Source organism: Sphaerochaeta sp. PS (assembly GCF_032144095.1).
Lineage (GTDB): Bacteria > Spirochaetota > Spirochaetia > Sphaerochaetales > Sphaerochaetaceae > Sphaerochaeta.
Map to the genome: position 1 here is coordinate 1 of NZ_JAVSNJ010000010.1, position 57,671 is coordinate 57,671.

Here is a 57,671-nt window from a genome sequence, read left to right on the forward strand (position 1 = left end):
GAACCGAACACATATGCTTGCATCTCTTGTTCTGACATGGTATCTCCAAAGATATATATAGGTAACCTGTTGCCTATAATAGGTAATAGGGTACCTATTGTCAATCCTTATTGGCCCTCTCTCCTACAACCCTTGCAATCTACCTGGAAAAAAGTTTAGGTACCCGTTACCAGCGGATACCTGAACCATGATGATCAGAGTTACTTTCTACCCTGCATAGGAATCGGTATGCACCCCTGCAACGGCCCTTCCACTAGGCTCGTTCATCGCCTTGAAGGCACTATCCCACTCGAGGGCAATTGCCGTGGAACAGGCAACGGAATCCTCACGGGGAACACACCTTGCAGCGCTTTCACTAGGAAAATGACCGGCAAAGAGGGAGCGGTAGTAGTACTCTTCCTTGTTCGCCGGGGTGTTGATGGCAAACCGCTTGCTAGCGGCGGCAAACTGCTCGTCACTAACCTGTTCTGCTGTCATTTTCTTGAGGGAATCGATCCAGGCGTAGCCCACCCCGTCACTGAACTGCTCCTTCTGCCTCCAGAGGATCTCCGGTGGAAGATACTCCTTGAAGGCCTCGCGCAATATCCATTTCTCGATACGGCTCTTTCCCTCGACCACCGGAGACATCTTCAGTTCAGGCTTGATTTGCATCGCCACATCGATGAAGGCCTTGTCAAGAAAGGGAACGCGCCCTTCCACGCCCCATGCGGCGAGGGACTTGTTCGCCCTCAGGCAGTCATAGAGGTGCAGCTTGCTCAGCTTACGGACAGTCTCCTCATGGAACTGCCGCTCATCGGGGGCCTTATGGAAGTACAGGTACCCACCAAAGAGCTCGTCGCTGCCCTCTCCCGAAAGCACCATCTTGATGCCCATCGACCGTATTACCCTTGCAAGGAGAAACATGGGGGTGGCTGCCCGGATGGTCGTGATGTCGGAGGTCTCCAGGTGGTAGACAACATCGCTGAGTACATCCATGGCCTCCTGGATGGTGAAATGGACCTCATGGTGGACGGTGTGGAGGTACTCTGCAGCGATCCTGGCCGCCTTCAGGTCGGGAGAGCCTTCCAACCCGATGGCAAAGGAGTGCAACCGAGGCCACCATGCTACCTCCTGGTCCCCGCTCTCGATCCTTTTTCCTGCATACTTTGCAGTGATGGCTGCGATGATCGAGCTATCAAGGCCACCGGAGAGCAGGACCCCATAGGGGACATCGCTCATCAGCTGCCGCTTTACCGCTGCCTCCAGGGCTTCACGGATCTCTTCGGCAGTTCCCCCGTTATCCTTGACCGCATCGAAGCTGGTCCAGGACCTTGTGTACCAGAGCTTGCAAGCCTTGTCAGGGCTGTAGTAGTAGTGCCCGGGGAGGAAGAGCTCGACAGAAGCACAAAAGCCCTCCAGGGCCTTGAGCTCGCTGGCAACATAGTAGCGCCCCTCGTTGTCCCACCCCTGGTAGAGGGGAACCACCCCAATGTGGTCACGTGCGATGAGGTAGACATCCTTGACAGAGTCATAGAGGGCGAAGGCGAAGATGCCGTTGAGCTCTTCCAGAAAATCGGGGCCCTTATCCTCGTAGAGGGCGAGGATGACCTCGCAGTCGCTCAAGGTCTGGAACTCATAGGTATCCTTGTACCGATTGCGGATCTCCTGATGATTGTAGATCTCCCCATTGACGGCAAGGACCACACTCTTGTCCTTGTTGTAGAGGGGTTGCCCCCCCGAAAGAGGATCGACAATGGCCAACCTCTCATGGCTTAGGATTGCCTTCGGCCCACAGTGGATGCCAGACCAGTCTGGACCCCTGTGACGGATCTTTCTCGACATGGCCAGAACCTGAGAGCGCATGGGAAAACAATCACCCCTACTGTCAAACATACCAACGAATCCACACATCAATGTACCTCCAAACGTAAAAAGAACAAAGGCGTTCCAAATCCTAGGGATCGGAACGCCTTTGTTCTTACAGGGATGGTAGACTCATCACAAAAGAGATGCAAGGGCCTCATCAACAATATCTATGGCTTTTTCAATCTCATCGACACGTATTACCAGGGGTGGGACAAAGCGCAGTACATCGTAGCCAGCACTCAGGACAAGCAAGCCTCTCTCAAAACATGCATCCACCAGGGCTCTTGGGGGGATGGAAAGCACCACCCCGTCCATCAGGCCCAACCCCCTGACTGCTGTGCACTGGGTGGGGTACTTCTTAATCAGAGCCTCAAGCCTTGATCGGAGGAACACCCCCTTCTCTTCTACCTCCTTGCACAGGTCGGTCGAAGAGAGGCGGTGTGCCATCTCCACCACCCCTGCCATGGCAAGGGCGTTGCCCCCAAAGGTTGAGGCATGGTCGCCAGGGGAGAAGACATCCTTTGCACGCTCTGAGACAAGCATGGCCCCACAGGGGACACCGCCGGCCAACGCCTTTGCAAGGGTCAGGACATCGGGCTTCACCTGATAGAGCTGCCAGGCAAAGCTTCTGCCGCTTCGGCCCATCCCACACTGCACCTCGTCGTAGATGAGCAAGAGGTCGTGCTCTTCGCACAACTGCTTCACTCCCTGCAAAAATTCCTTCGTGGCGGGCACGATGCCGCCCTCACCCTGGATAGGCTCGACCATGATGGCACAGGTCTCTCCTGTTATGAGGGCCTTCACACTCTCCAGGTCATTGAAACGGGCGTAGCGAAACCCCTGGGGGAGCGGGTCGAAGTTCTGGTGGTACTTGTCCTGCCCTGTAGCTGTCACCGCCCCATAGGTCCTTCCATGGAAGGAGTGGGCCATGGTTATGATCTCAGTCCTGATGGGAGTGCTCTTGTGCCCGAATTTTCGGGCAAGCTTCAAGGCAGCCTCATTGGCCTCCGCCCCACTATTGCAGAAGAAGACCTTCTCCATCTCTGCCAGTGAGCAGATCGCCTCTGCCGCCTTGATGGCCGTCTCATTGTAATAGAGGTTGGAACAGTGGAGCAATCCGCTCTGTAGGACAGCAGAAAGGGCCTTTGTCAGCCCCCTATCCCCATAGCCCAGGGCATTGACTGCAATGCCCCCCACGAAATCGAGGTAGTGCCTTCCCTCAACATCGGTGAGGGTACACCCCTCACCATGGGAGAAAACCACCGGAACCTGGCTATAGGTGTTGACCAGAAACTGCTTTCCCTTTTCTATCTGTTGGTGCATATCCATCTAGGCTTCCTCCTTGGTCACCATGGTACCGATACCCTTGGTGGTGAAAATCTCCAGCAAGATGGCATGGGGAACCCTGCCATCGAGTACGTGCACACTCTTCACGCCCTTCTGGAGTGCATCAAGGCAACACTGGACCTTGGGGATCATCCCACCGGCAATGGTGCCATCCTCGATATAGGAGAGGGCCTGACCCTCGGTAAGGGAGCTGAAGATCGAGGAAGGGTCGTTCTTGTCCTTCAGGATCCCTTCGACATCGGTAAGGAATATCAGCTTCTGTGCCCCCAAAGCCCCTGCGACTGCACTGGCGGCATAGTCGGCATTGACGTTGTAGGTCTGGCTCAGCGAGTCCACCCCTACCGGGGAGAGGACCGGGACAAAGCCGTTGTCTATGAGGGTGGTGAGCAAGGTGGAGTCGACTGAGTCGATCTTCCCCACATACCCCAGGTCCCGCCCCTTGGCATCGGTCTTTTTCGAGCAGAGCAGCGTCCGTCCATCCTTTCCGCTGATGCCAACGGAAGGGATGCCTACGCTTTGGAGGCTCTCCACCAGATTCTTGCCTATGGAGCCGGACAGCACCATCTCGGCGATCTTTGCCGTCTCCTTGTCGGTGACCCGCAGGCCATCGAGGAATTCGGTCTTCTTGCCAAGACGCTCGAGCATCGCCGTGATCTCATTGCCACCGCCATGCACCACAACCGGCTTGAGCCCGATGTACTTGAGCATGGCGATATCCTGGATCACCAGCGAGCAGAGGGCATCATCGACCATGGCGGAACCGCCATACTTGACCACCACCACGCTCGAGGCAAACTTCCTGATAAAGGGAATGGCCTCCACCAGCACCTCAGCCTTGAGGATCTCATTGTGCATATCGTGTATCATCAGCTTCTGTAGTCTCCATTGATCCGTACATACTCATAGGAGAGGTCACAGCCCCAGGCTGTCCCCTCACCACTGCCTTCACAAAGCTCGGCGAGGACCTCGACCTCCCGTTCCAACAGGATGGTCTTCGCCATCTTCTCATCGAAGGGGATCGGCTGGCCATCGGAGAGGACAACGATGCTGCCCTTGCCCGACCTGAAGGATAGCTTCACACCCTTGGGGTCAAACTGTGCACCGCTGTACCCCATGGCACAGAGGATACGGCCCCAGTTTGCATCACTGCCGAAGAAGGCTGCCTTCACCAGATTGCTCGATACCACCGAGCGGGCAAGAGCTTGCGCGCTCGCCTTGTCCAGAGCGCCTTTGACCGTCACTTCAATGAACTTGCCAGCTCCCTCCCCATCACGGACTATTGCCTTGGCAAGGGCGGTATGGACAAAGAGGAACGCCTCCTTGAAACTCTCCCAATAGGGGCTTGTCTCATCGACAGAAGGGGCATTGCTCATCCCATTTGCAAGGACGAGGACCGTGTCGTTGGTGGAGGTATCCCCATCGACACTGATCATGTTGTAGGAGTCGATGACACTCTCGCCAAGGAGGCCCTGCAGGCTCTTCTTGCTGATGGCTGCATCGGTGGTGATGAAGCTGAGCATGGTGGCCATATTGGGATGTATCATCCCAGAGCCCTTGGCCATGCCACCAATGCGTACGGTCTTCTCTCCAAGAGCCACCTCTACGGCAACCTCCTTGGTGAAGGTGTCGGTGGTGCAGATGGCCTGGGCGGCATCAAGGCCTGCCTGTCGGCTTGCTTGCAAGTCCTTGGCACAGAGGGTGATGCCCTCCTTGACCGTCTCCATCGGAAGCGGGACCCCGATGACACCGGTCGAGCAGACAAGGACCTCTTCGGCCTTGGCAGAGAACCCTTTGCGGGAGAGGGTCTCGGCTACCAAGGTTGCCATCTGGCGGGTATCAAGCATGCCTTGCACCCCGGTGCAGGCGTTGGCATTGCCGCTGTTGACAACAAGGGCCCTGACACTGTCCTGCTCTTTGACCACCGCCATGTCCCAATCGACCGGGGCAGCCTTGACCAGGTTGGTGGTAAAGGAACCAGCAAAGGAACACGGCTGTTCACTGACCACCAGGGCGAGGTCTTTCTTCCGTTTCTTGATGCCGCAGGCGATGCCGTTGGCCAAAAATCCCGTTGGGGCGGTTATGCCGCCTTCCAGTAGTTTCATAAGGTTCTCCTAGAGAGGATTGACGACACTCGAGGCGAGGCCTGCGGTTTCGGCAAAAGCACATCTGATGTTCATGTTCTGAACTGCCTGGCCGGCAGCTCCCTTCACAAGATTGTCTATCGCACCGATGGCGATCACTCGCCGGGTCCTCTGGTCAACCTTCCATCCAATGGCACAGACATTGGTATTCTTTACAAATCGTGTCTCCGGCAAGGAGGATCCCATCAGGCGGACAAAGGGTTCGTCTGCATACCATTTGCGGTATGCCTGCCCTATCTCTGGCTCACCTATCCCGCTGGCGAGACTTGCATAGCAGGTGGAGAGGATACCCCGGTTCATCGGTACCAGGTGGGGGGTAAACTGCACCATGAGGGGCCTGCCTGCCAGGAGGGAGAGCTCCTGCTCTATCTCAGGGGTATGGCGGTGGTTGGCAACCCCATACGCCTTGAAGGACTCGTTGCACTCGCAGAAGAGCGAATCGGTCTTCTCGACCCGCCCAGCCCCAGTCACCCCGCTTGCGCTATCGATTATCAGCGTCGAGGTATCGACCAGACCCTCTGCAACCAAGGGGGCAAGGGTGAGGATCGAGCAGGTGGTATAGCAGCCGGGGTTCGCGATGAGGTTTGCCGAGACAATTGCATTTCGATGCAGTTCAGGCAAGCCATAGACAGCCTGGGCGATCAGGGAGGGGCTGGCATGCTCGCACCCATACCAATGGTTGTATGAGGCGACATCACTGAGGCGGTAGTCAGCACCCAGGTCGATGACGATACATCTTTTGAGAAGCTCTGCGTTGACCTTCTTGCTTGCCAAGGCGTGGGGAAGGGCAAGGAAGAGGACATCACAGCGCTTGCTTGCCTCTTCAAGGTCTTCCTCTTCCATGACCAGGTCACAGCTTCCCAACATTGATGGGTAGACAGAGGAGAAACTCCTGCCCACATAGGAGTGGGATGCAAGGTAAGTAAGAGAGACATGCGGATGATGGGAAAGTAAGGCAACCAGCTGGGCTCCCGCATAGCCGGTAGAGCCAATGACACCAACGTTGACCATAGCTTCCTCCTAGGGTAAATTTGGTATAATTATACAGAGATAGCGAAATATTACTAGATTAGATGCATAAATTTTCATTAAAATTGTATAATTATCAATCTTTTCTGGTATGTTCCGTGAGGGAACTCCTGTTTTCTTGCAATTTACCAAGAGAATTCTGCACGGGTGTAGTCACTTCTCATTCCTATGCAGCAGTGCGATCCCACAACAGAGGGCCACAAGCTGGGAGGCGAAGAAGAGCATTTGGGCGATCTGGAAAAAGAGATCTCTTGTACCATTTAGGAGAGGGGCGACCAGAGACCCCACCAGGCTGAGGGCAGAGAAGAAAAACGAGAAGCCAAGCAGAAGGGTAACGCTTGAGGTGAGAAGAGAGCCGACAAACACCAGAGCGACACCCGCAGAAGAAAGCAGGGCGTACTGCATGCCCAAGAGGAGGCTTGCATCGGAGGCTTTGCCCAGTAGGAGGGCGATGAGGAAAAACAACAGGGGTGTAAGGAGTGCAAAGCCTATCAGCAGCACCCCTAGGGAGATGAGGATGGTCCCGATGTTCCTCATAGGGTTCCCAGCATCTTCTCCACATGCTTGAGCAACAGGGGGTCTACTTCGAGGGAACCGGCACTTCGGGAAATACCGTACCGCTTGTTTTGCATCAAGGCCGTATAGGCGGCCTTGATGGAGGAGACTGCCTCATCGAAGGAGAGTACATCGGTGTTGATGACCAGGTCGTACAGGCTCGCATCATTGCCATCAAAGCCCAAGTCGGAGTGGATGAACGATCTCCTGATCTGGTCAAACTTTTCCAGGAGGGGATCGGCTACATCCTTCTTCATGCCACGCTCAACCATCTTCCTCTGTACCCGTAGGTCAAAGGGGGCCTGGATGCGGACATTGAGCACATCTGCAAAATTCTGGAAAAGGCCAAAGCCACCTCGGCCAAGCATCACCACATCTCCAGCCTTGGCAACGGCCCTCATCGCCTGGATGAGGAAATCAATGGTAGAGGCCCGCTCCAGGTCGAACCGCTCCCAGAAGTTGGGTTTGGTGTTGTAGACCTCATCAAAGGAGCTGAAACCATACTCTCTCATGATTGTTCCCAAACACTGTTTGTCCACATAGCGAAGGCCTAGGCCCTCTGCCAACTTCTTTCCTATGTAGCTTCCCCCACTACCCATCTGACGTGAAATGGTAATGACTCCCATATGCACCCCCTTGGTTGCGTGTGAACACATGCATTGGATAAAAGAAATATTTTTCCTCTATCTGTACGGTATACAGTGAGATATCAGCTGTCAAGGAAGGAGGGATGGCAAAAGGCCAAGTTTATTTCAGGCCAGGGAATCCCAGTCGAGGTTAAGGACCTTCTCGACAAAGATCCTTGCAAGAGCAGGATCGAACTGGGTGCCTGCACAGCGCTTGATCTCTGTAGCGGCCTCAAGTGGCAGGACGCCATTACGGTAGGTGCGCTGCCCTGTCATGGCATCGAAGGAGTCAGCGATGGCGATGATCTTCGCCTGCAGGGGGATTTCATCGCCCATGAGACCCTTGGGATACCCCTTGCCGTCGAGCCGCTCATGGTGGGCAAGCACGTAGACGGCCAAGGATGTCATGTCCTCTACCGAGGAGAGGATCCTGTACCCGATCTCAGAGTGGCGCTTCATCTCCTTCCACTCTTCGTTGGTGAGCTTTCCATCCTTGTTGAGGATGGCTTCACTGATGGCTATCTTGCCGATGTCGTGCATCAGGCCAAGCAGTTTCATCTCCGAGATTTGCCAGTCGCTCATTCCCGACGCCTTGGCCAGGGCTTCACAGAAGGTACTTACCCTTCGCGAATGTAGCTCCTCACGCTTGTTCTTCTCATGCAGCGTGTTGATGATGGCATATACGGCACGGCCGCGCATGTGGGGCGACTCGACGAGCTTGCGCGTCCCGACATCCTTCTCAGCCAGCTTGATGACCTCATTGATGTCATCACTAGCCGAGGTCATCTCACACAAGCCAAAACTGATGGAGGTCCTGACCGAATTCATGACCATCATCTCTGAGACCTTGCTGCGGATATCCTGTATGATGAGTTCAGCCTCGCTAAGCGGCGTACTGAAGAAGATCAGGGCGATCTCGTCCCCTCCTACCCGGGAAGCATAGGTGTTTTCCCCTAGCCTCTCCTTGATGATGGAGGTAATCTCCTGCAGCAGAAGGTTCCCCTGCTCACGGCCGAAGGCCTCATTGATGATCCTCAGGCCGTTGACATCGCCAAAGGCTACGGTCAGGGGGAGCCTATCCTCACTCTTGAAATTCCTGAGGCGCTCTTCGAAATGGGTTCGGTTATAGAGGCCGGTAAGCTGGTCGTGGTTGCTGGCATAGAGGACTTTATTCTCCTCGTTCTTCCTCTCGGATATATCGAGGGTCATGCAGAGCGATTCAAGGGTATCCTCGTCGTTGGGGTCGAAGACACATAGGGAGAGGTTGGACCAGACAACCGTTCCGTCACTCTTGATGAACCGTTTGTCGAAGTTGAAGGGTCCTGTTTCTCCAAGGCGCATCTTTTCGGTAATCGTTGCTGAAAGGGCCATGTCATCTGGATGGGTGAACTCTTTCCAGTTTCGACCCACCACCTCCTCACTCGTCAAGCCCAAAAGGTCCAGATAACTTTGGTTGATGTTGGTTATCTTGCCGGTGGTGAGGTCGGTGAGGGACATGCCGATGGGAGCCTGTTCAAAGATAGTCTTGAACTGTCGTTCGCTTCTTCTGAGGTCATTGATGATGGCTAGCCTATGGGTCTGGCTGAACAGCAGCAGGCAGAGCAAGTAGGAACCGATGGGGTAGTAGACGAGGATGGGCAGAGCCATGGCTCCAAACACCATACCCTGCATCTCGTTGGGAATAAGGAGAAGGCAGAGCAGCATCCCTATGTGGGTAACCAGCCCGACCACATAGTACTCAAAGCCCAAATGATGTTGCTTGCCAGCCATCTTCTTGTATCGGAACCTATGCCAGAGGCTTCCGACGGAAAGCGCCAGGACAATGGTGGAAACACCGGTAAGGGTACCGCTACCGCCAATGACAATCCTGTAGATAGCCATGATGCAGGAGCCAATGAGGGCCGGGAAAAATCCAAACACCATTGCAGAGACACTTATGAGGATGGTACGGGAGTCAAAGAAAATCCCATCCTGGATTACCAAAGGGTTCAGCATGACGAAGATGCCAATGAACCCTACAACCGTTCCTACGAGTATGACATGGGAAAAAAGCTTCTTATAGGTCTTGAAGGGGAAGGTTGCGTACACCACACTGAGGGTGAGCAAAAGCATGATGTTCACTAAGATGTCGAAGCCCACGTAGCTACCCCCTTACCTACAAGATTACAACCCGGTTACGCCCCTGTTTCTTTGCCTCATAGAGTGCCTTGTCAGCACATCCAACCAATGCGGTGATATCGTTAACTTCACTGGAGGCTGTCGCCACACCAATGCTTATGCACACAGGAAGCTGTTTGTCTTCATAGGAGAAAGGATAGTCCTGGATAGCCAGACGCAACTCGTTACTTTTTTCCAACACCTGTTCGTTCGTCATGTTGACCAGCGAGATGATGAACTCATCACCCCCAAAGCGGGCTATGGTGTGGGTTTGCTTCAGGACCTTCCGTACGATTGTTGCAAATCCCTTGAGGATTGCATCCCCTGCGAGGTGTCCATAGAGGTCGTTTATCGACTTGAAGTGGTCGATGTCGCAAAGCAGGACATGGACGCTTGTGCCTTTTGCGTAGTGTTCCTCAAGCTCCTCAGAGATGCGTTCCATGAAGTACCGCCTGTTGGCCAGGGAGGTGAGAGGATCGAGGTAGGAGAGCTCACTGAGCCGCTGGTGCAGCAACTTGCGCTCGGTTATGTTGATGATCATGACCGTCACCGCCCGATGGCCCAGATAGAGGTTCTCCATCGGGAACATCCGAGCCTCAAACCACTGCTGCCCTCCAGGTCCGTTGAGTTCAGGGAGGACCACACGCTCGGTCTGCAGCTGGTATTCGAAACAGTTGAGGGTCTTCCCCCCAAGGGTCTTGTGCAATTGGTCCATGAAGTAGTCGGCAAACGCCTTCTCCATGAACTCATAGATGTTTTTCCCCTTCAGGGGAGTGCCGTCGTCGTAGAGCGATCGCTCGGTCCCACCAAGAACCTCAAGGTAGACACCATCCTCACTGATGACCAAAAAAGGATCGGGTATGGTGTTGAACAGTGAAACTGACAGATCAGACAAAAACGTATGTTCCATGCATCCTCCCCTTTTGTATAACAATACCAAGCCTATACAAATAATGCTAGAACCATACCATACCACTTGTTAGTATTTCAAATCAAAAGGGCTCTCCCTTTCGAGGAGAGCCCTGAAAGGGATATACCCCTTACCTATACAGAAAGCAACAACTCCTCATAGGTCGGTATCGGCCAGTAGGTTGCACCAACCTGCAGTTCCGACTCGTCACAAAGGGAGCGGACAGAAACCATTGCAGGAAGGATACTGTCGGCATAGAACCTTCCGCAGGCAGTCCCATCGGGGAGCATCTCGGCCTGCACAACCAAGCCTTCCAGACCTTGGATCTGGGTGAAAATGGAGTCACCCAGGGTACTGAGTGTCTCTAGAACTCCCTTCTCATAGAGCAGGGGAAGCGAAGGTAACAAGGCTTGCTTGCCAGTAGCGGCAAGGGCAAGGGAACTGGAGAAGCTACTGATGGCAGGAAGGATCTGCCTGCGCACCATGTCGATCAATGTCAAAGCCTCGATGTGGACGGTCTTGCAATAGTTCTCCATCATGATGCCGAACCGACTGGTCATCTCAGAGGTGGAAAAGACACCGAACCTGCTAAAGAGAGCAAGGTTTTTTTCTGCAACAAACAAAGGTAGGCAATCGACGGTGGAGGTCAGGTTGAGCAGCCCCCTCCTGGCAGCCTCATCGACCCAGACCTGGCTGTAGTTGTTGCCATTGAACACGATTCTCCGGTGCTTCTGGTAGCTCTCCTTGAGCAAGCAGAGGAGGGCTGAGGTAAAGTCAGTAGCTCTTTCCAGCTGGTCTGCAAAGCCGCACAGCTTGTCGGCAACGATGGTATTGAGCACGATGTTGGGTCCTGAGACGCTGAAGGAGGACCCCAACATCCTGAACTCAAACTTGTTTCCCGTGAAGGCAAAGGGACTGGTCCTGTTGCGGTCAGTGCTGTCCTTGGGGAAACGGGGGATGCCAGGAACCCCAAGAAGCATCGATTCCCTGGTCTTGTTGACCGAAAGTGTCCCATTGGCGATGGATTCGAGGATTGAGGTCAGCTCGTCCCCCAGGAAGATGGAGACGATGGCAGGAGGCGCCTCATTCGCACCAAGGCGATGGTCGTTGCCGGCACTTGCAACAGAGATGCGCAGCAGGTCCTGGTAGTCGTCCACCGCGGCAATGATGGCTACCAGGAACAGCAGGAACTGCTCGTTGTCCTTCGGGCTATCCCCCGGCTCAAGCAGGTTCAGCCCCGTATCGGTGGAGAGGGACCAGTTGTTGTGCTTTCCCGAACCGTTCACTCCGGCAAAGGGCTTTTCATGCAACAGGCATACCAGGTTGTGCTTGTCGGCGACCTTCTTCATCATCTCCATGGTAAGCTGGTTCTGGTCGGTGGCAACATTGCTGCTGGTATAGATGACGGCAAGCTCATGTTGGGCAGGGGCGACCTCGTTATGCTCAGTCTTGGCAAGGATACCCAGTTTCCAGAGCTCCCGGTCGAGTTCCTGCATGAAGAGCGAGACACGGCTCTTGAGGTTGCCGAAGTAGTGGTCCTCCAGCTCCTGGCCCTTGGGAGGCCTGGCACCCAGGAGGGTTCGCCCTGTGTTGATGAGGTCCCTCCTCTTGAGGTAGACGCTCTTGTCCAGCAGGAAGTACTCCTGTTCGGGGCCGACGGTGGTGATGACCCGCCCTACCTCACCCTTCCCAAAAAGATGGAGGATCCTGACCGCCTGTTCGCTGATGGCCTCCATTGACCTAAGCAGAGGGGTCTTCTTGTCAAGGACCTCTCCACTATAGGAGCAGAAGGCGGTCGGGATGCAGAGGGTGTTCTCCTTGATGAAGGCAAAGCTGCTGGGGTCCCAGGCCGTATAGCCCCTTGCCTCGAAGGTTGCACGTAACCCACCAGAGGGAAAGGAGGAGGCATCGGGTTCCCCCTTGATGAGCTCCTTGCCGGAGAACTCCATCAATGCAAGGCCATCGGAGGTGGGGGCAATGAAGCTTTCATGCTTTTCGGCAGTGATGCCAGTCATCGGCTGGAACCAGTGGGTAAAGTGTGTGACACCCTTGGAGAGAGCCCACTCCTTCATGCCATGGGCAACAGTGTTTGCGATGGCGGGATTGAGGGCCTTCCCTTCCTTGATGGTCATCTTGAGTTCCTGGTAGACATCCCCTGGCAGATAGGTACGCATCATCTTTGTGTTGAACACCAGTGAACCGAAATACTCCGCTACTGTTTCCATCTCTCTCTCCTCATTTGTGGTGGTGTCGGGTGAAAAAAGGAAAGGCGCCGTAGATCCTCGGGGGACCTACAGCGCCTTTGCTGATGGCACGTTTTACACCAAAGATACAACCAATGTCAATGAATCTGCCACAAAAGTGTTGCACCGAAGAGAAAAAAAGCTTCTTCACTGATGACAGCCTCCCCCTTTTTCTGTATGCTGGGCGAAAGTAACTGGACAAAGGCGTCCACCTAAGAGAGCTTGCTCATGCAAGTTTCCTTCGGTGGACGCCTTTTTTGTTCCTAGGAGTACCAACGATGCAAAGTGGCCAACAACGAATGCCCCTGGAGGGAGAAGAACGGTTTTCCAGTGGTTGTGCGATAAGCGGCATCATCGACAGGAGTGGGCAACGATTTTCCGCAAGGAGTGCCATCACCTCCATCAGCGTGATGCATGACCGCTCAAACGGTCTGGGAGGAGGTTTTGCCGGTTACGGGATCTATCCCGAATACAAGGACCACTATGCCTTCCATCTCTTCTACTATAGCAAGGAAGCCAAAGTGGGGTGCGAACTCTTCCTTGAGGAGCATTTCGACCTCATCAACCTCTCCAAGATCCCTACGGAAAAAAACCCGAACATCACTGACGAGCCCCTGATCTGGCGCTACTTCGTAACCCCTCTCCCGACCAAGTTGGCAAGCAGCCAGCTCGAAGAGGACGAGTATACCGCCCGGTGTGTCATCACCATCAACTCAACCATCAAGGGGGCGTATGTATTCTCGTCGGGCAAGAACATGGGGGTGTTCAAGGCAGTCGGGTATCCGGAGGATGTAGGCCAGTTCTATCGCCTGGACGACTACAAGGGGTATTGTTGGACCGTCCACGGGCGCTACCCCACAAACACCCCTGGCTGGTGGGGAGGCTCCCATCCCTTCGCGCTGCTGGACTACTCGGTAGTGCACAACGGGGAGATATCCTCCTACGATGCAAACCGCCGCTTCATCGAGATGTTCGGCTACAACTGTACCCTCCAGACCGATACCGAGGTCATCACCTACATGATCGACTACCTCCACCGTCGCCAGGGGCTGACCCTCGAGGAGGTCTGCCACGTCATCGCAGCCCCATTCTGGTCGACCATCAGCAGGAAGAGCGAAGAGGAGATCGCACAGTACACCTACCTGAGGAACACCTTTGCAAGCATGCTGATCACCGGCCCATTTTCCATCATCCTTGGCTTCACCGGTGGGTTGATGGCACTCAATGACCGCCTGAAGCTCCGCTCCCTGGTCGCCGCAGAAAAGGGGGACATGGTCTACCTGGCAAGCGAAGAGGCGGCCATCAGGATCATTGAGCCAAACCCGGACAGGGTCTGGCATCCAAGCGGCGGAAAGCCGGTAATCGTCACATTGAACACGTAAGAGGAAAAACAGATGGGAATCAATTACCTTTATCCGGACTATGAAGTCCACCGCGACAGGGAGAAGTGTATCAGTTGCAGGGTGTGTGAACGCCAATGTGCCAATGAGGTACACAGCTATGACAAGGAAACAAACAGGATGGTCGCCGACGACAGTGCCTGTGTAAACTGCCACCGCTGTGTCACCCTCTGCCCTACCCACGCCCTGAAGATTGTGAAGACCGATCACCTGTTCAAGGAGAATGCAAACTGGAAGGGGGAGGTAATCCAGGACATCTACCGCCAGGCAGCTACCGGTGGGGTCCTGCTTGCCTCTATGGGAAACCCCAAGGAGTATCCCGTATATTGGGACAAGGTACTCATCAATGCCTCACAGGTGACCAACCCTTCCATCGACCCCCTACGGGAACCGATGGAGACCAGGACATTTCTCGGACAGAAGGAGGCGAAGATCAGGCGCGATGAAAACGGCAGGATCATCACTAAAACCTCCCCGCAGCTCTCCCTGACCATCCCCATCATGTTCAGTGCGATGTCCTACGGCTCGATCAGCTACAATGCCCACAAGAGCCTTGCCCTTGCGGCACAGCAGCTGGGGACCTTCTACAACACCGGCGAAGGGGGCCTGCACGAGGACTTCTACCAGTATGGGAAAAACACCATTGTACAGGTAGCCTCAGGTCGCTTTGGCGTACACCCCGGCTACCTCAATGCAGGCGCTGCAATAGAGATCAAGATGGGCCAGGGGGCAAAGCCCGGCATTGGAGGCCACCTCCCAGGTTCGAAAATTGGCCAGGACATCTCCAAGACCCGCATGATACCCGAACATGCCGATGCCATCAGCCCAGCCCCACACCACGACATCTACTCCATCGAGGACCTCAGGCAGTTGGTCTACGCCCTCAAGGAGGCTACAGCCTACACCAAGCCGATCATCGTCAAGGTTGCGGCGGTGCACAACATCTCGGCCATTGCCTCGGGCATCGCACGAAGCGGGGCGGACATCATTGCCATCGACGGGTTCCGTGGAGGCACAGGGGCTGCCCCTGCCAGGACGCGGGACAATGTAGGCATTCCCATCGAACTGGCCTTGGCCAGCGTCGACACCCGCCTGAGGCAGGAGGGAATCCGCAACAACGTCAGCCTGGTCGTAGGCGGCTCGATACGCAGCAGTGCGGATGTCATCAAGGCCATCGCCCTTGGTGCCGATGCCATCTATGTGGCAACAGGTGCCCTGCTTGCATTGGGCTGCCACCTGTGCAGGACCTGCCAGAGCGGAAAGTGCAACTGGGGTATCGCCACCCAGAAGCCGGAGTTGGTCAAGCGGCTCAACCCCGAGGTGGGGAGCCAACGCCTGGTCAACCTCATAACAGCCTGGGACCATGAGATCAAGGAGATGATGGGAGGCATGGGCATCAACTCCATAGAGGCGTTGAAGGGTAACCGGCTGATGCTCAGGGGCATCGGGCTCAATGAGACGGAATTGCAGATTCTCGGCATCTCGCATGCCGGTAACTAGGAGAACCAAATGAAACGGGTCTACGTCAATGAACAGTGGTGTCTCGGCTGCTTTTCCTGCATCATGGTCTGCCCCTATGGTGCACTCATGCCCAATGCATATATGCAGGGGGAGGTTGCCGGAAACAACATGGCCGGCGGCGAGGCTACATTCGACAAGGCCATTGCCATGAATTCCATCGGCTTCTTTGGCCTCCATCTCATGACGGCAGGGATCTATGAGGGAGAGGAAACTCTCTTTTCCTCCGAGACAGGCTACAAGCGCCTCTTCGTGCAGAAGGGCAACCTTGTGGGGTACATCCTCATAGGGGATACCATACACAGGGCAGGGATCTACACCTCCCTGATCCGCAACAAGACCGACCTTTCTACCCTGGACTTCCGCCTTATCAGCGAAGAGCCCCTTTTGATGGCATTTGCCAAGAACGAGCGGGCTTGCAAACTAGGAGATGTGCAATGACAACCATTGACGTAGGGCTGAAGGCCTTTGATGAACTGAACAGGGAGATCCGCTCTTGCACCGATCCCGAGCTGGTCCTTACCAATGTGCATGGGCAACGCTATATCGGCTGTGCCCTGACAGAACGGGCGATCACCATCAACGGGACGGCGGGAAATGCCTTGGGGTCCTATCTGGATGGGTGTGCCATTACGGTAAACGGCAACGCCCAGGATGCAATCGGGGATACCATGAACGACGGAAGGATCATCATCCACGGCTGCTGTGGCGATGCAGCGGGGTACTCGATGCGGGGTGGGAAGATCTTCATCCGCGACAGTGCGGGCTACCGCTCGGGCATCCATATGAAGGCCTATCAGGAAAAGCAGCCGGTAATCATCATTGGGGAGAGGGCCGGCAGCTTCCTGGGAGAGTACCTGGCAGGGGGTACCATCATTGTGCTGGGGCTTCACCAAGAGGGCAAGGCTCCTGTAGGATATTTCTGTGGTACGGGAATGCATGGTGGCAAGATATATCTTCGTTGTGATACACTTCCCTCAGATCTTCCGCAACAGGTTTCCGCTTCCGATGCGACCGAGGCGGATCTGGCCGAGATTTCCGGGTCCCTTGCAGACTACTGCGCTGTATTCGCCTTGGACATGGAAGCCGTTCTTGCCAACCATTTCTTCGTGTTGAGACCGAACTCGAGCACTCCGTACAAAATGTTGTACACAAATGTTTAATTTAGGGAGGATTGTCATGACCAATACCCAGAAGGAAGTGTTGCAATTCATCAAGGAACAGGATGTACGGTTTGTCCGCCTGGTCTTCTGTGATATTTTCGGACATATAAAGAACCTCTCGATCTCCGAGGATGAGTTGGACCGGGCCTTTGCCACCGGAATCTCCTTCGATGCCTCTGCGGTAAAGGGTTTCCTGCAGGTCGATGAGAGCGACCTCCTGCTTTTCCCCGACCCTTCAACCCTGGCGATTCTCCCCTGGAGACCTGCCCAAGGACGGGTTGTCAGGTTCTTCTGCTCGATCAGGCGCCCTGACGGCACCCCCTTTGAGGGTGATGGAAGGTCATTGCTTGAGGCCAAGGTACGGGAAGCCGAGCTTTCACTCTTCAAGTTCGGTGTCGGCCCGGAGTGTGAGTTCTACCTCTTCAAGATGGGGGACGACGGGCTTCCCACCTACAGGCCCCTCGACAATGGGACCTACCTCGACGTAGCTCCCCTGGACAAGGGGGAGAATGTGCGAAGGGAGATCTGCCTGACGCTGCAGCAGATGGGCTTCCATACCGAACGGTCCCACCATGAGTCTGGGCCAGGACAGAATGAGATCGACTTCAAGTACAGCCCGGCCCTGGAGGCTGCTGACAACTTCATCACCTTCAAGTCGGTCGTGAAGACCATTGCAGACCGTAGCGGGCTGTTTGCCTCCTTCTTGCCCAAACCACTTGCCCATGAGAGCGGCAGTGGCCTGCACATCAACCTCTCCCTCTCCTGTGATGGCGAGCAGCAGACCCAGCGCCTCGAGGAGGCGATGACCGAGGGCATCCTCAGAAGGATCAAGGAGATCACCCTCTTTCTCAACCCGTTGGCAAACTCCTACGAGCGGCTTGGCGCCTGTGAGGCCCCACGACATGTGGGTTGGGGTCGGGCAAACCGATCGCTTCTCATCCGCATTCCCCAGACCAGCGGGGAGTATCGCCGTATCGAGGTACGTTCTCCCGACCCGGCCTGCAATCCCTACCTCGCCATAACGCTCCTGATAAGTGCGGCCCTGGAAGGGGTGAAGGACAACCTGAAGGCAAGTGAGGAGTATCTTGGCGATGCCTACCAGAAGCTGAGTGGGGAGATGCTTCCCTCTTCTTTGGGTGAAGCAATCGACTTGGCCCAAAAGAGTGAGTTTGTTCGTTCGGTCATCCCCGAGCGCCTGCTCACCTTCTTTTTGGAAGCAAAGATGGCAGATTGGAAACGGTACGAGTCCAGCATCGACAAGATGCAGGAAAGTCGCGCACCATTTTTCCTTACGACCTAAGAGGAAGAGCCCAGATGCCACACGTCGTTGTTGTTTCGTCGAATGAGAAAGGTCTAGCAACCATCCCCTCGCTCCTTTGGGAGTATGAGCTCTCCTTCGACATCAGCAAGTGCAAGAGCGGCAGTGAAGCCAGACGCTTCATACTCGACAACGAACTGGACCTGGTAATCATCAATGCCCCCCTTTCTGATGAATCGGGAGAGGAACTGGCTGTCATGGTAACCGAGCAGAGCATGGCAGGCTCGATCCTGTTGGTGAAGGGAGAGTACTTCGATACTACCCAGCAGCTCTTTGGCGAACAGGGGGTCCTGATCGTCTCAAAGCCGATCATCAAGCAGGTGCTCTTCCAGGCCATAGCCCTTGCCCGTTCGATGCATCGGCGTCTCAGTGCCATGCAAAACGAGAATACCAGCCTGCAGAAGAAGATCGACGAGATAAAGCTCATCGACAGGGCCAAGCTGCTGCTCATGCAAACCCTGGGGATGAACGAACAGCAGGCCCATCGTCACATTGAACAGGAAGCGATGAATCTCAGAAAAAGCCGACATGATGTGGCTTGCTCAATCATACATACCTACGGATAGGAGAACCGAAACATGGCAAAGCATATATTTGTAACTGGCGGCGTTGTCTCAGGCTTGGGAAAAGGGATTACCGCAGCGTCCTTGGGCAGGCTGCTCAAGGCAAGGGGCCTCAAGGTCGCGGCCCAGAAGCTTGACCCCTACATGAATGTCGATCCCGGAACCATGAGCCCATACCAGCACGGGGAGGTCTTCGTAACTGAAGATGGGTCAGAGACCGACCTGGACCTTGGACACTATGAACGTTTCATCGACGAGAACCTCAACAAGTTTTCCAACCTCACCAGTGGGCGGGTCTACTGGAACGTGCTTACCAAGGAGAGACGGGGTGAGTTCCTGGGTTCAACGGTGCAGATCATCCCCCATGTCACCAACGAGATCCGCGCCTCCATCTACGCCTTGGCAGAGAAGACCCAGGCTGATGTGGTCATCACGGAGATCGGGGGCACCACAGGCGACATCGAAAGCCAACCCTTCCTTGAGGCCATCAGGCAGATAGGCCACCAGCTGGGCCATGAGAACTGTCTCTTCATCCATGTTACCCTGGTGCCCTATCTCAAGAGCAGCGGGGAGCACAAAAGCAAGCCCACCCAACACTCGGTCAAGGAACTGATGGCCTCGGGCATCTTCCCCGATATCATCGTCACCCGCTCCGACGAGCCTATCGAGCAGGAGATCAAGGACAAGATAGCCCTGTTCTGCAACGTGAAGAAGGATTGCGTCATCGAGAACAAGACCCTTGAGGTGCTCTATGAGGCCCCGATGATGCTCAAGGCCGAACACCTTGATGAAATCGTCTGCAGGGAGCTGCATCTGACAAGCAAGGAAGCGGACATGGGTGAGTGGGAGAGGATGCTCGCTACCATCAAGCAGGCAAAAACCCCAGTAAGGATAGCCCTGGTGGGCAAGTACATCCAGCTGCATGATGCATACCTCTCGGTCATGGAGGCGCTCAAGCATGCAAGCTGGGCCCTGGGGGCCAAGGTTTCCATCATCTGGATCGATTCGGAGAAGGTCACCAAGGAGAGCGTTGCCCTCCTGTTGGGCTCGGTGGATGGAATCCTCATTCCCGGAGGCTTTGGGGACAGGGGTATCGAGGGCAAGATCTTGGCCGCCTCCTATGCAAGGACGCACAGGATCCCCTACCTGGGCATCTGTCTTGGCATGCAGATAGCCGTCATCGAGTATGCCAGGAGTGTACTGGGTTACACCGATGCCCACTCCAGCGAGTTTGCGAAGCAGACAACCCACCCCGTCATTGACCTGATGGTCGACCAGAAGGGAAACATCCCCAAAGGAGGCACGATGCGGTTGGGAAGCTACCCCTGCAGGATCACCGAAGGCACCCATATGGAACGTGCATACAAAGGGGAGCTGACCATTGAGGAGAGGCACCGACACCGCTATGAGTTCAACAACCAGTTCAGGCCAGCTCTTGAAGAGGCAGGTCTGGTAGTTGCAGGGACCAGCCCTGACGGAACCTTGGTGGAAGCCATCGAGATAGAGGACCACCCGTTCTTTTTGGGTGTGCAGTACCATCCGGAATTCAAGAGCAGGCCCAACCGTCCCCATCCTGTCTTTAGTGGTTTCATAGCTGCAAGCCTTGGCCTGAATAGTTGACAGTTTCAGGACTCTAGAGTAGCTTGTTACAAGGCTTTTGGGGCCATAGCTCATCTGGTAGAGCGACTGGTTCGCAATCAGTAGGTGGAGGGTTCGAGTCCCTTTGGCTCCAAAAATACAGGCGAGGAGGTTGTCACTGACAGCCTCCTTTTTCTTGGTCCAATTCCAAACACAGCTTGCCCCTTGCCCAAAGTCGAAGGGCAAAATAAAACCCTCCGCTACGGAGGGCTTCTTGGTTACTCAGGGTGCTTCTTCGGTTATTCCCCTTCTTCACCACCACAACCAAATGATACCACCGATGAAGACATCCGTCAAATTTTCTTTTTTGGTGGGTTATCGACGCGCAAGGGGGAAAGCAGTACAACTACGTGGGGAGAACCCTATATGAAAAAAGACATTCTTGAAGGCCCGAAGCACCTTGCCCAGGGAAAAGTCATTAGCAAGAAAGAGAGTATCCTTGAGATAGTGAGCTCAGCCCTGTTTTCCTTGCTGCTTGTCGTGTTCTGCCTGAAACCAGGACTCCTTGCAATCTATCAGAAGGGTGTTGCACCGATTCCCATGCTCTCTGATCCGGCAACGAAGCTCATGCTGATCCTGCTTGTACTAGCCCTAGCAGGTTTGGCAGTAAGCCTGGCTAAGCTGCTCAAGAAGCGATGGACGCTGCCTCTTCTCTGGACCAGTTGCATCATTGACCTTGCAGGGGCCCTCTATTTCTTCTACTTCATAACACGGTGGAACGCATTGAACCCTTCTTTCATACGCTTCTTCAGAAACGACCTTGCTACCTGGAAGACCATCGCAAAGGCAGCGGGAACCTGCTACCTACTGCTGACCATCATCAGCGTAGCCGATGACCTCTATAGGGTATACAGACAGAGGGAGAAGTAGAGGCAGAAAAAAAGAAAGTATGCTTGAAGGCGAAAGCCTGGATGCATGCTTCTTTTTTTTCTTGTGGAGTGCCTTTTCCGGTCTTCCTTTCTTTGCCTAGAAGGCCACCGAGCGAACTTCGGCGATGATGCGTTCACTGGTAAGCTTGGACTCCTGGATAAACGGGTTGTCGTCAAGACAGCCCAACACCGCATCGCGTTCCTCCAGATTACGGTAGGTGCTTCCCCTGAACCTGTTGCTGAAGTCCTTCTCCTTGGTCTTGAAGACCTGGTCCTCTATGTAGAGGCGGATGCGTACAACCGCTTCCACCAAGGTCGACCAGTGCTTCGCCTCTAGTGCCTCCACCCCCAGAATACTCTTCAGGACAGCAAGGCCATGGTCTGCCCTATCCTTTGGATAGTCGACAAACCACTGTTCATACCGTTGGTGCACTGCATCCCACTGCAGCAACACATCCTCACGGATATCGTCTTTGAGCTGTTCAACCTTACTTCTGGGAACCAGCTGGCCACCGACATTCTCCCAAGGCTGCAAAGAGGAAAGGCTCTCCTCCTGGAAAAGGGAAACAGTACATCTCTTTTGGCTACACCAGGCGGCAACCGATTTGGTGCCATAGTAGAGAAGCATCTCAGTATAGGAGTGGTAGGCATCCACAGGCTTGAGAATCTCGACAGGCTCGGTGCTATTTTCCAGGTCACTTGCAGTTACAATAAGGCTAGAGAGGTCATCCCCCTGGGTTTCCAGAAGGGCCTTACCCTGGATGACAAGCTCATCCCTGGTGAAGGTGCGCCTGTCACCACTGCGCCTGTTCCAGCTTTCAGCGGTCCATAGGCAGAGCAACGAACGGGCGTGGAGCATCTCATTTGCCGTATCAGGGGCAAGGTAGTCGGTCTCGATATGCTGACGGATCACCTTGCGCTTGTCCCGGGTACGATACTTGTAGCTATTGCGCTCCAGGGCATAGAGGTTGTACATCCACCAATAGGCAGGCAGCACCACCCGCCTACACTCCTTGCTGTCGGCACTCAACAGGCTGAAAGGAAGAGGGATATCAAGCTCATAGGGGTAGTTTCCCTTGGTGATGAGCAGATAACTTGCAAACTTGCAGTCATACTTGAGGGTACTGGAAAGCGCAGGCCAGAAGCCTCGGCCTGCGACCATCTCCCCATCGTTGCCACGGCTGTTGTGGTTGGATCCTATATTGGCACCTGCGGCCATGTTCGACTGGCCCATAACCAGGCTGGCTATGAGGAATGAGTTGTTGTGGTGCTGTTCATGGCCTCCATAGATGAGGTTGTTGAGGATCTCACAGCAGCTGACAGTCGAGTTGTCGCCAAGGATCGAGTGGATGAGACGGGCACCGTACTTGAGGGCGCAGTTGTCCCCCATGATGAATCGAATTCCCTTGCTTCCGTAGAAGACTCGGCTACCGGAGCCGATGATGCCATTGACCAGCTCGACCCCCTCCCCGATCTGGATAGGAGAGGCGAGGGTCGAACGCAGGGTGAGGTTCTTCAGCTTGTTCGCTCCCTTGATATAGGAACCCGGGCCAACCCATACATCCTTGATGGTGTCGCACGACTTGATGACCGAGTGCTCCCCAACAAACCCATACCACCCCCGCCGCAGGTCACACTCACGGTCGGTCATCGCCTCGAACTTCTGCATAAGGCGAAGATCATCGCGGTAGATACCCCATAGGAAAGCATCGGAGCAGAGCATTCCGCTGAATGGACGGACGCTGCGTCCTCCAGCCTCATTCATGATGCCGATGGTAACCAGCACCTCAGGGTCCTCGCCCTCCTTGACAATACCGTTGCCGAACTTGGCGTGGTTTGTTGCCTGCATCTCCCCAAGGCGGTAGAGAATGACATGGTCGGCTATGATGTAGTGACTGAGGTAGGCACAGTCGAGGACTGCACAGAAGTCGCCAATGTCGCAGGAGACCAGGCGGCTGTTGGAAATCCCTACGGGGACGCAGAAGTCATGGAAACATACCACCTGCTTGGTCATCTTTCCCAGGCGAACCAACCCATAGAACTCGGAGTTCTTGACCAGGGAGGGTTCGAAAGGATCGCTGACAAGCACATGCTCCCAAGCAGTGGAGAAGTTCAGGTTCTCCTTCAGCGTCTCGATTTCACTGCTGGTCAGGTTACGGTAGGAATTCTCCCTACCCAGGACTTCATTGCGCAGGTAGTATTCATCCTTGCCCTCAGGAATGTAGGCTCCCTCTATGAAGTCATATCCAAATCGCTTGGTATCAAACATGGTTACTTTGTCACTCATGGCAAAAGTATAGCAAGAGAGGCAAGAGTGTTCAATTAAGCCATACTATATTCAGGAAATACACCAAACTGCAACACTCATATATATACAGAGTATTTGCATATCCTTTCATTTGTCATGATAAAACTGCGTGATAGATCACCAAGGCCCTTGCGCGCTGAACAGGGATACATTACCATAAGCCCACTATGGCTGACTATGATTTGTCTCCAAAAATGAAACGCTTGGTTGCCCTTATCGGCAGGCTTTCCGTAGCCAACCCAGAAGGACTTACCCCCAAACGCATTGAAGAGATCAACGATATTTCCATTCCCAACAATATCATAATCCGTAAACTCTTGGGCAAGAGTGCAAAAAACATCGACACCAAGACCTTCATCATTCCTGTCACCGACGGGATGGTAACCGGTTATTTCTTTGAGAAACAAGGTTCCCGGGACATCTCGGACCTCACTCCCCTCATCGTGTTCTACCACGGTGGAGGATGGGTCTGGGGGAATATGGATTTGTATAATTTCTTCTGTGCACACCTGGCCGATATCACCGGAGCCTCAGTGCTCTCGGTCGACTATCGCCTCGCTCCGAAGTACAAGTTCCCCACAGCAGTGGAGGATTGTTACGATACCCTGCTCTGGGCAGCTGCAGGATGCAGGTACTGGAAAACCGACCCCGACAGGATCTATCTGGTCGGAGACAGTGCAGGAGGCAACCTTGCCGCCGTTGTCAGCCGCCTTGCCCGTGACCGCAAAGGCCCAGCCATTGCAGGTCAGGTCCTCCTCTACCCGGTAACCGATGGAAGGATGCGGACTGCAAGCTATGAGAAGTACAAGGACTCGCCGACCCTCTCCGACAAGCACATGACCTTCTTCATCAACAGCTACCAACGGGAGCCCAAGGACATCCTCAACCCAAGCTTCTCACCCCTGTTGGGCAAGGACCACTCACGCCTGCCCCAGACCCTGATCATCGGGGCAGAGTATGACCTCCTTCGTGATGACGGAAAGCTCTATGCCGATGCCCTCGCCTCTGCAGACACCCCGGTAAAATATCTTGAGGTAAAGAAAACCATCCATGGTTTCATAAACTACCCCAATGCTACAGGTACTGAGGAGACCGAGTGCGCCATGATCCAATTCATTGGAGGCCGACCGGTCGAACAGGTAGCGCTCATCACCCGCAAAGAGTGGGCGACGGCGATCAAGAAAGAACAGCGGCAGATCAAGAAGCAAAACAAGCTCTACATCGGTGCTGAATCGACCTAACGTTTTCGCCTGAACAAAGAAAAAGCCAGCGGCAACCGTCCTCTCTTCGGAGAAGCAAGTGTTACCGTTTCTTTGTTTGTGCTCTCTGTCTGGTCTTTTCCTTCGTTTTCTGAGGTGTGCAGAGTGCTCTCTTCAACAACACCCTCCTCCCCTATCTCAGTGTATGCCCTCTTTTGGAATTGATCGTCTAGGGCCTCTCGAGGGCGCTTGTCACCAAACCAGTCCAGCAACAGCGGAAGCAGAGCCTTCGCAAGGCTCTCATGCCCTTGCCTATCCATGTGCAGGGCATCGATATCGCTACTGGCTGCTACAAGCGAAGCATCGAAGAAGAGCAAGCCATGCTTGCTGGCCATGGCCTCGATCTCCTTCGCCAGGGATTGGCTCAGGGCTATGGCTTTCCTGTCAAAGGAAACAAAGGGCGACTCCTCGATCCCTTGGCCGACGTGGATGGGAGATATGACCAACACCTGGGGAACAGGGTAGAGATCCCCGTAGGGATACTCCTTTACCATGGAGGAGAGTTTCTCGAGGGCCTTTGCTATGACCCTGGCATTGTTGTTGTATAGGCTCTTGCAATCATTGGTTCCCAAGCTGATGATGACCAGGTCCAGGGGCCGGTGGCTATGGAGCATGATGGGAAGCTGCAGGCTTCCATTCCTGCCTGGCTCGAGAGGATCCTCAAAGCAGGTAGTCCTTCCTCCCAACCCCTCCTCGATGATGCGGTACCCCTCTCCCAGAAGGCGGGCAAGGATGCCTGTCCACCGCTGTTCAAGAGGCCATCGCCCACCACTGGGGTTGGTACCGAAAAGATTGGAATCGCCAAAGCAAAGGATATGTTTCATCAAGGCCCCCTCAAAACGCACAATACAAGGGGATTGTAACGACCCTTCGGAGGTTGGTCAAACCCAAAAGAAACTAGTAAATCAGCCGATGCAGAACCAAAGAGGGGGGCCTACGCCCTACTCAAAATGGGGAAAGCAGAATTCCCCTCGATAGTTCGAGGCATTGTACAGGGGATACCTATGGGGCAGATAGGTCTTCTCCCGTTTGGGTTGTCCCCTGTCCTGGGTATATACCCACAGGCTCTTGCGATCCCAGACAATCAGTTCATCACGCTCATCACCGGTGACATTCAGCACGTCACAGCACAACTCAGGATGCCCGTCTTCCGGGAACAGGACGACAGTGTCCCCTTCCCCGTCCATCAGGCCCCCATGCTGGGTATTTGCATTGAGCAGGAGGAGGTCCTGGGCAGAGCCATCCCAATTGACCGGGGCAATGACGTTCCCATTGCAGCGCATCTCACGGTGCCAGATAGGCTCGCCTTTGCAGTCATGCATATAGATGATACCCTGGCTTCCCCAGTAGGTAGTCGTGCATATCTCAAGGCCGGATTGGGCTGGCAGGTAGTTTCCGACACTGATTCGCTGGCCATGCCCATTGATGTCCCGCCTCAGTATGGTCCCATCCTTGGAAACAAGCATGAACCCCTCCCAACCTGAAACTATGGCGATGAGGTCATCCTGCTCAGGGTCTATCGGCCCTATGACGATCTCATCCGTATGGTCTTCTCCGATAGGAAGCTTCCATTGCAGCTTCCCATCGCTATCGATCATATTGTAGCAGCTGAAGATCTCGTCCTTGCCATCCCCGTCAAAGTCATAGGCATAGGGGAAGTGGCCGGTGTTGTTGTGGGTAAACATCCATACTAGCTGGAATTGGTTGTCATAGATCCAGATGCGGGCATACCTGTCCTTGATCAGGATATCGGATGCACGCTCCTTTCCGGTAACGTTGACGATCCTGATCGAATCGACATTGAGGCGTTCAAAGGCATGGTGGCCAAACTCCACCCCACATAGTTCATCAGCAGGGTGCTCATTGTACGGAGTAGCCATCTGGTTCTTGACCTCTCCTGATGAGCCATCAAGGATGAAAAGCTTGAAATCCCAGGAGGCTATGACCTCGTCACACCCATCACCGTCAATATCATAGATCTGGAACGGAAGGTCCGTAGTCAGGTGGATAACATCCTCATCGTCCCTTGGCTCTCCCAGTTGCCACAGGACCTTTCCGGTATCCAAGCTTACAGCTGTCAGGCAACTGATGAAGGGATAGCGGTCCTTATAGACCCGCCTCTGATGTTGTGCCATGACAAAGAACAGCTCATCTGTGCCGTTCAGATGCCCAAACCGAATCTGCCGGCCTGCACCGAAATCAGAGAGGTCTATCTTCCTGGTTAGCTTGGGCTGGGGATAGGTCATGCGCTTTGCTTCAACCCGCCTCTCAATACAGGATCTCTGCTCTTCCAGACGTCTCAGTTCTGCCTTGTCGCAAGAGACCACGACCGAGGCATATTGGGTCGGCATGCAGGAACAGAGGGCGATACAGCCATTGGAGAACCGCCCATCATGGAACCGTATCACTTGCTTGTCATCATAGGAAATGCAGATGAGGCTCCCTTCTACCGTGACAGTCAGTTGTTGAAACTCATCGGTAGACCATGGGAGGGAGGCTTTTGCAAGAACGGTACGCTCAAGCTTGTCGACCCTTTGCAGCTCAACTCCCTCTGAGGTAAAAAAGACTCCATAGTGCATCAGGCTGGTCTGGTAACGGACCAGTATTCCACAAGGAAGGTCTTTGGAAAGGGGGCGAAGGAGAACCGTGACCTGATAATCCTGCCACAACACATCACCACTGACCAGCGTTGGGAGGGTGGTCTTTTCCTGGGGGGCCTGGATCCTGGACAACTCCATCACTTTCCTGCCATCCAAAGAGGGGCTGGTCACCAGCCAGGAAGGGCCCTTGTAGTTGTAGTTAGCAATGGGGTCATGCCACCTACCCTTATAGCCAATTTCGGGAAAGTAATGGTACTCGCCCATTGCTGAATGCTCAGCATCGTAGGGGAAAGGCCCCAGGGGAAACGACTCAAAGGACTCTTCGAAAAGACAGACTTCATTCACAGGGTGGCTCCTCTACCAAGAAAGCAGGCTATCGACATCGACAGCAAGGCCGGAGGCGATAGATTTGTTGGCCGCAATTCCGGTCAGAATCGACCGAAGCCCATCAGTATGGTCTGCTGCCCGGTGCAGGGGATCAAAGGAAGCTTGCTCTAGGAATATATCATCGAGCATCGCAGGGTCCCCACCTCCGTGGCCACCCTCAGTCATCTCGATGGCAACTTCATACGGAGCAGCAAGAAGAGGGCAAACCCTCACCTTATGGAAGGTCGTGGCTCCTTCATCTCTCTTGTCTCCCCCTGCATTGATATAGGGTTTTTCAAGCGCGGTATACTCGATTCGACCCTTCGAGCCATTGATTGACACATTGAACCCTTCCCACGGAAGGTAGGAATTCAGCGAATAGGACATCATGGCCCCACTCTTGTACTTCACAAGGACAGCCATGGTGTCCTCAATGCTTACATCATCGGAGAAGACACTGCGGTCCCGGATGTATCCACTCTCCTCCTCTGCATCCAGATAGAGGCCCTTCAAGGTTGGGTTACTCTCCAGGTCAATGGCAAAAGGGTCATCCTTTGCATGTTCATTTCCATGGCAACGGTAGTAGAATTTCTCCACACCCCGTTTCTGGGCGGCCGCCTGGCCGTAGAAGTTCAAGGCACCAAAGGCAAAGACTGTCTTGGGTTGTGTCCCCAGCCAGAAGTTCACCAGGTCGAAGTGGTGGGTGGACTTGTGCACCAGCAACCCTCCGCTATTTACCTTGTTCCGGTGCCACCTACGGTAGTAGTCGGCACCATGTTCGGTATTGAGCAACCATTCAAAATGCACAGAATACACCTCTCCGATGGTTTGTGAGGCGATCAGTTCCCGTATCTTGGAGTGATGGGGCGCATAGCGATAGTTGAAGGCAACACGGATGGACCTTCCATACCGTTTTTGCGCATCAAGGATATCCTGAGCCTTATGTTCATCGGTGGTGATGGGTTTCTCGGTAATGACATCGCAGCCAAGCTCCATGGCACGGATGATATAGGTGTCATGGGTTCGGTCAACAGAGGTAACGATGATGACATCGGGTTTCTCCAGCTCTACCATCTTGTCGAAGTCGGCGCTCTTGTAGGTTGGGACCCTATGATAGGAATACTCGTTCTCCAACAATGAGTTGGAGAAGTCCATCCTTTTCTGGCTCAGGTCGCAAAAAGCCACCAGTTCACAAATTTCGCCATAGCGTGTCGCGATAGCCTCATAGAAAAGTCTGGCTCGGCCCCCAGTGCCTACCTGAGCATACCGTTTCTTCTTCATCTCATGCGCTCCTGTCCATACAATCTTCAGCATTGAGTATACGGGCAAGCCTATCAGATGTCGTTGGCAGAATGCCACTACTTTTTATCTTTTTTCGTAGGTCAATACTCGGTACGGGTGGTCAGGCGAACCTTGGCTATATACTCTGAAGGAGTGATTCCCCCGGTCTGTTTGAAGAATCGGGAGAAGTATTGCAGGTTCTCAAATCCAAGGTTCCATCCAATTTCGCTGAGGGTCTGCTCGGTATTCTGTATGAGGTAGAGGGCACGCTCGAACTTCACCAGATTGATGTATTTGATGGCGGACAATCCTGTCTGCTTCTTGATGACCCTGTAGAGGTAGTCCTGGTTGTACCCGCACTCTGCTGCCATCATCTGGAGGGAAAAAGAGGTGCCGATGTGCTTGTTTATGTAGGAATCGACCATGTCCAGGACAGGGGACTTGGAGACCGTACTTGCTTTGCGCAACTGATGGATCGGGTTCGACTCATAGACAGGGAGCGAGTGCTGCAGGCAGATACGATTCATCACCAAAAGCGATTCCATCAACAGGGTTCCCGACATGTACTTATAGTGCAAGGGCTTTCTTTGTCCTTCCAGGACTATGCGAGAGAGGAGGGTGTAGATCTGGCGGTCCTGGTCACAGAATTTTGTCTCTATGCCCAACAGGACTTCCTGCAGTTCCAAGTCGGTGGCAGTGAACTTTACCTCTAGCATCTTGACCCCTTCCTTGCTCGTCGCATGGAAGGCATGGGTCGTACCCCTATGGCAAAACACCACATCTCCGGCTACGAGAGGATAGGGCTTGTCATCAAAATAATTCATAGCCTCCCCACTGTAGACCAGCTGCACCTGATAGTCATGGTGATAGTGCTTTTGCATGCCCTCATCCTTGCGGTAATAGAATCGACCGGAACTGGTTATGGTGACATCCATCTCTGCTCTCACTCCTTCATCCTGGACTTCGGCCCTAGGGGAAATGGCCTATTCATGCCAGTTGACACTGACAGAGGCTTCGTACCATCCTACCGTGAGCCCGTCCGGGGGGACAAGTCCGTACATACGAGAAAGTATAATTATTTCTCTCTTTCTGCTAACGACGGGAGAAAAGAACCCCCCTATACTAGACACTACAGGGTCTTTTCAGACCCCAACCTTAAGGAGGACTTGTATGAAACCAAAGCGCATAGTGCTTACCCTCATTGCTGCCCTTATCTGCCTGACAGGCGTCTTCGCCGCTGGCCAGAAAGATAGCTCTGTCGTTGTGACACCCAAGATTACCCTAGCCACAGCCGACAACACCTACGGCCTGAGCACCGATCCAGAATTGCAGGGAACCATTACAGCACTTATCGAGAACAAGACTGGGACAAAGATCAACCCGATCATTCCCCCTCTTGCTTCCTACACTGACAAGATAGCAACCCTGGTCAACAGCGGGGATGTCCCCGACCTCTTTGTCGTAGCCCAGGCCATGACAAAGATCCCTACCATGGTCGCCCGGGAGCAGATCCTTGACCTGACCGAGTATATCAAGAACAGTCCGGCTCTTTCCAAACTCGACCCCTCCTTGTTTGCTGACCTGCAAATCGATGGAAAGACCTACTTTGTTCCCTACAACTACCCAAAATCCAAGGCAATCTTTATCCGTAAGGACCTGATGGAACAATATGGGGTAGTCCTCTCTTCCACCCCAACAACAGAAGAGTTCCGTACCGAGATGAAAAAGTTTGTGGGAAAGGGAATCATTCCCTTCAACTTCCCCAAATGGGTGGATAATTTCCAGTTCTTCTACAACACCTTTGGGGCCTGGGGTGGCGTCTACATGAAGGATGGCAAGTTCATCGATGGCTTCCAGACTTCGGAAATGAAAGAAGCCCTCTCCTACCTGCGCCAACTCTATGTCGATGGTTCCCTCAACCAGGAGTTCATAACCACAGAGAACAATGACATGCGTGAGAAGACCTACACAGGCCAGGCAGCCTCCTCGATCGACTACGTAACCAATTACATCAACTACGTGCAGAATACCACCGCGGCAAACAAGTACACGGACATGCACCTGGTATATAAAATTGTGGGACCCAGAGGTGAGGGTGGCTCGCTCAACGAATCAACCCAAACTGCCTTTGTAGTCTCTTCCAAGTCAAAGAATCCTGATGCAGCCGTTCGCGTCCTTGAGACAATAGTGACCGACCCTGAGGTATATCCTGCCTTCTTTGGTATCGGAGTCGAAGGCTCACACTACACCCTCGATGCCCAGAAGAACATTGTCCCAACCGCCAAGGCCTCAAATTCAGGGTACAAGTATACCTTGAACTACCTCAGCGATTCGTTCATTGCCATTGACCTGGACAACCTCCCCTTCGCCCTTTCTCCTGCATTGAAACTAGGCCTGCCCAAACAGATCGGGCACATCCGAGCCATGCAGGCAAACCTCGGCCCCAACTATGCTGCCGATGTTCCTGTCGGGGTTTCAGTTACCTACGACCGCGTTGCCCCTTCCATCAAGAGCACCCGTGAATCGGTTGCAACCAAGATCATCATGGGCTCGGTCTCCCTTGAGCAAGGGATGAGCGAGTATGGGAACTTCTGGAAATCCATCAACGGACCGAAGATACTCGACGAACTGAACGCTGTACGGTAAGAGATCTCTCACCTAGCAATGTATCGGTTTCCGGGAAACCTTCCTGGAAACCGATTCTTTCGAAACTGGAGTAGTAGTGCATGCAAGACCGTTTCAAACAACAAGCTGAACACCTTGTGCAACAGATGGATATCCTGGAGATGTTCAGCCAACTGCGCCATGACTCTCCTGCAATCCCAAGACTGGGAATCCCAGCCTACAACTGGTGGAATGAAGGATTGCACGGCTCTGCCCGCAGTGGGACCGCCACAGTCTTCCCCCAGGCAATCGGGCTGGCATCCCTCTTCGACCCCGATTTCCTCCATGCCGTAGCAACGGTGATATCGACCGAACAGCGGGCAAGATACAATATCTCCAGCCTTCTGGATGACAGGGACATCTACAAGGGCTTGTCAATCTGGTCACCGAACGTGAACATCTTCAGGGACCCCCGATGGGGTCGTGGACAGGAGACCTATGGGGAAGACCCCTACCTGACAACAAGACTTGCCGTGGCTTTCATTACCGGTTTGCAGGGTGAAGGGGAGATCCTGAAAACAGCTTCCTGTGTGAAGCACCTTATTGCCCATAGCGGACCGGAGCCTGAACGGCACGGCTTCAATGCCATGGTGACGAAAAAAGACCTCTCTGAGACCTACCAGGTTGCCTTCGAAGCTGCGGTGAAGGAGGCAAAGGTCGACGCTGTCATGGGAGCCTACAGTGCGATCAACGGGGAACCCTGTTGTGGCAGCAAAACCCTCATCGAGGGTCTGCTACGGGAGAGCTGGGGATTCTCCGGAATGTATATCTCCGACTGTTGGGCGATCAAGGACTTCCACCTCTCCCACAAGGTTACCAGCAATGCAGAAGAGTCCGTAGCCCTGGCCCTGAATGCAGGCTGTGATCTGAACTGTGGCTGTGAGTACAAGGTCCTGGAGCAAGCCTACAACAGTGGCCTGATCTCCTATGAACGTATCGTTGAGGCGACGGTCAGGGTGGTAACTACCCGTTGTAGGCTTGGACTGTTCGCCAAGGAGACACCCTTCGACAGCCTGGGAGTTGAGGATATCGATTCAGAAGAGCACGCCCTCCTTGCCTACGAGGCCTCCTGCCGATCGCTTGTACTGCTGAAAAATGAAAACCTGCTTCCCCTGGAAGCTTCAGATCTCTCATCGATCGCTATCATCGGGCCGAACGCAAACAGCCGTCCTGCCCTCTGGGGCAACTACCATGGGACAGCTTCCCGGTATGTCACGGTGCTTGAAGGAGTACGAAGCGTTGTCGGTGCGAAGGTCAAGGTTCGCTACAGCGAGGGGTGCAGTCTGGTCAAGCCCAGTGTTGAGCGCCTGGGACGCGAAGGCGATCGCCTCAGCGAAGCTGTGGCCTTCGCCCAGGCAAGTGATGTCACCGTCCTCTGCCTTGGCCTGGACGAGTCGGTTGAGGGTGAGATGCACGATGACGGAAACGGCGGATGGGCAGGAGACAAGAGTGACCTCAGGTTACCCTTGCCCCAACGAAAGTTGCTGGAAGCCGTTGCATCAACAGGAAAACCCATTATACTCATCCTACTCTCAGGAGGTTCCCTTGACCCAGAAATAGAGAGGTTTAGCAATGTACGGGCACTCATACAGGGGTGGTATCCTGGACAGGAAGGGGGGCTTGCCTTGGCCCGTCTCATATTCGGCCACTTCAGCCCTTCAGGCAGGCTTCCTGTCACGTTTTACCGCGCAACTGCAGAGCTTCCTCCGTTCACCGACTACTCGATGCATTCCAGGACCTACCGCTACTGCAACGAAGAAGATGTCCTCTACCCCTTTGGGTTTGGCCTCTCCTACACCTGCTTTGCCTATAGCGATGCCCACGCTTTTGTGGATGAAGAGGGAATGGTCCAACTCTCCTGTATTGTCCAGAACAGAGGCAAGCGAGCAGGGAGGGAGGTTGTGCAGCTCTATTGCAAGACTGAGGATGCCAATTTCCCCCTCCATCCAGTACTCTGCGGGACCAAGGACAGATTCTTGGAACCAGAAGAACGGGAGAGCCTCCATTTCGTCCTTCCCCCATCCCTGTTTTGTGTCATTGGCGAGGATGGCCAAAAACAGGACAAACCAGGGAGTTGGCAGCTTTTTGTAGGGGGTAGCCAACCTGACACAAAGAGCTTCGCCCTTGGTGGAGCAAAGGGTGTGGTTTGCACCATAACCCGAACCTGACCTATCCTTTTATCTTTCAGAGGAGTCTACAGATGAAGAACAAGACAAAGACTGTCCAGATACATCCGCCCTTGATGACGAGAATCAAGACACAGAAATACCTATTGGCAATGCTCCTTCCTGGAGTCCTTTGGTACCTGCTATTCAAATACCTGCCCCTATTTGGCCTCACACTGGGGTTTACCGACTATGGGTTCCGCTCGAAGGTCTCGTTCGTAGGGTTGGAGAATTTCCAGCGCCTGCTCAGTTCCACCATCTTTTGGAATGCGTTTCGCAACACCATGATCATAAGCCTTGCAAACATCATCTTCTACTTCCCGGCGCCCCTCATCGTAGCCCTCCTGATCGATGAGCTGAAGAGCAACAAGGCCAAGCGCTTTATCCAGTTTCTCATCTACATCCCCTACTTCTTCAGCTGGGTTGTTGTAGGAAGCATCTTCGTCAACCTGCTCTCCCCCTCTTCCGGGCTGGTGAACAATGTCATTGTCAAGCTAGGCGGGAATCCTATCTACTTCATGGCCAGCACGAAATTCTTCCGCCCAGTTCTGGTCAGTTCCTACATCTGGAGACAGATGGGGTATGGAGCTGTCATCTATGTTGCCAGCCTGACCACGGTCCAACCTGAGTTGTATGAGGCAGCCACCATTGACGGTGCGGGCCATTGGGGAAAGCTCTTCCATGTGACGCTTCCAGGGATACGGAGCACCATCGTGACCATGCTTTTGCTCAACCTCTCCCACGTGCTCCTGATTTTTGAGCAGGTGTTGGTCATGTACAATGCCGCAGTCTACGATGTGGCGGATGTATTGCAAACCTATGTGTTCCGGGAGGGAGTACTGTCAGGTGACCTGGGCTACTCCATAGCAGTGGGTATGTTCACCTCAGTGGTGAGTCTCATCCTGGTGCTTTCCACCAACAAGATCAGTGCTCGGTTCCTCGATGAACCGATTCTATAGGAGCCGTATCATGAAAAAGAAATCCCCCAGTGGTATCCGTGAGTCAAATAGCCGGAAGGCCTTCCACATACTCAATGCCTTGATCCTCTCTTTTCTCTGCTTGATCTTCATCATCCCCATCTGGAACGTCCTGATCACCTCACTGGCGAAGGATATCGATGTCATGGGAACGGACTATCTCCTGGTCCCCCATTCATTCACCTTGCAGAACTACTGGAGGGTACTCAACAGCGGCTACATGGGTGCATTCCGGAACTCGCTGTTTGTCGCCTTTGCAGGGACTGCCCTGTCCATGGGCATCTCGATACCAATGGGGTTTGCCCTTGCCCAGAAACACCTGATCGGCAGGAACATCATCATGAAGGCAATCGTCTTTACCATGGTCTTTGATGCAGGGATCATGCCCTTCTATATCGTGGTCAAGTCATTGGGGCTGATCAACCACATGGGGGCCATCATCCTGCCTGTGGCAGTATCAACCTTCAACCTGATCATCCTGAAGAACTTCATGACCAGCATCCCGACCTCCCTGATTGAATCGGCGAAGCTCGATGGATGCAATGATGTGACCATCCTGCTCAAGATAGTCATGCCCCTTTCCATCTCCATCATAGCCACGGTCACCCTCTTCTACTTTGTCAGCTACTGGAACCGGTATTTTGAGGTGATCATGTTCATCAATGACAGCCGAAAGTATACCTTGCAGGTGGTCTTGCGCTCACTGATGTTTGAATCGGACGATTCGCTTGGGGGTGGGCACTATGTCTACAGCAACCTCAAGATGGCAGTCATGGTATTGGGTATGCTTCCGGTTCTCATCATCTACCCCTTTGTCCAGAAGCACTTTGTCTCAGGTCTCATGATTGGAGGGGTCAAAGGCTAGGACCCCACCACCTTCTCCCATGCCGGCTCCTTTTGGGGCCGGTTATTTTTTTCGTAGCAGAACCGGAATACATGGGGATCCCCAGGCAATCCCGGCAGAAAAGTGGCTTGTAGAACCAATACACAATAAACATCTCCCTATCCCTCTTTATTTATCTAATTGTATTGACCAATGCTCGATCAAGGAATATATTTGTTTGTGGCAACAATTGCTTATATGAACGATAAAGGATGTTTCAATGATTGACCTATGTGCCATTAGAAAACTGCAGACCTCGTTGCGAGCTTTCGAATAACACCTGAAGGAGGAGACCGGACTCTCCTTCAATGATGCCTTGCTGCTCTGTGCGGTAAACAAGGGAATTGCCGAGCCTGGCCTGCTTGCAAAAGAGCTTGAACTCTCCCCCTCCCGCCTTACCCGCATCCTGGACAGCCTTGAAAGCCGGGACCTCACCAAAAGGGAACTCTCATCCCTTGACCGAAGAAGCATGCTGGTTACCCTCACCGAACAGGGCAAGCAGATGGTAGAACACTACAGTTGCACTGGACTCATACTCCCTGCAGACCTGGAATTTACACAGAACTAAACCCTTAGGAGGGCAATATGGCAAGATACCTGATCGTCGGAGGCGTAGCTGGTGGAGCTGGAACAGCTGCAAGGCTTCGCAGAAGAGACGAAAAAGCTGAAATCATCATGTTTGAACGAGGGCAGTACATCAGCTACGCAAACTGCGGGCTACCCTACTACGCTGGCAATGTCATCACCGAACGGTCGCGCCTGTTTGTCATGACCCCCGAGCGCTTCAAGGAGACCTTGGATGTGGAAGCCAGGGTACTTTCGGAAGTGGTCTCCATCAACCGGGAGGCCAAGTCCATCCACATCAGGAACCTCAAGGACAACAGCGAGTATGACGAGCGGTATGACACCCTCATCCTCAGCCCAGGGGCCTCTCCCATCAAGCCCCCCATCCCTGGGATCGACCACCCCTCCATCATGAGCCTCCGCTCAGTCACGGACATCGACCACATCAAGGAGAAGATCGACCAACCCTCCACCAAGCGTGCAGTGGTTGTTGGCGGTGGCTTCATCGGCCTTGAGATGGCAGAGAACCTCAAGGAACGGGGACTGGAAGTTTCAGTCGTCGAGGCCCTGGAACAGGTGATGAACATCATCGACTATGACCTTGCAGCCGAGGTGCAGCAGCACCTGAGGGCCAAAGGGGTAAACCTCTACCTCCGCGACGGCGTCAAATCCTTTGGCAGCCATGATTCGCTGGTGAGTGTCGAACTCTCCTCGGGTACCATCATCGATGCTGACCTTGTCATCCTCTCCATCGGGGTACGACCTGATACTGCATTCCTCAAGAAAGCAGGGATCGAGCTTGCAGGCAACGGCGCCATAAAGGTCGACGAGTATTTCACCACCAACGACAAGAACATCCGGGCTGTCGGTGATGCCATCGAATTTACCAGTCCCCTTACCAAGCTGCCCATAACCGTACCCCTTGCAGGCCCTGCAAACAAGCAGGCCCGACTCTGTGCGGACAACATCATCGACGGCAACACGCGCCCCTATGGAGGGACCATCGCCACCAGCATTGCCAAGATATTTGAGATGACTGTGGCATCGACGGGCCTTACCGAGAAGAGCCTGGTCAAGGCAGGGCTGCCCTTCCGCTGTGCAGTGACCCATGCAGGAAGCCATGCCGGCTACTACCCCAACTCCAGCCAGATAACCCTCAAGGTACTCTACCACCCTGAAACAGGAAAGATCTGGGGAGCCCAGGCTGTTGGCTATGATGGCATAGACAAGCGAATCGATGTCATATCCGCCTTCATTGGCAAGGATGGGACTATCGCAGACCTAGCAGAGTTCGAACAGGCATACGCCCCTCCCTTCTCCAGTGCCAAGGACCCCACCAACATGGTCGGCTTCATCGCCGAGAACGTGCTCAACGGGTACTCAAACACCATCACCTGGGAAGAGGCTGAAAAGATGCGCCTGGAAGGTGCATTCATCCTTGATGTCCGTACCCAGGAAGAGTATGACCTGGGCCGTATTGAGGGCTCACACCTTATCCCCAACTTCGACCTTCGCAATAGGCTCAACGAGGTTCCCAAGGATAGGAAGATCGTCGTCCATTGTGCCATAGGGCTACGTGGCTACCTCGCCGAGAGAATCCTACGCCAGAATGGCTATACTGAGGTCTACAACATGACCGGTGGCATGAAAACCTATGAGGTGGCGATGAGGGAACGCCACTTGTTGGAGAACAAGGAGCTCAATACAGTCAAGATCCAGAAGAATGTCAATGTGCTCAACGAAGATGGAAGCTTCAGGAAAGCTGCAGTCAACAAGATCTTCAAGGTCGATGCCTGTGGCCTGCAATGCCCAGGGCCAATCATCCGGCTGAAGAGGGAGATCGACAACCTGGAGCATGGCGACAGGCTTTTCATCAAGGCATCGGACCCCGGCTTTGGCGTCGATGTCCAGGCATGGTGCGACCTTACCGGCAACGAGCTGGTATCGCTGAACACCACAGCAGGCATCATCGAGGCGGTCATCAGCAAGGGCGATCCTGCTGTCTGTTCCCTCCCTGATTCCTATGGAACAAAGCCTGCCATCTGCGACCCGGACAACGGGGCTACCATGATCGTCTTCTCCAATGACCTGGACAAGGCACTCGCCTCCTTTGTATTGGCAAACGGTGCTGCAGCAACAGGAAAAGAGGTCACGATGTTCTTTACCTTCTGGGGTCTTTCGGTGCTACGCAAAAAGCCGGCTGGCCGTGTCAAGAAGGACTTCATGGGCAAGATGTTCTCCGCCATGCTTCCTAAAGGTATGGATGACCTGGGCCTCTCCTCGATGAACATGGGAGGGATGGGCGCTGCAATGATGAAGGGTCGCATGAAGAAAAAGAATGTCGACCAGGTAAGGCAGATGTACGAGGATGCCAGAAAGGCAGGGATACATATGATCGCCTGCCAGATGTCCATGGACATCATGGGCATCACCCGAGAAGAGCTGCTTGATGGGGTTGAGATCGGAGGTGTTGCAACCTATATGGGTGCAGCTTCAAGGAGCAAGGTCAACCTGTTTATCTAGGCTCAATAGTGGGGCGGCCTCTCGTTTTCGGGTAGGCCGTCCTCCCCTCCATCTGCCAGTGCGGTAAGGCGTTTCTCAAGCTTTTCCATACGGTTCAACAAGATGGAGATTTCCTGTGCCTGGCCTCTGACGATAGCGTCGAGAGCGAGGACTGTCTCCTCCGTATATGCTAGCTTCATCTCTACTTTGTCCAGACGTTCTTCCATGACTTGCTCTCCTATGGCCTTATCCTATCATGGCTAGGAGAGTGTTACAATGTACTTTTTTTGTTGCAAAACCCTTGTATAAGTGAATATTCATGGTATACTGACATGAATTTTGTTGCAGAATGGTGCAGAAAGAGGTACTTCATGAAAGGTGAACGGGTTGCACAACTAGAACTATTATTACACTCCCACCCTGAGGGGCTCAGACGTGCTGAGATAGCCCGACGCTTGGGTGTCCATCGTTCCACGATCAGCCGCTATGTCGATGAGCTCAAGCAGTACATAGATATCTACGAGGAGAACAACCTCATCAAGATCAAGGGGCGGGAGGGGGACGAGAACATCGCCCTCAGTGTCTATGAGAGCCTCGCCTTCAACCTCTCTGCAGAGGTCCTTGCCTCCACCAGCGAATTTCAGAACCCCCATCTGGCATCAGGGCTGCGGAAGCTGGCCATGAACATGCGCTCCTACGCACCAAAGATCAGTGACAATGTCATCAATCTTGCCGAGCAGATCGACAAGCAGGTCCAGCAGAAGAAGGAGAGCAGCAAGTTCAACTCGATCCTGGAAGTCCTCATCGACTCCTGGGTCTCGGGGCGCATCGTAAGGGTAATCCAAAGCCTGAAAGGGTTTGAAAGCATCGAGACGGAACTTGCCCCCTATTTCATCGGCTTCAGGGAAGAGGACAGTGGAGGCAGGCACCCCATCAGCGTGACAGGAAGGCTACGCCATACCACCGAGATCATAACCATCGACATCAGCACCATCACCAGTGCAACCATCCTCGACGAGACCTACACCATCCCAGACAACCTCAAGCCCTTCAAATTCCAGGAGGCGGAAGAGCGGTATGAGAGCTTGGACATGATACCCTTGAGCCTCAAGCTCAAGGAGCGTTCGGCGATGAACGTATTCCGCTCGGTTGTCCATGGTACCCCTGTGTTTACCAAACAGGGTGACGGGACTCTGGTGTGCAATATGGATGTGGAGAACTCCATCGAACTCTACCTGAGGATCATCCAGTGTGGGGATTCAGTAGAGATCCTCTCACCTGAAAGCTTCAAAAAGAAGTTCTGCAAGATGCTGAACAAGATTCTCGCACTTTATCAATAATATTTTTCTTGCCCCTCGTGCCGTTTATCGCTATGCTAACTACTAGGAGGAAACAACTATGCAAGAATACGAATGCGACCTTTGTGGTTATGTGTATGATCCCACAGTAGGTGATCCCGACAATGGTGTGAAGCCCGGTACTGCCTTTGAAGATATTCCAGAAGATTGGGTATGCCCTCTTTGTGGAGCCCCTAAGTCAGACTTTTCACCTCGGAACTAATCATACAAGAACTGTAAGAAACGGGGTTGCTTCAGGCAAACCCCGTTTTTATGTCTATTGTGCCTATACTCCCTTTGCCTATTGCTAACTATTCGTGATATGCTCATCGCATCTGGAGCTTGCACATGGAAACAGGTACAACCAAACCCATTATCATCATTGCTGATGCACATATACCTACGCATTCAAGCGTAAGCAAAACTCTTTCAGAAGAGTACCTCATCATCGATGCATCTGATGGCCTCGCAGTTCTTTCCATTCTGGAAACCCAAACCATTGCTGCCATACTCTACGATCTGCACCTGCCTTCCCTCGACGCCAAGGCTTTCCTCATGCTACGCCAGGGCAGGAAGCACCTGCAGGGTCCGCCACTCTTCATACTAACAACAGACCAGCAAGAGGCACTCCAGGAAACAAAACTGGACCCCTTCTTCCTGGTCGAAAAACCCATTAAGGCTGAACTGCTGAAAAAAAAGTTACAAAAAGTTCTCCAACCCAAAGAACAGGCAAAAGACATCTTCACGCCCAAACCTCTTCACCAGGACGAACTCTCCCTTTGGGACATCAACCCCAGCGAGATGCAGAGCGGGTTTGCCCTCTACCAATATGCACAGGAACAAAGCTTCCCCATCTATGTAGACCAAGGGATGCTTAGCCTTTCCGGAGTACACGACCTTGAAGCATTCAGGGTAAAATATCCTAGGATCGATACCTTCATCAAAGAAGAGAACATCACAATCTTCAACCACAATGTCAGGCAAGCAATTGACAACCACAGTTCCTTCTCCTTCTCCATGGGGATGAAGGGCAACGCTAACCATGGTTCGGAACTTTTTTTCCAGATCTCCTGGATCCCCTATGCAGGCCAGGAGGCCCCTGTATTCCTCATCATGGTCCTCGACTCTTCCCAGCTGAGGGAGAACCAGAGGCAACTCTGCTCCCTGATCCAAAAGGATGCACTGACAGGAATCTACAACCAGGAGACCTTCTATCGCAAGACAGGGATACTGCTTAGGCAGAACAGCGAAACCACCTATCTCTTCATCCGCTGGAACATAGACCGGTTCAAGGCGGTAAACGACCTGTTTGGCACCTCTGCAGGAAACGCCATACTCAGAAGCCTGGGCATGACCTTTACCAAACTCGTCGGAGAGAGGGGAACCTATGGGCGCCTCTATTCCGACCATTTTGCACTCTGCGTACCCAAGAAGGATTTCGACCCTGAGCACTTTGCCCGGGAAGCTGAGAGACAGCTGAATGCAAACCACCTGAAAACCTATGTACGTTCAACCTTTGGCATCTATGAGATAAGCGACCCAACCATGGATGTCTCACTGATGAATGACCGTGCGAACATGGCACTCAACACAGCCAAGGGAAACTACCAGAAACCGTATGCCTACTATACCGATATCCTCAGAAGGAAGATGCTGAAGGAACAGGCCATAGTCAATGAGATGCACTCTGCCCTGGAACTGGGACAGTTCCAGATCTACCTCCAGCCCTTTTACAGCCTGACGGAAAATCGGTTCACAGCAGCCGAGGCACTGGTGCGGTGGATCCACCCCGAGAGGGGCATCATTGCCCCGGATGCCTTTATCCCCATGTTTGAGGAGAACGGTTTCATCATCGCCCTCGATGACTATGTAATTGAGCAGGTCTGCATCCTTCAGAGAAGGCTCCTCGATGAGGGGAGGCCTACCAGCCCCATCTCGGTCAACCTCTCCCGGTCCGACTTCTTCAACCAGAACCTGGCACAGAATATCATCGAAAAGACCGACCGCTACAACATCCCCCACTCCCTGCTCATGTTTGAGATCACCGAGAGCGTATATATCGAAAACCCAGATGAGCTGCTCAAGGCAATGGTTGCCCTGCAAAAGGAGGGGTTCCTCATCCTCATGGATGATTTCGGTTCTGGCTACTCCTCTTTGAACATCCTCAAGGATGTGCCAATCGACATCCTCAAGCTTGACCTCATGTTCTCCAAGGAGATCGGCAAGTCAGAACGGTCAGAAAACATCATACGAAGCATTGTGAACATGAGTGTTCTGCTGGGCCTCCCCCTTATCATCGAAGGGATCGAGACTATCCAACAGGTCGAATTCTACAAGCTTCTGGGGTGCAATACCCTCCAGGGGTTCTATTTCAGCAGGCCGCTTCCCATCGAACAGTTCCTGACGTTGGATATGGTGCATTACAGGCCTTCCTCCATACCAAAGCAACCCTTCCAACACCTCAAAGGATTCTCCCTTTCAGAGATGCAGTCCAAGATCCTCAAGGCCTTGTTTGAGCAGATATACCTGTTCGACTACACTTCCGACAGGTACCAGCAGCTCTACAACGATCCACTTGCAGCCTCCCTCTCCTCTGAAAGCCAGGGAAACCTCTCCACCTTCCTTTCCCTCATTGAGGAGAAGAAGATCCAAACCCAGGAGAGAGAGTCGTTCCATCTTTTCACCCATGCACGGATGGAGAGTGTTATGAGCCAAAGATTTCCCTGGGTCAACAGCAAGGGTGAATCTGAAATTGCCGATTGGACGCTCATCAAGCTGGACAATTCGGATACCAGTAACCTGGTTCTCTGCTGCATCAGGTCCTTGGGAACGGCCTGCCCTCTGGCACGAGGAGGTTCGGACTATCATGACTGTGCCTACAGAAGCCGCCACTCCCTGATAGAGGAACTTGCAAACACCAAGGTGCTCGAGTGGGATCTCCAGCAGGATATCCTCTACAAGAACCCTAACCTGGAATTGCTGCAGATCTGCAAGATAGCTCCCAAAGCCCTCATTGCAAAGGAGTATTGCTGCCCCTTCATCCATGAGGATGACCTCAAGGCCTTTGAGGACACTCTTGAGGAGGTACTCAAGAAACCCTCCAAACAGGGCACCACAGTACGGCTCAGGCTACTGAATGGGGAGTACCGTTGGTACTCAATACAGATGAAGATGCACTATGCAGAAAACAGCGGGGCAAAAAGAATCATGGCCCTCCTGCTTGATGTCGATACCAAGATGCGCCTAAGCGAGCAGGCAAGGGAGTACAAGAGGCAGATCGAGTTCATGACCACCAGTGCTACCTGGGGCATTGCTACAGGCTACCTCTCTGATACCGGCTCGATAGTACCCACCTTCCATAACCCTGCCTTCTTCAAGTTGTTGGGCTACTCCCAGGAGGAGTATGAGGCCCTGGGCAAGAACTGGCTTACGATGATTCGTCCTAGGGACCACCAGAGGTTGTCTGAGATTCTGAAGGCCAAAGAGGATTCCACACTCCATTTCCATCTGACCAAAAAGGATGGGTTATCGGTGTCGATCAGGGCATCTCTCGCCTTTACCCAACCGGAACGGGAGAGAACAGAGTTCATATGCAACCTGTTCGAGGAAGAGCCCTCCCCCCAACACGCTGCTAGCTCCAGCACGGTCTTTGGACAGATAGGAAGCCATACCTCTGAGATACACCAGCAGGACCTGTTACTGGAACACTCTGTGCTGATAACCTTTGAATATGACCTGGCCACCGACAGCGCCTTCATCACCTTTCCCAACCCGGACAAAAGCCGGGGAAATGGTGTCTTCTATAACTTCACCCAAAAATACCTGCCCAATATGGTCCATACTGATAGCCTGGGGCTCTTCAATGCGATTGTAGAAAAAGGGAGGAAGGGTCCGACAAGCGGAAGTTTTGAGGTTAAGCTTGATTTCTTCCAGAAAGGATTTGTCTGGTACTTGTGCAACTACATGACCCTAGCAGACGATTCTGACAAGGTCTATAAGTACATCGGCTCCCTTGTGGACATCCACAGGGAGAAGGAGTTTCAGGAATCCCTGGCAAGACAGACGCAGATCAACAAATCCTTGCGTGAGAAATCCCAGCTGGACCTGGCAAGCGGGTTGCTCAACAAGACCACACTGGAAGAGAAGATAACCAAGGAGCTTGGGAAGACCCAGAAACCCTGGTTCCTGCTCATCACTGACCTCGACAACTTCAAGGCGGTCAATGACTCGTTGGGACACCAGAAGGGAGACACCCTGATAAGCGTCATGGCCAAGACCCTCAAGGAGACCTTCTTTTCGGAAGAGGCCATCATCGGGAGGTTTGGCGGTGATGAGTTTGTAGTCTTCTCACCCTATGATGAGGAGCTATTCCCTCTGCTTGACAACTTCCAGAAGAAGCTTTCAGCCTATGCCAGCGAGAACTTCCTCTTCAGCTCCAGCAGCGGTATCGCACTCTTTCCTGAACACGGGAACACCTTCTCCGATCTCCTTCACTATGCGGACAAGGCCCTCTATGAAGCAAAGAGTGCTGGCAAAAGCCAGTACTGGGTATACCAGCCAGAGTAACCAGACACAGACAAAGAACCCTTTCCAAACAACCACACGTCAAGGAGAACATAGATGCCGATACTCAAAGCAATTGAAACACGGAGGGCCTATAGGGCCCTATCCACCAAGCCCATCGAGAAGGAAGTGCTGCTTCGCCTTGCAGAGGCAGCGCACCTGAGCCCATCCAGCCTCAACAGCCAACCTTGGCGCATGATTACCGTTACCGACCCTACCATCCTGGCCTCCTTGAAGGGGACCCTTACCCCTGGAAACTACTGGGCCAAGAAGGCCCCTGCCATCACAGCCTTTGTCACCAACCCAGCTTGGGGGCTTACCATGGGCGGCGTTGCCTACACCCCCTTTGAACTGGGGATGGCGGCCATGGCCTACCAGGTCCAGGCGGTTGCAGAAGGTCTCTTTGTGCACCCCATCGCAGGCTTCAATGTACAGGCAGCAAAAGCTGTTCTGGGCATCAGGGAAGAGGACACCCTACAGACACTGGTCATTCTGGGCTATCCAGGACCACTGGATGGTCTCAACGAGAAGCATCTGGAGAGCGAAAAAGCACCAAGGGTCAGGAAAAACCTTGATGAGGTAGCATCCTTTGACAGGTGGAATGAAAAACTGCTACCCAAGCAGAAAGAGTAGGTACTCTCCCATCCAACAAACCAAGCCCTCCTATTAGACAGGAGGGTTTTCATTCTGTTCTTACTGGATGGGAAGAGGGATTTTAGAAGGGCAGAGACCCTGTTCACCACTCTACCGAAGCCCTACAGTTTCCAATACAGCGATGAGGTCATGAAGGAATACCAGATCCCTATTGTCACACTCCCATAATAGAAAAAAGCTAACCGTCTCTCCAATGTTGGGAAAAGGTTAGCTTATGATGATCATCAAATCCTGAAATTCCTATGCCAAAAGGCCCATTCCTAACAACACTTTCTGTAATTGTGCCCTCTCCTCATCAGTCAAAGGACCGCAAGGTGCTGTAGTAATCCCAGCAGGGATACCAATCATATGGAGAGCCTCCTTAATTACCGAAGGAAACGTTCCAAGAGAAAAAGCAAGGCGTAGAGGGGCAAGTGCATACTGCGCTTCCAGTGCCCCCTGCAGATCACCTTGCATGTATTTCTCATAGATATCAACGACGATGGCTGGAGCAACGTTTGCGCAGGCAGCAATTGCCCCAGTAGCTCCATACACAAAACCTGCCAGTATCTGGGTGTCCCTTCCTTGCAGTACATGAAAATGGGAGAGATGGCGGGTACGGCGAATATATTCTCCCGTCAACGTAAAATCGCCTGAACTATCCTTGATCCCGATGATATTCTGACAATCGGTAGCAAGTTTCACACAAGTATCAACAGGAATTCCCACTCCAGTCCTGGGTGAGTTGTTATACAAAATAATCGGGAGGTCAGTACTTTCGGCAATGGCCTTATAATGTGTATACAACTCTTTTGGGGAAGGGGAGATAAACATTGGAGTGAGGACAGATACAGCATCAACACCGCATCGTTCAGCCATTTTTGTCAGCTGGATACTCTCTCGGGTTGTGATATCATTTGTTCCTGCATATACAGGAATTTTTCCAGCAACTTCATCCACAGTAGCTTCGATGAGTTTCTGTTTTTCTTCCATAGACAGAGCATAGAACTCCCCCGTCGAGCCAATAACAAATATGCCATGCACACCATTATCAAGCTGGTAACGAATTAGTTTCCTCAAACTGACCAAATCTACTTCTTCTGAATTTTTTAGCGGAGTAACCAATGCAGGGATTATTCCCCGCGGAACAAAGTTTTTATACATGAGACATCCTCTTATGGTAGTGTAACGGTCTAGAAAGTCTGGAAATGACGGTATGATTCTTCTTTCATGGCATCCATATCCACACAAAGTCCCAAACCGGGAGTATCAGGCAGTATGAGATATCCATCTTCCACACTGAAGGATTCCGTAAAAAATCGTTCTTTCAACTCCAAATTCTCTACGCTAAACTCTTGGATGTAGAAGTTAGGGCTGGTTGCATCCACCATCGCTGAAGCTATCGTACCTACTGGTCCACCAGAATTGTGCGGAGCAAATTTCAAGAAATACGATTCAGCCATGGTTGCCATTTTCTTGGTCTCCAGAATACCCCCACAGTGGGTCAAATCCGGTTGAATGATCGATAGATACCCATCCTCGTAGATCTGCCTATGGCTGAAACGGGTAAAGTACCTTTCCCCTGCTGCAATGGGAAGAAGCGAGAGTTTTGACAACTTGAGATATCCTGCCCTGTCATCTGGGTGCATTGGTTCTTCCAGGAACATAGGAGAGTAGGCTTCTGCACCTTTGGCAAACATGAGCGAACCGTCAAAAGAAAGACTTCCATGAAGTTCAATCCCTAATTCTATTGAATCTCCGACAGCTTCACGGACAGCTTTCAAACAGGCAAGTCCCTTTTGTACGGTCACTCTCTCTGAATCCCCTTTTGCTGCTGCTTTGAGAGGATCCCATTTGAGTGCCTTAAAGCCCTGGGCCACACAGTCTTTCGCTGCTTGCGCAAACTCATCTATCGTTCGTGCTTGCATGAACCAGGTATTTGCATACAACAGAATTTTGTCTTGCAGTTTACCACCCAGGAAATTATAGACAGGAATACCAGCTTTTTTCCCTATGATATCCCAGAGGGCTGTTTCGATACCGCTGATGGCGGAATTAAAGACTGCACCATTTCTCCAGGCATCCTTCAGGAATGCGTTTTGGAAAAACTGTTCAATCTGAAAGGGGGATGTACCGATCAACATAGGCTTGAGATGATGCTCAATAGCCTCTGTCACTGCCATTTCCTTGTTTCTGATCGTCGCTTCACCAATACCGGAAATACCTTCGTCTGTCTCGACAATAACAAAAATCAGGTTTCTCCAAACAGAGAAATGTTTATACGTTTTTATATCAGTAATCTTCATTTTTTCCTCCAGCACCCTTTCATTGAATTTGTTATTTTTTAGGAACGACACCCTTTGCTGTACTTCGAATATGCTCAACCAGGGCGGCCTCTGCAGCTTCAGGTTTTCTCTGTTTCACAAGATTCAGGATTTCTCTATGTTCAACCCTTCCCTTCTCACGTTCTACATCAGTAATCAGAGCTTTGCTCCGTATGGTGTAATCAAAAGACATAAGTCTTTCAATGAGAACATACAGATAGGTATTACGAGCCGACATCCGTAGTTTCCTATGGAATTGAGCATTCTGTTTGACAAGGGTTACCACATCACCATTTTTTATCGCTTCCTCGCCCTCATCGAGAATCTGTTCCATCATCTGGATATCTTCATCAGTAGCATTCTTTGCAGCCAGATAGACAGCAGCTCCCTCTAAAGCAGAGCGGAGAATTGAAATGTCTGAAAGACTTTGGTAGGCAAGATCAGAAATCATTGTCCCCGATCGTGGCTTCGTTATCAGTAGTCCTTCCGATTGCAAAATCTTAAATGCTTGTTTTACCGGAGTAGCACTAACCTCCAACTTTTCAGAAATACTAGAAACAGAAATTTTCTGACCTACACCTAATTCACCTGACATAATACTTTTTCGGATGGAATCAGCTACTTGATCGGAGATTGGGAGAGGGGTCTCAATTCGTTTCATTACATCTACCTTCTTATCATTGTTTTACACTGCCAGCTGTTAATCCAGCAAAGAAATATTTCTGAAAAAACAAGAAGATTATAATTAGTGGGATAGAACCAAGCAAGCTCGCAGCCATCATCTCATTCCAGTTAATTTTCGTATCTTCAATCATTTGTCCTATCCCAATAGGCACTGTCTTCATCAGATCTGTAGTAGTAAGGACCAACGCAAACTGAAATTCATTCCAACTGTTGATAAAAGCATATATGGCAGTTGACGCAAGGCCTGGGAGGCTCAGGGGAAGAATAATCCTTGAAAACGTCCTAAATTTACCTAGACCATCTATACTCGCAGCATCATCAAGGTCCTTGGGAATAGTCTCAAAATAACTATGCATCAACCAGGTACAAAGGGGGACCTGAAATGACATATACACAAGAACCAATCCAAGATGTGTATTTATCAACTGGTATGTCTTGAGAATCCTGAAATAGGGAATCAACATAATTACCGATGGAAACATCTGGGTTACCAAAACGAATCCCAGAAATCCTGCCTTCCCTTTAAATTCAAATCTTGATACGCCAAAACCCGCAAACGTAGCAACGAACAAAGTTAAAAAAGTAGAGGCGACAACAATAATCACACTATTCTTGAAGAAAACCCCGAACGAATAATCCTTGAGCACGGTGCGATATGCTGCCAATGAGGGAGCATGGGGAATCAAGGAAGGAGGAATCTCAAAGGTTTCCGGTACACTTTTCAAGGATGTAATCACCATCCATAAAACAGGAACCAAAACCATAAGACACCCTACCAATAGAATTATGAAAGACCCAATGGGAAATGCATCATGTTTCTTCATATTAATACCCTTTGGAGTTCTTGAATTTTCTTTGTAGCAGACTTATCACAATCACAATGATAAATACGTATACAGCCCTAGTTGCCGATTCACCGAAGCGCATATATTGGAAACCTGTTTTGTATATGTCAATGCTGACAACATTTGTTGCATCAACTGGACCGCCATAGGTCAAGTTCCATATCAACGTAAAATGCTTGAAACTCCACATGCTTTCCAGCATGACCGTTGTAGAGAGAACTGGAGCAATCCCTGGTAGTGTTACATGTAGAAACTTTCCGATCCTTCCACATCCATCAATTTCTGCAGCTTCGTAGAGATCCTGTGAAACCGTTTGCAAGGCAGCCATGAGCATGACAACCATAAAGGAAAACCCCTTCCAGATACTTACAAGAATCACTGCCCCCATAGCAGTAGATGAGTTGCTCAACCATTCAACAGGAGCCTTTATCATGTTCAGGCCTAGCAGAAGGTGGTTGATCAAGCCATAGTTAGTATTGTAGAGCCATTTCCACAGCAACCCAATGACCACATCAGGGAAAAACCATGGCAACACGATAATCGACCTGAACAAGGGTTTGAACGGGATTCGTTTGTCTACAAGAATTGTAGCAAAAAGCAAACCCAGGAATGTCCTGCCGGCTACGGTACCAAAGGTAAAAATAAGGGTCTTCACGATCGATCGCCCAAAATTCTCATCAGTCAGCAATCGAACATAGTATTTAAGCCCAATGAATTTCCATTTGTTGACAAGATTTGTATCAAAGAAACTAATCCCTATACCATAGAGCATCGGATACACAATCATTGCAACAAGAACAAATAGGGCTGGAAAAATAAAAATATATCCCAGTGAATTCTGGCGCAATCTATCTGTGGTATTCTTAATCATGTTCAATCCTTCGATCTGAAATAGGGAACTGGAATCGGTTTTAGTACATCAGCAATCCATAGCTCTCCGAAAGGAGAGCTACGGATAAAAAACACATTACTTATTATTATCGATTATTTTCTGAATTTCTCGTCCTGCAGCCTGCACCTCTTTGGTTGCATCCAATGCTGGGTTAAGTATCAGTTTCTGATAGGTCCTTCCCAATACATTCTTAACTTCTGCATAATATGGTGCATTGGGAGCCTGTTCCATCGCCTTAAAGCCTGCAACGAAACCTTCAAACAATGGAGTGTTCAAATATTCTGAATCTGAAATTGCATCATTGGTACAAGGAATACGGCCAGTGACCTCTACCCATTTTATCGCATTCTTCTTACTACTGACAAACTTCACAAACTTGACGGCAGCTTCTTTATGCTTACTGGAAGGATTGACGGACCAGCCCAAGATGGAACTAGGTGTATAGGAGGTCACCCCGGATGGGACAATAACACTTCCGATCTTTCCCTTAAGCCCAGGATTTGCGCTAAAAATCTTTCCAACTGAGTTTGAACCCGCAATCAACATACCAATTTGTTCGGCAGCCAAAAGATTCACGTTTTCATTGAAGCTATTTTCCAATGCACCGGCTGGTACGACATTGTCAACATTCTTAAGGTTGGTAAAATACTTAAATGCTTCAACACTTGCAGGAGAACCAATATCGGTCTTCCATGTTCCATCCTGGAAATAGAGTTCTTTCGCTCCAAAGCCGCGTAGGATCATGACAAATCGGGTTTGCCCAGAATCGTCATTGGTTCCGATCATTCCAAATCCCCAGCGGTCAACAAGGGAATCCTTATTGGTATCGGCAGTGAGGGCTTTTGCAGCTAGGCGCATCTCTTCGAGAGTCTTTGGAGCAGAAATTCCCTTCTCCTCCAACCAGTCTTTTCGGAAAATCAATGCATTGGGACCAGAATACCATGGATAGAGAACAAGCTTATTTTCCATGGTTGAGCCAATTCTTACAGACTCTGTGATATTTTCGAGCTCAGCCTTGGTCATGTATGGGGTAAGGTCTTCGCAGATACCCATATCATACAGTTGCCCAATTATGTTTTCTGTATTGACAAACACATCTGGCAAAGAACCGGCAGCAGCAAGGGTGGTGATCTTCGTAAGCGCCTGGTTCATAGGAACACCTGTTACTTCGAGTTTAATTTCAGGATTCAATCTCATGAATTCATCAAAGAACTCTTGTGCCAGTGGGCCTTCAGGATTTTGTGTTGTAGCAGTCGTAAGTATTGTAAGTGTGATAGGCCCAGCTTCCTTCACTACCTGTTGTGGGGTCTCTTTAGAACCGGCACCAAAGGCAAGAAAAGCACAGACACAAAAAAGACTGACTAGCATGGTAAATTTCTTCATCTTGTTCTCCTTTTTGGTATCTGGGATCCCAGATACCAGTAATAAGACTAGTTTATTAACATTTATATAATCTGTCAATCAAAATCTCATTCTTTTGAAAATGGGGACTTACCTCGTGAAATGAGGGCTCTTGGTAAAGAAACTCCACCCAATCCAACACAGATTCCTGTATTGGATAATCCAACATAACCTATTTACATATAATGAAATAATCCTATATTTTACTCTGTCTTGCTGGCAAAGGCTTCTTTTGTCCCCAGACGGATAAGGGCATCCCCTGTCAAACGGTAGGTTGACCACTCATCCATGGGGAAAGCTCCAAGACGCTTGTAGAAGTCAATGCTTGGCTTGTTCCAGTCGAGGCATACCCACTCCACCCTTGCACACCCCTGCCTGACCGCAAGGGAGCAGACATGCTCGATAAGGGCCTTGCCATAGCCCTTGCCCCGGAAAGGTCGTTGGATATAGAGGTCCTCTATGTAGAGGCCGCAGCGTCCCTGCCAGGTTGAGTAGTTGTAGAAGTAGAGGGCGAAGCCAATGGGTTTTTCATCCTCGCAACAGAACAGTACCGTAGCCTTCTTTTCCACAAACAACCACCGGTCCATCTCCTGTAGGGTTGCAACCACTTCCTGTTCCAGTTTTTCATATGCTGCCAATTCGATGATAAACGAAAGGATCTGTGGAAGTTCCTCCCGTGTTGCGCTCCTGATTGTCATCACTGTAGGTGTACGATCTCCTTTTCAATAACCTGGTTCAGCCTCTCCTCTTCCGTGACAATGACCTCACTCTCCTTGAGGAAGGTACTGCCCATCATGGCAGCAAACAGCAGGGCAGCAAGGCCAGAGAGCAACTGCCCTGCATACTGGCCACGGCTTACCAGGGTGATGATCAAAATCAGGGCACCACTGGCTTGGGAGAACAACAGCAACAGGGCCTGGATGATCTCCTCGGATATGCCATGTCCAAGTTCTGCTGCATACTGGCTTCCTATGGGAATGGAGCTGAGCAGGCAGAAGCCGATGATAAAGGCACCTAGCAAAGCAAAGACCTGGTTTCCCCACAAGAGGGAGCCAAGGTCTTGGCTAAAGACCAACAACAGAACCCCTGGGATGGAACAGAGGTTGCAGAAGACAAAGAAGGCCTTGCGTTTTCTCCACCTGTCAGATAGCGAGGGAAGCACTATTGCCCCTATCATCCCCCCGACGAGCAATACGATGCCCAGTCTCCCATCGGAATCCGGGAAACCCAAGATCTCACTTATCGTATCAATCTTCACCAGCAAGGTAATGAGCACACCCCATCCTACAGAAAAGATGATCATCAGCCCTCTGAGTGAGGGAATCTTGTTCATGGCCTTGAAGGAGTTGAGAAAGGATACGCTCGGTTCACGCTGCAGGATGGAAGAAGGAGAGGGTGGGTTTTCCCGAATCAAAAAAGCAGCGGCAATGGCGAAGACCGAACAGAGGGCGGCATACATGCCCATCATGGCCTCTATGCCGCTGCCATAGTTCGGGGCATTGGCTTTCGTCACTACCATAAGGGGAGAGAGAAACATCACTATTCCCAAGGAGAAGTATTGGGCTGCGGAGGCCATGCCTACAGCCATACCCCGCTCCCGGATGGGAAACCAGCGAGAGACTATCTCGGTGATGCTGTTGAGCACCAGGGCCTGTGCCAAAGCAAGGATAAGCTGGCAGAACAATACTATGGAGAAGTTGGAGAGATAAATCCATTTTCCAAGGGCGCCAAAGACTATCATCCCTGCGGCGATACGGATGCTGACCGTAATTCCCAGGCGATGGATCACATAGGAGGCAGGGATGCTACCCACAACGAATATCAGAAGGTATGCAAGGGAGAGGAACTCCACAGGATTGGAAAATATGCTGGATACCTGACCCTGGTAGTAGATGTTCACCACCCTCCCGACAGGGGAGAGGTTCATCCACTGCATCCCTACTGCAAGCAACAGAGCCATGAGGCCAATGAGGATGAGCCATCGATACCGGTATGCCTTTACACTTTTCATTGCCCCATGATAGAGCAGAAATTCCTATTTGTATATCGGCTATTGGCATAACTCTCATCCTGTTGCTATACTCCTGCTATGAATGAAACCCTACAAATACTCAAAGACAGGCGTTCTGTTCGCTCATTCAGCGATAAGTCGCTGTCAGAAGAACAGGTCACCCTTATCAAGGAAGCCACCCTCAGGGCCCCGACAGCAGGCAATATGGCCCTCTATTCTGTGATCGAGGTACAGGACCAAGAGAAGAAAGAACTGCTGGCCAAACTCTGCGACAACCAGATCATGATAGCCAAGGCTCCCCTGGTCTGGGTATTCCTTGCCGACATGCAGAAGTGGGTCAACTACTTCGTCGAAGGGGGCTCGAAAGAGAGAGGGGAGAAGGAAGGCCTGGCCTCCTGGCGTAGCCCAGGTCTGGGCGACCTACACCTCTGTCTGCAGGATGCCATCATTGCAGCACAGAATGCGGTGGTTGCTGCCGAATCCCTCGGCATCGGTTCCTGCTACATCGGGGATGTGATCGAGAATTTCGAAGAGATGAAGGAACTGCTGAACCTTGGCCACTACACCGTTCCAGCCTGCATGCTCATCTTCGGCTTTCCCAAGACCAAGCACACCACAAAGCAGACCCCTCGATGTCCTAAGGAAGCAGTATTCATGCAGGATAGCTACCAGGAGCCTACCCTTGACCAACTGAAGGCAGCCTTTTCTGAACATGAAGAGCTGCGTAGGGAGGCGAAGATACTCCCCTTTGGGAATACCGGAAGCATTGCAGACCACTACTACTTCAAAAAGCATACCAGCAAGTTCATGGAAGAGATGAACCGTTCAACCTCAGCCATGTTTGACCACTGGTGCAAACTGTAAAAATCTTGCACCTACCCACAATTAGGACTACCATACCATCCATGGAATATACGATCCTGCTAGTTGATGATGAGAGCGCAGTACGAGAGGGAATACGAAACCGTACCCCTTGGGAGCGCTATAACTTCAAGGTTGTAGGGGAAGCTGGCAATGGCATCGAAGCGTTGGAAATGATCGAGGAACTCCATCCGGATGTAGTAATCACCGACATCAGGATGCCCTATCTCGATGGCATGGAGCTCATCAAGGAGATCCGCCGGTCCCACCCGCCGATCAGCATCATCATCATCAGTGGCTACGATGAGTTCACCTACGCCCAGCAGGCGATCCGCTATGATGTCAGTGAGTATGTGCTCAAACCGGTCACCAGCGAAGATATCTGCAACCTTCTCGAACGTACGGCAAAAAGGCTGGACGAGGACATCATTCGTATCCAGGACCAGAACCGGCTCAAGAGTGCCTATGCCCAGGCCCTGCCTCTCATCAAGGAAAAATTCCTCGTCTCCTTGCTTACCCCGGTCCACCAAAGCCCGAAGGCAAACCTCATCGCCAAGGCGAAGGACTATGGGTTCAACCTTGAAGGGGACGAGTTCATCGTAGCCACCTTCGAGACCGACCATGATGAACAGGATGACCCCTTGGAGGCGATGGCACTTCTGGAGGTCGCTGCCGAGGTGTTCCAAAAGGAAGGGGGGGACCTCGTCTTCCAGTTTGAGAACCAGATCGTCATCATCTTTACGGCAAACAGCCACGGACAAACACAATACGATGCACTGTTCCGCAAGCAGACCTTCAGGAAGGCGGAACAGCTGCACGCCTATCTGGAAAGGTACTTCAGCTTTCCCATCGTCATCGGGGTAGGAAACCTGGTGCACTCCCCCTCTTCCATCTCCCAGTCGTACAGGCAGGCCCTTGAGGCGCTGAACTACAGCTCGTTCTATCCCGAGCAGAAAATCCTGGTCATCAGCGACCTTGAGAAACCCCAGACCCAGGAGGACAAGACCCATCTTCAGGAGCTTCTCAGCAACGTTATCCTCACCGTCAAGCTGGGAACGGAGGAACAGGTCATTGAAAGCGTGAACGCCTTGTTTGGGGAAAAGGCTGCAGCCCTCCCTTATGAGGGGTTGCAGGCATTCTTGCTCGATCTCAGCTCTTCGCTCAACGCCCTGGCCGAAAGCTATGACTACACCCTGTTCCAGCTCAGTGGGGAGGGAGACTCCCGCGCCTTCTTCTCGGAACTGGGAAGCCTGACTACCCTAGGAAAGGCCAGGCGCTGGCTTACCAAGCTGGCCCTTACCATCAGGACGAACATAAGCGGGCAACGCGAAAACTCGCATATCCAGTTTGTGCAGGAGGCGAAGGCCCTCATCGCCAAACACTTCACCGAGCCAGGCTTCGGGCTCGACCAGGTCTGCGAGATGATCGGGGTAAGTCCCTCATACTTCAGTTCAACCTTCAAGCGGGAGATGGGTGTCTCCTTTGTCCAGTATCTGACAACCATGCGCATGACACGGGCAAAGGAGCTGCTCATCAAGAGCGAGGGAAAAACCTACGAGATTGCCCAGGCGGTAGGGTTTGCAGAGTCGAACTACTTCAGCTTCTGCTTCAAGCGCCACGAAGGGGTATCCCCCTCCCAGTTCCGCCAGGCAAATAGGTAGAGCATGGCACACAAGATACAAAACCTTAGCATCAAGACCATCCTGACCATTGCAATTGCCGTAGTCTCCATCTCATTCACCCACATCGTCTCGGCAATTCTTTTTTCCGAGTTCTCCTCAACTGTCAGGGAAAACGCAACCGTATCAACACGGGAGATCGTGCGGCAGGTCAATGCCAACCTCAGCTACTACATCAACGACATCCTCACCATTTCAGGCTACGCTAGGGATCTTGCAAAGCAGTCCAATACCATACCCAAGGAAGAGATCGAGGCCAAGCTCAAGGCAATCCTAGCCAGCCGGCAGGATATTGTCGCCCTCGTCCTCTTCGACCTGGAAGGGAATGCCGTGCTTTCAACCAGCGATGCAACCTTCAGGGCTGCAGAAGAGATTGTCAAGCAAAAGTGGTTTTCCCGAACAGTTGGGGTTGAGGGAAACTTCTACTTCACCGGCCCCCATGTCCAACAGCTTACCACCAGTGCCTATCCTTGGGTCATCACCTACAGCCAACTGATCAGCTACACACAGAGCGATGGCACGACCACCCAGGGCCTGCTCCTCATCGACATGAACTTCTCTGCTGTCAGCGAACTCTCGAAAAGTGCCAAGCTTGGCTCCACAGGGTATGTCTACTTTATCGACAACAACAACAAGATCGTCTATCACCCACTGCAGCAGCTGATCAACTCCAACATCATCAATGAGGACCTCGATGCTGTTGCAGACCATATCTTCGGCACCTATACCAACACCTTTGAAGGGAGGGAGCGGCTGGTCATCATCGATACGGTCAACAACGCCCGCTGGAGGATCGTAGGGGTCGCATTCATGGATGAGCTGATGAGCGGGCTCAACCAGTTCACCACAGTCATGGCCATCATCCTGCTGTTGTGCATCATCATCACCATCTTCCTGGCAAGGGCGGTATCCGAAAGGATAAGCCGTCCTATCAAGGAGCTGGAGAGGCTGATGATGGCCGTCGAGAAGGGCGACTTCTCCGAGCCCCCGACCGTAGGAGGAAATCTGGAAGTACTTGCCCTCTCCCAATCCTTTGCCCTCATGATCCTACGCATACGCCAGCTTATGGATGACATCGTCAAGTCACAGGAGCTGAAGCGTAAATTTGAGCTTGATGCCCTACAGGCGAAGATCAACCCTCATTTCCTCTACAACACCCTCGATTCAGTCGTCTGGATGGCTGAGCAGAATGATACCGAAGGGGTCATTCGCATGATCACAGCCCTTGCAAAACTCTTCAGGATCTCCATCAGCAAGGGCCATGAGATCATCACCCTCGCCGAAGAACTTGAGCATGTGCGCAACTACCTCATCATCCAGCAGATACGATACCGGGACAAGTTTGCCTTCACCATCAAGGTGGAGGAGGGCCTTGAGCAGTGCCCTACCATCAAGCTGATCGTCCAGCCAATCGTGGAAAATGCAATCTACCATGGCATCAAATACCTTCAGGAGATGGGACATATCAACATCTCAGTCTATCGCCGGAAGCCTGGGGCAATCGTGCTTGAAATCAGGGACAACGGGGTTGGCATGGATGAAGAGAAACT

46 protein-coding genes and 1 tRNA gene (1 of these 47 running past the window's edge) are annotated in these 57,671 nt (G+C 52.2%); 23 read left to right on the forward strand and 24 right to left on the reverse strand.

The genetic code is table 11. The features are described 5' to 3' along the window. Positions 1-207: 207 nt before the first annotated feature. From asnB to ROJ03_RS09165, 10 genes are all read right to left on the reverse strand, one after another. Positions 208-1,890: an asparagine synthase B gene (gene asnB, locus ROJ03_RS09120; protein WP_313726725.1), complete on the reverse strand. Its 1,683-nt coding sequence runs from the start codon at positions 1,888-1,890 to the stop codon at positions 208-210. A gap of 87 nt (positions 1,891-1,977) precedes the next feature. Further along, a complete protein-coding gene (locus ROJ03_RS09125) occupies positions 1,978-3,174 on the reverse strand; it encodes an aspartate aminotransferase family protein (protein WP_313726726.1) in 1,197 nt (398 codons plus the stop codon). Then, complete coding sequence (gene argB / locus ROJ03_RS09130; RefSeq protein ID WP_313726727.1) at positions 3,175-4,059, reverse strand: acetylglutamate kinase; 885 nt, start codon at positions 4,057-4,059, stop codon at positions 3,175-3,177. It lies immediately after the preceding gene. Next, the gene (gene argJ, locus ROJ03_RS09135) at positions 4,059-5,294 is read right to left on the reverse strand and encodes a bifunctional ornithine acetyltransferase/N-acetylglutamate synthase (protein ID WP_313726728.1); all 1,236 of its coding nucleotides are present in this window, start codon (positions 5,292-5,294) and stop codon (positions 4,059-4,061) included. The genes argB and argJ overlap by 1 nt, the downstream gene beginning before the upstream one ends. 9 nt (positions 5,295-5,303) lie before the next feature. Further along, complete coding sequence (argC, locus tag ROJ03_RS09140; RefSeq protein ID WP_313726729.1) at positions 5,304-6,344, reverse strand: N-acetyl-gamma-glutamyl-phosphate reductase; 1,041 nt, start codon at positions 6,342-6,344, stop codon at positions 5,304-5,306. A 171-nt stretch (positions 6,345-6,515) separates the two neighbouring features. Further along, a complete protein-coding gene (locus ROJ03_RS09145) occupies positions 6,516-6,899 on the reverse strand; it encodes a hypothetical protein (RefSeq protein ID WP_313726730.1) in 384 nt (127 codons plus the stop codon). After that, positions 6,896-7,543: a cytidylate kinase-like family protein gene (locus tag ROJ03_RS09150; RefSeq protein ID WP_313726731.1), complete on the reverse strand. Its 648-nt coding sequence runs from the start codon at positions 7,541-7,543 to the stop codon at positions 6,896-6,898. Before ROJ03_RS09150 ends, ROJ03_RS09145 begins: the two co-directional genes overlap by 4 nt. 126 nt (positions 7,544-7,669) lie before the next feature. Next, complete coding sequence (locus tag ROJ03_RS09155) at positions 7,670-9,682, reverse strand: HD domain-containing phosphohydrolase (protein ID WP_313726732.1); 2,013 nt, start codon at positions 9,680-9,682, stop codon at positions 7,670-7,672. 16 nt (positions 9,683-9,698) lie between these two features. Beyond that, positions 9,699-10,610: a diguanylate cyclase gene (locus tag ROJ03_RS09160; RefSeq protein WP_313726733.1), complete on the reverse strand. Its 912-nt coding sequence runs from the start codon at positions 10,608-10,610 to the stop codon at positions 9,699-9,701. Between the two features lie 134 nt (positions 10,611-10,744). Next, a complete protein-coding gene (locus ROJ03_RS09165) occupies positions 10,745-12,835 on the reverse strand; it encodes a glutamine synthetase III (protein ID WP_313726734.1) in 2,091 nt (696 codons plus the stop codon). A gap of 296 nt (positions 12,836-13,131) precedes the next feature. Here ROJ03_RS09165 and ROJ03_RS09170 point away from each other — a divergent pair, with 296 nt between their 5' ends. The 9 genes from ROJ03_RS09170 (at position 13,132) to ROJ03_RS09210 (ending at position 21,323) form a co-directional block, all read left to right on the forward strand. Beyond that, complete coding sequence (locus ROJ03_RS09170; protein ID WP_313726735.1) at positions 13,132-14,235, forward strand: glutamine amidotransferase family protein; 1,104 nt, start codon at positions 13,132-13,134, stop codon at positions 14,233-14,235. A 12-nt stretch (positions 14,236-14,247) separates the two neighbouring features. Next, positions 14,248-15,753 carry a glutamate synthase-related protein gene (locus ROJ03_RS09175; RefSeq protein ID WP_313726736.1) on the forward strand — a complete coding sequence of 502 codons (1,506 nt, stop codon included), beginning with the start codon at positions 14,248-14,250 and terminating at the stop codon, positions 15,751-15,753. 9 nt (positions 15,754-15,762) lie between these two features. Continuing rightward, positions 15,763-16,212 carry a 4Fe-4S binding protein gene (locus ROJ03_RS09180; protein ID WP_313726738.1) on the forward strand — a complete coding sequence of 150 codons (450 nt, stop codon included), beginning with the start codon at positions 15,763-15,765 and terminating at the stop codon, positions 16,210-16,212. Further along, complete coding sequence (locus ROJ03_RS09185; RefSeq protein WP_313726739.1) at positions 16,209-16,934, forward strand: glutamate synthase; 726 nt, start codon at positions 16,209-16,211, stop codon at positions 16,932-16,934. The genes ROJ03_RS09180 and ROJ03_RS09185 overlap by 4 nt, the downstream gene beginning before the upstream one ends. A gap of 16 nt (positions 16,935-16,950) precedes the next feature. Next, positions 16,951-18,234 (forward strand): glutamine synthetase family protein, encoded by a 1,284-nt coding sequence (locus tag ROJ03_RS09190; protein ID WP_313726740.1) that lies wholly within the window; start codon positions 16,951-16,953, stop codon positions 18,232-18,234. A 14-nt stretch (positions 18,235-18,248) separates the two neighbouring features. Further along, positions 18,249-18,818: an ANTAR domain-containing protein gene (locus ROJ03_RS09195; RefSeq protein ID WP_313726741.1), complete on the forward strand. Its 570-nt coding sequence runs from the start codon at positions 18,249-18,251 to the stop codon at positions 18,816-18,818. A 12-nt stretch (positions 18,819-18,830) separates the two neighbouring features. Continuing rightward, a complete protein-coding gene (locus tag ROJ03_RS09200) occupies positions 18,831-20,435 on the forward strand; it encodes a CTP synthase (protein WP_313726742.1) in 1,605 nt (534 codons plus the stop codon). A 39-nt stretch (positions 20,436-20,474) separates the two neighbouring features. Next, a tRNA-Ala gene (locus ROJ03_RS09205) sits at positions 20,475-20,547 on the forward strand. A gap of 272 nt (positions 20,548-20,819) precedes the next feature. Beyond that, positions 20,820-21,323, forward strand: a complete 504-nt coding sequence (locus ROJ03_RS09210; RefSeq protein ID WP_313726743.1) for a hypothetical protein — start codon at positions 20,820-20,822, stop codon at positions 21,321-21,323. 96 nt (positions 21,324-21,419) lie between these two features. Here ROJ03_RS09210 and ROJ03_RS09215 read toward each other — a convergent pair whose 3' ends face one another. Further along, positions 21,420-23,609, reverse strand: coding sequence for a DUF4954 family protein (locus tag ROJ03_RS09215; protein ID WP_313726744.1), 2,190 nt, complete (start codon positions 23,607-23,609; stop codon positions 21,420-21,422). Between the two features lie 215 nt (positions 23,610-23,824). Between ROJ03_RS09215 and ROJ03_RS09220 the strand changes: the two genes are divergently transcribed. After that, positions 23,825-24,871: an alpha/beta hydrolase gene (locus ROJ03_RS09220; protein WP_313726745.1), complete on the forward strand. Its 1,047-nt coding sequence runs from the start codon at positions 23,825-23,827 to the stop codon at positions 24,869-24,871. On the opposite strand, the gene ROJ03_RS09225 is transcribed toward ROJ03_RS09220, so the two are convergent. The 4 genes from ROJ03_RS09225 to ROJ03_RS09240 form a co-directional block, all read right to left on the reverse strand. Continuing rightward, positions 24,868-25,713: a GDSL-type esterase/lipase family protein gene (locus tag ROJ03_RS09225; protein ID WP_313726746.1), complete on the reverse strand. Its 846-nt coding sequence runs from the start codon at positions 25,711-25,713 to the stop codon at positions 24,868-24,870. The two genes, ROJ03_RS09220 and ROJ03_RS09225, sit on opposite strands and share 4 nt — an antisense overlap. Positions 25,714-25,830: 117 nt before the next feature. Further along, complete coding sequence (locus tag ROJ03_RS09230; RefSeq protein ID WP_313726747.1) at positions 25,831-27,834, reverse strand: hypothetical protein; 2,004 nt, start codon at positions 27,832-27,834, stop codon at positions 25,831-25,833. A 12-nt stretch (positions 27,835-27,846) separates the two neighbouring features. Continuing rightward, positions 27,847-29,136 (reverse strand): Gfo/Idh/MocA family oxidoreductase, encoded by a 1,290-nt coding sequence (locus ROJ03_RS09235; protein ID WP_313726748.1) that lies wholly within the window; start codon positions 29,134-29,136, stop codon positions 27,847-27,849. A gap of 101 nt (positions 29,137-29,237) precedes the next feature. Next, on the reverse strand, positions 29,238-30,083 hold the full coding sequence (locus ROJ03_RS09240) for an AraC family transcriptional regulator (RefSeq protein ID WP_313726749.1): 846 nt from the start codon (positions 30,081-30,083) through the stop codon (positions 29,238-29,240). Positions 30,084-30,306: 223 nt separating this feature from the next. On the opposite strand from ROJ03_RS09240, the gene ROJ03_RS09245 reads away from it, so the two are divergent. The 6 genes from ROJ03_RS09245 (at position 30,307) to ROJ03_RS09270 (ending at position 38,912) form a co-directional block, all read left to right on the forward strand. Then, entirely contained in the window at positions 30,307-31,782 is a 1,476-nt protein-coding gene (locus tag ROJ03_RS09245) for an extracellular solute-binding protein (protein ID WP_313726750.1), read from the forward strand. Between the two features lie 80 nt (positions 31,783-31,862). Beyond that, complete coding sequence (locus ROJ03_RS09250; RefSeq protein ID WP_313726751.1) at positions 31,863-33,968, forward strand: glycoside hydrolase family 3 C-terminal domain-containing protein; 2,106 nt, start codon at positions 31,863-31,865, stop codon at positions 33,966-33,968. A 32-nt stretch (positions 33,969-34,000) separates the two neighbouring features. Then, positions 34,001-34,924, forward strand: coding sequence for an ABC transporter permease subunit (locus tag ROJ03_RS09255; RefSeq protein ID WP_313726752.1), 924 nt, complete (start codon positions 34,001-34,003; stop codon positions 34,922-34,924). Positions 34,925-34,934: 10 nt separating this feature from the next. After that, on the forward strand, positions 34,935-35,807 hold the full coding sequence (locus tag ROJ03_RS09260) for a carbohydrate ABC transporter permease (protein WP_313726753.1): 873 nt from the start codon (positions 34,935-34,937) through the stop codon (positions 35,805-35,807). 298 nt (positions 35,808-36,105) lie between these two features. Continuing rightward, on the forward strand, positions 36,106-36,393 hold the full coding sequence (locus tag ROJ03_RS09265) for a MarR family winged helix-turn-helix transcriptional regulator (RefSeq protein ID WP_409530495.1): 288 nt from the start codon (positions 36,106-36,108) through the stop codon (positions 36,391-36,393). Positions 36,394-36,410: 17 nt separating this feature from the next. Next, positions 36,411-38,912 carry an FAD-dependent oxidoreductase gene (locus ROJ03_RS09270; protein ID WP_313726755.1) on the forward strand — a complete coding sequence of 834 codons (2,502 nt, stop codon included), beginning with the start codon at positions 36,411-36,413 and terminating at the stop codon, positions 38,910-38,912. 2 nt (positions 38,913-38,914) lie between these two features. Here the strand turns inward: ROJ03_RS09270 and ROJ03_RS09275 are convergent, their stop codons facing one another. After that, complete coding sequence (locus ROJ03_RS09275; RefSeq protein ID WP_313726756.1) at positions 38,915-39,118, reverse strand: SlyX family protein; 204 nt, start codon at positions 39,116-39,118, stop codon at positions 38,915-38,917. 144 nt (positions 39,119-39,262) lie between these two features. On the opposite strand from ROJ03_RS09275, the gene ROJ03_RS09280 reads away from it, so the two are divergent. The 4 genes from ROJ03_RS09280 to ROJ03_RS09295 all read left to right on the forward strand — a co-directional run bounded on the left by ROJ03_RS09280 (position 39,263) and on the right by ROJ03_RS09295 (position 45,424). Next, entirely contained in the window at positions 39,263-40,231 is a 969-nt protein-coding gene (locus ROJ03_RS09280) for a WYL domain-containing protein (protein ID WP_313726757.1), read from the forward strand. A gap of 58 nt (positions 40,232-40,289) precedes the next feature. Beyond that, entirely contained in the window at positions 40,290-40,451 is a 162-nt protein-coding gene (rd, locus tag ROJ03_RS09285) for a rubredoxin (protein ID WP_313726758.1), read from the forward strand. A 125-nt stretch (positions 40,452-40,576) separates the two neighbouring features. After that, the gene (locus ROJ03_RS09290; RefSeq protein WP_313726759.1) at positions 40,577-44,794 is read left to right on the forward strand and encodes an EAL domain-containing protein; all 4,218 of its coding nucleotides are present in this window, start codon (positions 40,577-40,579) and stop codon (positions 44,792-44,794) included. A 54-nt stretch (positions 44,795-44,848) separates the two neighbouring features. After that, complete coding sequence (locus ROJ03_RS09295; protein ID WP_313726760.1) at positions 44,849-45,424, forward strand: nitroreductase family protein; 576 nt, start codon at positions 44,849-44,851, stop codon at positions 45,422-45,424. Between the two features lie 261 nt (positions 45,425-45,685). Here the strand turns inward: ROJ03_RS09295 and dapA are convergent, their stop codons facing one another. The 8 genes from dapA to ROJ03_RS09335 form a co-directional block, all read right to left on the reverse strand. Next, on the reverse strand, positions 45,686-46,588 hold the full coding sequence (dapA, locus tag ROJ03_RS09300; protein WP_313726761.1) for a 4-hydroxy-tetrahydrodipicolinate synthase: 903 nt from the start codon (positions 46,586-46,588) through the stop codon (positions 45,686-45,688). A gap of 29 nt (positions 46,589-46,617) precedes the next feature. Further along, complete coding sequence (locus ROJ03_RS09305; protein ID WP_313726762.1) at positions 46,618-47,730, reverse strand: mandelate racemase/muconate lactonizing enzyme family protein; 1,113 nt, start codon at positions 47,728-47,730, stop codon at positions 46,618-46,620. Positions 47,731-47,761: 31 nt separating this feature from the next. Beyond that, positions 47,762-48,409: a GntR family transcriptional regulator gene (locus ROJ03_RS09310; RefSeq protein ID WP_313726763.1), complete on the reverse strand. Its 648-nt coding sequence runs from the start codon at positions 48,407-48,409 to the stop codon at positions 47,762-47,764. Between the two features lie 16 nt (positions 48,410-48,425). Then, a complete protein-coding gene (locus tag ROJ03_RS09315) occupies positions 48,426-49,256 on the reverse strand; it encodes a carbohydrate ABC transporter permease (protein WP_313726764.1) in 831 nt (276 codons plus the stop codon). Between the two features lies 1 nt (position 49,257). Continuing rightward, entirely contained in the window at positions 49,258-50,148 is an 891-nt protein-coding gene (locus ROJ03_RS09320) for a sugar ABC transporter permease (RefSeq protein ID WP_313726765.1), read from the reverse strand. Positions 50,149-50,244: 96 nt separating this feature from the next. After that, the gene (locus tag ROJ03_RS09325) at positions 50,245-51,552 is read right to left on the reverse strand and encodes a sugar ABC transporter substrate-binding protein (protein ID WP_313726766.1); all 1,308 of its coding nucleotides are present in this window, start codon (positions 51,550-51,552) and stop codon (positions 50,245-50,247) included. A 221-nt stretch (positions 51,553-51,773) separates the two neighbouring features. Then, positions 51,774-52,268: a GNAT family N-acetyltransferase gene (locus ROJ03_RS09330; RefSeq protein ID WP_313726794.1), complete on the reverse strand. Its 495-nt coding sequence runs from the start codon at positions 52,266-52,268 to the stop codon at positions 51,774-51,776. Then, a complete protein-coding gene (locus ROJ03_RS09335) occupies positions 52,268-53,581 on the reverse strand; it encodes an MFS transporter (RefSeq protein ID WP_313726767.1) in 1,314 nt (437 codons plus the stop codon). The genes ROJ03_RS09330 and ROJ03_RS09335 overlap by 1 nt, the downstream gene beginning before the upstream one ends. Positions 53,582-53,659: 78 nt before the next feature. Here ROJ03_RS09335 and ROJ03_RS09340 point away from each other — a divergent pair, with 78 nt between their 5' ends. The 3 genes in view from ROJ03_RS09340 to ROJ03_RS09350 are tightly spaced (at most 41 nt apart) and all read left to right on the forward strand, a layout consistent with a single transcriptional unit that may run on beyond the window. After that, positions 53,660-54,445, forward strand: a complete 786-nt coding sequence (locus tag ROJ03_RS09340; RefSeq protein ID WP_313726768.1) for a nitroreductase family protein — start codon at positions 53,660-53,662, stop codon at positions 54,443-54,445. A 41-nt stretch (positions 54,446-54,486) separates the two neighbouring features. Next, positions 54,487-56,103, forward strand: a complete 1,617-nt coding sequence (locus tag ROJ03_RS09345; protein ID WP_313726769.1) for a response regulator — start codon at positions 54,487-54,489, stop codon at positions 56,101-56,103. 3 nt (positions 56,104-56,106) lie between these two features. After that, positions 56,107-57,671: the 5' portion of a sensor histidine kinase gene (locus ROJ03_RS09350; RefSeq protein WP_313726770.1), read on the forward strand. It continues 202 nt past the right edge of the window; only the first 1,565 of its 1,767 coding nucleotides appear in the window; its start codon is at positions 56,107-56,109; the stop codon falls past the right edge of the window.

What these genes read in the sequence shown, in the direction of transcription:
- asnB (WP_313726725.1), bottom strand. Translation starts at nt 1,890, where the DNA reads ATGTGTGGATTCGTTGGTATGTTTGACAGTAGGGGTGATTGTTTTCCC.
- ROJ03_RS09125 (WP_313726726.1), bottom strand. Translation starts at nt 3,174, where the DNA reads ATGGATATGCACCAACAGATAGAAAAGGGAAAGCAGTTTCTGGTCAAC.
- argB (WP_313726727.1), bottom strand. Translation starts at nt 4,059, where the DNA reads ATGATACACGATATGCACAATGAGATCCTCAAGGCTGAGGTGCTGGTG.
- argJ (WP_313726728.1), bottom strand. Translation starts at nt 5,294, where the DNA reads ATGAAACTACTGGAAGGCGGCATAACCGCCCCAACGGGATTTTTGGCC.
- argC (WP_313726729.1), bottom strand. Translation starts at nt 6,344, where the DNA reads ATGGTCAACGTTGGTGTCATTGGCTCTACCGGCTATGCGGGAGCCCAG.
- ROJ03_RS09145 (WP_313726730.1), bottom strand. Translation starts at nt 6,899, where the DNA reads ATGAGGAACATCGGGACCATCCTCATCTCCCTAGGGGTGCTGCTGATA.
- ROJ03_RS09150 (WP_313726731.1), bottom strand. Translation starts at nt 7,543, where the DNA reads ATGGGAGTCATTACCATTTCACGTCAGATGGGTAGTGGGGGAAGCTAC.
- ROJ03_RS09160 (WP_313726733.1), bottom strand. Translation starts at nt 10,610, where the DNA reads ATGGAACATACGTTTTTGTCTGATCTGTCAGTTTCACTGTTCAACACC.
- ROJ03_RS09165 (WP_313726734.1), bottom strand. Translation starts at nt 12,835, where the DNA reads ATGGAAACAGTAGCGGAGTATTTCGGTTCACTGGTGTTCAACACAAAG.
- ROJ03_RS09170 (WP_313726735.1), top strand. Translation starts at nt 13,132, where the DNA reads ATGCAAAGTGGCCAACAACGAATGCCCCTGGAGGGAGAAGAACGGTTT.
- ROJ03_RS09175 (WP_313726736.1), top strand. Translation starts at nt 14,248, where the DNA reads ATGGGAATCAATTACCTTTATCCGGACTATGAAGTCCACCGCGACAGG.
- ROJ03_RS09180 (WP_313726738.1), top strand. Translation starts at nt 15,763, where the DNA reads ATGAAACGGGTCTACGTCAATGAACAGTGGTGTCTCGGCTGCTTTTCC.
- ROJ03_RS09185 (WP_313726739.1), top strand. Translation starts at nt 16,209, where the DNA reads ATGACAACCATTGACGTAGGGCTGAAGGCCTTTGATGAACTGAACAGG.
- ROJ03_RS09190 (WP_313726740.1), top strand. Translation starts at nt 16,951, where the DNA reads ATGACCAATACCCAGAAGGAAGTGTTGCAATTCATCAAGGAACAGGAT.
- ROJ03_RS09195 (WP_313726741.1), top strand. Translation starts at nt 18,249, where the DNA reads ATGCCACACGTCGTTGTTGTTTCGTCGAATGAGAAAGGTCTAGCAACC.
- ROJ03_RS09200 (WP_313726742.1), top strand. Translation starts at nt 18,831, where the DNA reads ATGGCAAAGCATATATTTGTAACTGGCGGCGTTGTCTCAGGCTTGGGA.
- ROJ03_RS09210 (WP_313726743.1), top strand. Translation starts at nt 20,820, where the DNA reads ATGAAAAAAGACATTCTTGAAGGCCCGAAGCACCTTGCCCAGGGAAAA.
- ROJ03_RS09215 (WP_313726744.1), bottom strand. Translation starts at nt 23,609, where the DNA reads ATGAGTGACAAAGTAACCATGTTTGATACCAAGCGATTTGGATATGAC.
- ROJ03_RS09220 (WP_313726745.1), top strand. Translation starts at nt 23,825, where the DNA reads ATGAAACGCTTGGTTGCCCTTATCGGCAGGCTTTCCGTAGCCAACCCA.
- ROJ03_RS09225 (WP_313726746.1), bottom strand. Translation starts at nt 25,713, where the DNA reads ATGAAACATATCCTTTGCTTTGGCGATTCCAATCTTTTCGGTACCAAC.
- ROJ03_RS09235 (WP_313726748.1), bottom strand. Translation starts at nt 29,136, where the DNA reads ATGAAGAAGAAACGGTATGCTCAGGTAGGCACTGGGGGCCGAGCCAGA.
- ROJ03_RS09245 (WP_313726750.1), top strand. Translation starts at nt 30,307, where the DNA reads ATGAAACCAAAGCGCATAGTGCTTACCCTCATTGCTGCCCTTATCTGC.
- ROJ03_RS09250 (WP_313726751.1), top strand. Translation starts at nt 31,863, where the DNA reads ATGCAAGACCGTTTCAAACAACAAGCTGAACACCTTGTGCAACAGATG.
- ROJ03_RS09255 (WP_313726752.1), top strand. Translation starts at nt 34,001, where the DNA reads ATGAAGAACAAGACAAAGACTGTCCAGATACATCCGCCCTTGATGACG.
- ROJ03_RS09260 (WP_313726753.1), top strand. Translation starts at nt 34,935, where the DNA reads ATGAAAAAGAAATCCCCCAGTGGTATCCGTGAGTCAAATAGCCGGAAG.
- ROJ03_RS09270 (WP_313726755.1), top strand. Translation starts at nt 36,411, where the DNA reads ATGGCAAGATACCTGATCGTCGGAGGCGTAGCTGGTGGAGCTGGAACA.
- ROJ03_RS09275 (WP_313726756.1), bottom strand. Translation starts at nt 39,118, where the DNA reads ATGGAAGAACGTCTGGACAAAGTAGAGATGAAGCTAGCATATACGGAG.
- ROJ03_RS09280 (WP_313726757.1), top strand. Translation starts at nt 39,263, where the DNA reads ATGAAAGGTGAACGGGTTGCACAACTAGAACTATTATTACACTCCCAC.
- rd (WP_313726758.1), top strand. Translation starts at nt 40,290, where the DNA reads ATGCAAGAATACGAATGCGACCTTTGTGGTTATGTGTATGATCCCACA.
- ROJ03_RS09290 (WP_313726759.1), top strand. Translation starts at nt 40,577, where the DNA reads ATGGAAACAGGTACAACCAAACCCATTATCATCATTGCTGATGCACAT.
- ROJ03_RS09295 (WP_313726760.1), top strand. Translation starts at nt 44,849, where the DNA reads ATGCCGATACTCAAAGCAATTGAAACACGGAGGGCCTATAGGGCCCTA.
- dapA (WP_313726761.1), bottom strand. Translation starts at nt 46,588, where the DNA reads ATGTATAAAAACTTTGTTCCGCGGGGAATAATCCCTGCATTGGTTACT.
- ROJ03_RS09305 (WP_313726762.1), bottom strand. Translation starts at nt 47,730, where the DNA reads ATGAAGATTACTGATATAAAAACGTATAAACATTTCTCTGTTTGGAGA.
- ROJ03_RS09310 (WP_313726763.1), bottom strand. Translation starts at nt 48,409, where the DNA reads ATGAAACGAATTGAGACCCCTCTCCCAATCTCCGATCAAGTAGCTGAT.
- ROJ03_RS09315 (WP_313726764.1), bottom strand. Translation starts at nt 49,256, where the DNA reads ATGAAGAAACATGATGCATTTCCCATTGGGTCTTTCATAATTCTATTG.
- ROJ03_RS09320 (WP_313726765.1), bottom strand. Translation starts at nt 50,148, where the DNA reads ATGATTAAGAATACCACAGATAGATTGCGCCAGAATTCACTGGGATAT.
- ROJ03_RS09325 (WP_313726766.1), bottom strand. Translation starts at nt 51,552, where the DNA reads ATGAAGAAATTTACCATGCTAGTCAGTCTTTTTTGTGTCTGTGCTTTT.
- ROJ03_RS09330 (WP_313726794.1), bottom strand. Translation starts at nt 52,268, where the DNA reads ATGACAATCAGGAGCGCAACACGGGAGGAACTTCCACAGATCCTTTCG.
- ROJ03_RS09335 (WP_313726767.1), bottom strand. Translation starts at nt 53,581, where the DNA reads ATGAAAAGTGTAAAGGCATACCGGTATCGATGGCTCATCCTCATTGGC.
- ROJ03_RS09340 (WP_313726768.1), top strand. Translation starts at nt 53,660, where the DNA reads ATGAATGAAACCCTACAAATACTCAAAGACAGGCGTTCTGTTCGCTCA.
- ROJ03_RS09345 (WP_313726769.1), top strand. Translation starts at nt 54,487, where the DNA reads ATGGAATATACGATCCTGCTAGTTGATGATGAGAGCGCAGTACGAGAG.